This window comes from Gottfriedia acidiceleris, from assembly GCF_050457485.1.
In the GTDB taxonomy this organism is placed as follows: Bacteria; Bacillota; Bacilli; order Bacillales; family Bacillaceae_G; genus Gottfriedia; species Gottfriedia acidiceleris_D.
The window spans coordinates 1-57,671 of sequence record NZ_JBCMJM010000019.1 but is presented as its reverse complement, the minus strand read 5'-3'; the positions used below and the strand labels follow the sequence as shown (position 1 = coordinate 57,671).

General features: G+C 33.7%; 58 protein-coding genes, 1 riboswitch and 4 other annotated features (1 of these 63 running past the window's edge). Of the genes, 51 read left to right on the top strand and 7 right to left on the bottom strand.

Annotation, left to right across the window (positions count from 1 at the left end):
- Window positions 1-187, bottom strand: the start of a protein-coding gene (locus ABEY15_RS20400) for an APC family permease (RefSeq protein WP_429891899.1). Its footprint begins 1,148 nt before the window's first position; 187 of the gene's 1,335 nt are visible here — the first part of the coding sequence; it begins with the start codon at window positions 185-187; its stop codon lies beyond the left edge, outside the window.
- Between the two features lie 281 nt (window positions 188-468).
- On the opposite strand from ABEY15_RS20400, the gene ABEY15_RS20395 reads away from it, so the two are divergent.
- The 4 genes from ABEY15_RS20395 to ABEY15_RS20380 all read left to right on the top strand — a co-directional run bounded on the left by ABEY15_RS20395 (window position 469) and on the right by ABEY15_RS20380 (window position 3,571).
- A complete protein-coding gene (locus ABEY15_RS20395; RefSeq protein WP_429891898.1) occupies window positions 469-1,188 on the top strand; it encodes an MBL fold metallo-hydrolase in 720 nt (239 codons plus the stop codon).
- Window positions 1,189-1,340: 152 nt separating this feature from the next.
- Window positions 1,341-1,538, top strand: a complete 198-nt coding sequence (locus ABEY15_RS20390; RefSeq protein ID WP_429891897.1) for a hypothetical protein — start codon at window positions 1,341-1,343, stop codon at window positions 1,536-1,538.
- 271 nt (window positions 1,539-1,809) lie between these two features.
- On the top strand, window positions 1,810-2,694 hold the full coding sequence (locus ABEY15_RS20385; protein WP_429891896.1) for a LysR family transcriptional regulator: 885 nt from the start codon (window positions 1,810-1,812) through the stop codon (window positions 2,692-2,694).
- 82 nt (window positions 2,695-2,776) lie between these two features.
- Window positions 2,777-3,571, top strand: coding sequence for an SDR family NAD(P)-dependent oxidoreductase (locus tag ABEY15_RS20380; RefSeq protein ID WP_429891895.1), 795 nt, complete (start codon window positions 2,777-2,779; stop codon window positions 3,569-3,571).
- Between the two features lie 44 nt (window positions 3,572-3,615).
- Here the strand turns inward: ABEY15_RS20380 and ABEY15_RS20375 are convergent, their stop codons facing one another.
- From ABEY15_RS20375 to ABEY15_RS20360, 4 genes are all read right to left on the bottom strand, one after another.
- Window positions 3,616-4,236, bottom strand: a complete 621-nt coding sequence (locus ABEY15_RS20375; protein ID WP_429891894.1) for a DUF47 domain-containing protein — start codon at window positions 4,234-4,236, stop codon at window positions 3,616-3,618.
- Between the two features lie 81 nt (window positions 4,237-4,317).
- Entirely contained in the window at window positions 4,318-5,403 is a 1,086-nt protein-coding gene (locus ABEY15_RS20370) for a Ger(x)C family spore germination protein (RefSeq protein ID WP_429891893.1), read from the bottom strand.
- 11 nt (window positions 5,404-5,414) lie between these two features.
- Window positions 5,415-6,506, bottom strand: coding sequence for a GerAB/ArcD/ProY family transporter (locus tag ABEY15_RS20365; protein WP_429891892.1), 1,092 nt, complete (start codon window positions 6,504-6,506; stop codon window positions 5,415-5,417).
- A complete protein-coding gene (locus tag ABEY15_RS20360; protein WP_429891891.1) occupies window positions 6,503-7,990 on the bottom strand; it encodes a spore germination protein in 1,488 nt (495 codons plus the stop codon). The genes ABEY15_RS20365 and ABEY15_RS20360 overlap by 4 nt, the downstream gene beginning before the upstream one ends.
- 237 nt (window positions 7,991-8,227) lie before the next feature.
- Window positions 8,228-8,478 (top strand) — a binding site (T-box leader).
- Between the two features lie 43 nt (window positions 8,479-8,521).
- Window positions 8,522-8,784, top strand: a binding site (T-box leader).
- 110 nt (window positions 8,785-8,894) lie between these two features.
- On the opposite strand from ABEY15_RS20360, the gene trpE reads away from it, so the two are divergent.
- From trpE to ABEY15_RS20195, 33 genes are all read left to right on the top strand, one after another.
- Window positions 8,895-10,265: an anthranilate synthase component I gene (gene trpE / locus ABEY15_RS20355; RefSeq protein ID WP_429891910.1), complete on the top strand. Its 1,371-nt coding sequence runs from the start codon at window positions 8,895-8,897 to the stop codon at window positions 10,263-10,265.
- Entirely contained in the window at window positions 10,249-10,860 is a 612-nt protein-coding gene (locus ABEY15_RS20350) for an anthranilate synthase component II (protein WP_429891890.1), read from the top strand. Before trpE ends, ABEY15_RS20350 begins: the two co-directional genes overlap by 17 nt.
- Complete coding sequence (trpD, locus tag ABEY15_RS20345) at window positions 10,832-11,860, top strand: anthranilate phosphoribosyltransferase (RefSeq protein ID WP_429891889.1); 1,029 nt, start codon at window positions 10,832-10,834, stop codon at window positions 11,858-11,860. The genes ABEY15_RS20350 and trpD overlap by 29 nt, the downstream gene beginning before the upstream one ends.
- The gene (gene trpC, locus ABEY15_RS20340) at window positions 11,861-12,649 is read left to right on the top strand and encodes an indole-3-glycerol phosphate synthase TrpC (RefSeq protein WP_429891888.1); all 789 of its coding nucleotides are present in this window, start codon (window positions 11,861-11,863) and stop codon (window positions 12,647-12,649) included.
- Window positions 12,646-13,251, top strand: coding sequence for a phosphoribosylanthranilate isomerase (locus tag ABEY15_RS20335; protein ID WP_429891887.1), 606 nt, complete (start codon window positions 12,646-12,648; stop codon window positions 13,249-13,251). Before trpC ends, ABEY15_RS20335 begins: the two co-directional genes overlap by 4 nt.
- A complete protein-coding gene (gene trpB, locus ABEY15_RS20330; protein WP_429891886.1) occupies window positions 13,252-14,451 on the top strand; it encodes a tryptophan synthase subunit beta in 1,200 nt (399 codons plus the stop codon).
- A gap of 4 nt (window positions 14,452-14,455) precedes the next feature.
- Window positions 14,456-15,241 carry a tryptophan synthase subunit alpha gene (gene trpA, locus ABEY15_RS20325; RefSeq protein WP_429891908.1) on the top strand — a complete coding sequence of 262 codons (786 nt, stop codon included), beginning with the start codon at window positions 14,456-14,458 and terminating at the stop codon, window positions 15,239-15,241.
- A gap of 487 nt (window positions 15,242-15,728) precedes the next feature.
- Window positions 15,729-16,154: a DMT family transporter gene (locus tag ABEY15_RS20320; protein ID WP_429891885.1), complete on the top strand. Its 426-nt coding sequence runs from the start codon at window positions 15,729-15,731 to the stop codon at window positions 16,152-16,154.
- 26 nt (window positions 16,155-16,180) lie between these two features.
- Complete coding sequence (locus ABEY15_RS20315; RefSeq protein WP_429891884.1) at window positions 16,181-16,879, top strand: Crp/Fnr family transcriptional regulator; 699 nt, start codon at window positions 16,181-16,183, stop codon at window positions 16,877-16,879.
- 43 nt (window positions 16,880-16,922) lie between these two features.
- Window positions 16,923-17,405 (top strand): DMT family transporter, encoded by a 483-nt coding sequence (locus ABEY15_RS20310; RefSeq protein WP_429891883.1) that lies wholly within the window; start codon window positions 16,923-16,925, stop codon window positions 17,403-17,405.
- 28 nt (window positions 17,406-17,433) lie between these two features.
- The gene (locus tag ABEY15_RS20305; protein WP_429891882.1) at window positions 17,434-18,153 is read left to right on the top strand and encodes a YjjG family noncanonical pyrimidine nucleotidase; all 720 of its coding nucleotides are present in this window, start codon (window positions 17,434-17,436) and stop codon (window positions 18,151-18,153) included.
- 244 nt (window positions 18,154-18,397) lie between these two features.
- Window positions 18,398-20,395: an IucA/IucC family protein gene (locus tag ABEY15_RS20300; protein WP_429891881.1), complete on the top strand. Its 1,998-nt coding sequence runs from the start codon at window positions 18,398-18,400 to the stop codon at window positions 20,393-20,395.
- Entirely contained in the window at window positions 20,392-22,485 is a 2,094-nt protein-coding gene (locus ABEY15_RS20295) for an IucA/IucC family protein (protein WP_429891880.1), read from the top strand. The genes ABEY15_RS20300 and ABEY15_RS20295 overlap by 4 nt, the downstream gene beginning before the upstream one ends.
- 17 nt (window positions 22,486-22,502) lie before the next feature.
- On the top strand, window positions 22,503-23,726 hold the full coding sequence (locus ABEY15_RS20290) for an MFS transporter (protein ID WP_429891879.1): 1,224 nt from the start codon (window positions 22,503-22,505) through the stop codon (window positions 23,724-23,726).
- Window positions 23,727-23,753: 27 nt separating this feature from the next.
- Window positions 23,754-24,998, top strand: a complete 1,245-nt coding sequence (locus tag ABEY15_RS20285; RefSeq protein WP_429891878.1) for a type III PLP-dependent enzyme — start codon at window positions 23,754-23,756, stop codon at window positions 24,996-24,998.
- A gap of 171 nt (window positions 24,999-25,169) precedes the next feature.
- Window positions 25,170-26,666: an FTR1 family iron permease gene (locus tag ABEY15_RS20280; protein WP_429891877.1), complete on the top strand. Its 1,497-nt coding sequence runs from the start codon at window positions 25,170-25,172 to the stop codon at window positions 26,664-26,666.
- On the top strand, window positions 26,656-27,030 hold the full coding sequence (locus ABEY15_RS20275) for a hypothetical protein (protein WP_429891876.1): 375 nt from the start codon (window positions 26,656-26,658) through the stop codon (window positions 27,028-27,030). The genes ABEY15_RS20280 and ABEY15_RS20275 overlap by 11 nt, the downstream gene beginning before the upstream one ends.
- 218 nt (window positions 27,031-27,248) lie before the next feature.
- The gene (locus ABEY15_RS20270) at window positions 27,249-27,479 is read left to right on the top strand and encodes a FeoA family protein (protein WP_429891875.1); all 231 of its coding nucleotides are present in this window, start codon (window positions 27,249-27,251) and stop codon (window positions 27,477-27,479) included.
- Window positions 27,473-29,473, top strand: coding sequence for a ferrous iron transport protein B (feoB, locus tag ABEY15_RS20265; protein ID WP_429891874.1), 2,001 nt, complete (start codon window positions 27,473-27,475; stop codon window positions 29,471-29,473). Before ABEY15_RS20270 ends, feoB begins: the two co-directional genes overlap by 7 nt.
- 19 nt (window positions 29,474-29,492) lie before the next feature.
- Window positions 29,493-29,648: a FeoB-associated Cys-rich membrane protein gene (locus tag ABEY15_RS20260; RefSeq protein WP_429891873.1), complete on the top strand. Its 156-nt coding sequence runs from the start codon at window positions 29,493-29,495 to the stop codon at window positions 29,646-29,648.
- A 95-nt stretch (window positions 29,649-29,743) separates the two neighbouring features.
- Window positions 29,744-29,854: riboswitch (TPP riboswitch) on the top strand.
- Between the two features lie 135 nt (window positions 29,855-29,989).
- Complete coding sequence (gene thiD / locus ABEY15_RS20255) at window positions 29,990-30,796, top strand: bifunctional hydroxymethylpyrimidine kinase/phosphomethylpyrimidine kinase (protein ID WP_429891872.1); 807 nt, start codon at window positions 29,990-29,992, stop codon at window positions 30,794-30,796.
- Window positions 30,789-32,027 carry a putative hydroxymethylpyrimidine transporter CytX gene (cytX, locus tag ABEY15_RS20250; RefSeq protein WP_429891870.1) on the top strand — a complete coding sequence of 413 codons (1,239 nt, stop codon included), beginning with the start codon at window positions 30,789-30,791 and terminating at the stop codon, window positions 32,025-32,027. The genes thiD and cytX overlap by 8 nt, the downstream gene beginning before the upstream one ends.
- Window positions 32,011-32,823, top strand: coding sequence for a hydroxyethylthiazole kinase (gene thiM, locus ABEY15_RS20245; protein WP_429891869.1), 813 nt, complete (start codon window positions 32,011-32,013; stop codon window positions 32,821-32,823). The genes cytX and thiM overlap by 17 nt, the downstream gene beginning before the upstream one ends.
- Window positions 32,814-33,449 carry a thiamine phosphate synthase gene (gene thiE, locus ABEY15_RS20240; RefSeq protein ID WP_429891868.1) on the top strand — a complete coding sequence of 212 codons (636 nt, stop codon included), beginning with the start codon at window positions 32,814-32,816 and terminating at the stop codon, window positions 33,447-33,449. The genes thiM and thiE overlap by 10 nt, the downstream gene beginning before the upstream one ends.
- A 340-nt stretch (window positions 33,450-33,789) precedes the next feature.
- Window positions 33,790-34,770, top strand: coding sequence for a quinone oxidoreductase family protein (locus ABEY15_RS20235; protein ID WP_429891867.1), 981 nt, complete (start codon window positions 33,790-33,792; stop codon window positions 34,768-34,770).
- A 473-nt stretch (window positions 34,771-35,243) separates the two neighbouring features.
- Window positions 35,244-36,389 carry an acyl-CoA dehydrogenase family protein gene (locus tag ABEY15_RS20230; protein WP_429891866.1) on the top strand — a complete coding sequence of 382 codons (1,146 nt, stop codon included), beginning with the start codon at window positions 35,244-35,246 and terminating at the stop codon, window positions 36,387-36,389.
- Between the two features lie 11 nt (window positions 36,390-36,400).
- Window positions 36,401-37,741: an acetyl-CoA carboxylase biotin carboxylase subunit gene (locus tag ABEY15_RS20225; protein WP_429891865.1), complete on the top strand. Its 1,341-nt coding sequence runs from the start codon at window positions 36,401-36,403 to the stop codon at window positions 37,739-37,741.
- Window positions 37,742-37,752: 11 nt separating this feature from the next.
- Window positions 37,753-37,974: an acetyl-CoA carboxylase biotin carboxyl carrier protein subunit gene (locus ABEY15_RS20220; RefSeq protein ID WP_025568303.1), complete on the top strand. Its 222-nt coding sequence runs from the start codon at window positions 37,753-37,755 to the stop codon at window positions 37,972-37,974.
- A 12-nt stretch (window positions 37,975-37,986) separates the two neighbouring features.
- Window positions 37,987-38,898, top strand: a complete 912-nt coding sequence (locus ABEY15_RS20215; RefSeq protein WP_429891864.1) for a hydroxymethylglutaryl-CoA lyase — start codon at window positions 37,987-37,989, stop codon at window positions 38,896-38,898.
- Window positions 38,899-39,675, top strand: coding sequence for an enoyl-CoA hydratase-related protein (locus tag ABEY15_RS20210; RefSeq protein ID WP_025671249.1), 777 nt, complete (start codon window positions 38,899-38,901; stop codon window positions 39,673-39,675).
- Between the two features lie 4 nt (window positions 39,676-39,679).
- Entirely contained in the window at window positions 39,680-41,209 is a 1,530-nt protein-coding gene (locus ABEY15_RS20205) for an acyl-CoA carboxylase subunit beta (protein ID WP_429891863.1), read from the top strand.
- 468 nt (window positions 41,210-41,677) lie between these two features.
- On the top strand, window positions 41,678-42,940 hold the full coding sequence (locus ABEY15_RS20200; RefSeq protein ID WP_429891862.1) for a DUF2157 domain-containing protein: 1,263 nt from the start codon (window positions 41,678-41,680) through the stop codon (window positions 42,938-42,940).
- Window positions 42,930-43,433: a GDYXXLXY domain-containing protein gene (locus tag ABEY15_RS20195; RefSeq protein WP_429891861.1), complete on the top strand. Its 504-nt coding sequence runs from the start codon at window positions 42,930-42,932 to the stop codon at window positions 43,431-43,433. The genes ABEY15_RS20200 and ABEY15_RS20195 overlap by 11 nt, the downstream gene beginning before the upstream one ends.
- Window positions 43,434-43,488: 55 nt before the next feature.
- Here ABEY15_RS20195 and ABEY15_RS20190 read toward each other — a convergent pair whose 3' ends face one another.
- Entirely contained in the window at window positions 43,489-44,055 is a 567-nt protein-coding gene (locus ABEY15_RS20190) for a biotin transporter BioY (RefSeq protein WP_069034947.1), read from the bottom strand.
- Between the two features lie 758 nt (window positions 44,056-44,813).
- Window positions 44,814-45,042 (top strand) — a binding site (T-box leader).
- A 48-nt stretch (window positions 45,043-45,090) separates the two neighbouring features.
- Window positions 45,091-45,322: a binding site (T-box leader), on the top strand.
- A gap of 473 nt (window positions 45,323-45,795) precedes the next feature.
- Between ABEY15_RS20190 and ABEY15_RS20185 the strand changes: the two genes are divergently transcribed.
- The 11 genes from ABEY15_RS20185 to ABEY15_RS20135 all read left to right on the top strand — a co-directional run bounded on the left by ABEY15_RS20185 (window position 45,796) and on the right by ABEY15_RS20135 (window position 55,010).
- Entirely contained in the window at window positions 45,796-47,532 is a 1,737-nt protein-coding gene (locus ABEY15_RS20185) for an aromatic amino acid hydroxylase (RefSeq protein WP_429891860.1), read from the top strand.
- A 110-nt stretch (window positions 47,533-47,642) separates the two neighbouring features.
- Entirely contained in the window at window positions 47,643-48,011 is a 369-nt protein-coding gene (locus tag ABEY15_RS20180) for a VOC family protein (protein ID WP_429891859.1), read from the top strand.
- Window positions 48,012-48,141: 130 nt separating this feature from the next.
- The gene (locus ABEY15_RS20175) at window positions 48,142-48,939 is read left to right on the top strand and encodes a YwqG family protein (RefSeq protein WP_429891858.1); all 798 of its coding nucleotides are present in this window, start codon (window positions 48,142-48,144) and stop codon (window positions 48,937-48,939) included.
- A gap of 144 nt (window positions 48,940-49,083) precedes the next feature.
- Window positions 49,084-50,070 carry a GNAT family N-acetyltransferase gene (locus tag ABEY15_RS20170; protein ID WP_429891857.1) on the top strand — a complete coding sequence of 329 codons (987 nt, stop codon included), beginning with the start codon at window positions 49,084-49,086 and terminating at the stop codon, window positions 50,068-50,070.
- Window positions 50,071-50,112: 42 nt separating this feature from the next.
- Window positions 50,113-50,655, top strand: coding sequence for a GNAT family N-acetyltransferase (locus tag ABEY15_RS20165; RefSeq protein ID WP_429891907.1), 543 nt, complete (start codon window positions 50,113-50,115; stop codon window positions 50,653-50,655).
- Window positions 50,656-50,680: 25 nt separating this feature from the next.
- A complete protein-coding gene (locus ABEY15_RS20160; RefSeq protein ID WP_429891856.1) occupies window positions 50,681-51,124 on the top strand; it encodes an SRPBCC family protein in 444 nt (147 codons plus the stop codon).
- A 2-nt stretch (window positions 51,125-51,126) separates the two neighbouring features.
- Window positions 51,127-52,245, top strand: coding sequence for a GAF domain-containing sensor histidine kinase (locus ABEY15_RS20155; protein WP_429891854.1), 1,119 nt, complete (start codon window positions 51,127-51,129; stop codon window positions 52,243-52,245).
- A gap of 13 nt (window positions 52,246-52,258) precedes the next feature.
- Window positions 52,259-52,906 (top strand): response regulator, encoded by a 648-nt coding sequence (locus ABEY15_RS20150; RefSeq protein WP_429891853.1) that lies wholly within the window; start codon window positions 52,259-52,261, stop codon window positions 52,904-52,906.
- 48 nt (window positions 52,907-52,954) lie between these two features.
- A complete protein-coding gene (locus ABEY15_RS20145) occupies window positions 52,955-53,908 on the top strand; it encodes a ketopantoate reductase family protein (protein ID WP_429891852.1) in 954 nt (317 codons plus the stop codon).
- Between the two features lie 134 nt (window positions 53,909-54,042).
- The gene (locus tag ABEY15_RS20140) at window positions 54,043-54,591 is read left to right on the top strand and encodes an NADPH-dependent FMN reductase (RefSeq protein ID WP_429891851.1); all 549 of its coding nucleotides are present in this window, start codon (window positions 54,043-54,045) and stop codon (window positions 54,589-54,591) included.
- Between the two features lie 17 nt (window positions 54,592-54,608).
- On the top strand, window positions 54,609-55,010 hold the full coding sequence (locus tag ABEY15_RS20135) for a VOC family protein (RefSeq protein WP_429891850.1): 402 nt from the start codon (window positions 54,609-54,611) through the stop codon (window positions 55,008-55,010).
- Between the two features lie 158 nt (window positions 55,011-55,168).
- Here ABEY15_RS20135 and ABEY15_RS20130 read toward each other — a convergent pair whose 3' ends face one another.
- Window positions 55,169-55,600 (bottom strand): YmaF family protein, encoded by a 432-nt coding sequence (locus ABEY15_RS20130; RefSeq protein WP_429891849.1) that lies wholly within the window; start codon window positions 55,598-55,600, stop codon window positions 55,169-55,171.
- Between the two features lie 173 nt (window positions 55,601-55,773).
- Between ABEY15_RS20130 and ABEY15_RS20125 the strand changes: the two genes are divergently transcribed.
- Genes ABEY15_RS20125 through ABEY15_RS20115 form a run of 3 tightly spaced genes read left to right on the top strand, consistent with a single transcriptional unit; the run spans window position 55,774 to window position 57,489 of the window.
- Window positions 55,774-56,244 carry an Lrp/AsnC family transcriptional regulator gene (locus ABEY15_RS20125; protein ID WP_429891847.1) on the top strand — a complete coding sequence of 157 codons (471 nt, stop codon included), beginning with the start codon at window positions 55,774-55,776 and terminating at the stop codon, window positions 56,242-56,244.
- A 10-nt stretch (window positions 56,245-56,254) separates the two neighbouring features.
- The gene (locus ABEY15_RS20120; RefSeq protein WP_429891846.1) at window positions 56,255-56,869 is read left to right on the top strand and encodes a LysE family translocator; all 615 of its coding nucleotides are present in this window, start codon (window positions 56,255-56,257) and stop codon (window positions 56,867-56,869) included.
- Window positions 56,870-56,892: 23 nt separating this feature from the next.
- Window positions 56,893-57,489, top strand: a complete 597-nt coding sequence (locus ABEY15_RS20115; protein WP_429891845.1) for a LysE family translocator — start codon at window positions 56,893-56,895, stop codon at window positions 57,487-57,489.
- Window positions 57,490-57,671 lie beyond the last annotated feature (182 nt).

Sequence of the window (57,671 nt, the reverse complement as noted above, 5' to 3'; positions counted from 1 at the left end):
TTAATCCACTTGCTAGTGTAATAACGCCACCGATAATCCACGCTAATAGAGCCATAGTGGAGTTAGCAGTTGAAGACAGCACGATCCCAGGTTTCATAAAGATTCCAGAACCGATTACTGTACCGATTACTAAAGACGTTGATACGAAAAAGCCAATATTTTTCTTTAAATTTAGTTCTTTTTCCACGTTATAAGCTCCTTCCAGGACTATATTTATAAAATTAGAAAGATTATAGCATATTAATTTTCTAATCTATTTTTTTCTGAAAAGTTAAATTTATGTTTTATGTACTTGTGATGTAGTGGATAAGACCCATTAATTTTGATAAATCTTTCATAATATTTATTCATATTAACTAGATAACCTATTGATAAAAGGTTATTAGTCGTAAATATAGAACAATATAATATAGGTATTTCAGACCGATTTTTAGTTAAATATGGAATGTCTATTCTGGAGGTGAAGACGTGGAAGTTTCTTTTGAACGTGTGGTAGATAACATATACGCTTTAGCGATATGGGATACCGAGTGGAAGTCATATAATAATTGTTATTTTATAATTCAGGATAATGGAGTTACTCTCATTGATTCAGGAAAAGGAATCCACTCTAAGTATCTTAGGAAAGCTCTGGTTGAATTGGGGAAAACACCAGAAGACGTCCATCTCTTTTTAGCTACACATGGACATGAAGATCATATTGAAGGCTCTAGTATTTTTAAAAATGCTAAGAAATTTATCCATTCAAATGATAGTAATTTGATTGATTCACGTGAATTAACTCAGTTTAGTAATGACTTGGAAGCTTTTGAAGTAATAAGTGAGTTTGAGTATGAATTAGTTGGATACCATACTCCAGGTTCGGTCGTTTTTTATCATCGCCCATCAAAAACAGTTTTGACGGGTGATTTCTTATGTTTCTTCGGTGATCCTTTATCAAAAGATGGACTAGTCTCTAAAGGAGATGACCTTAGAAATGAGTGGGTAAAGTATTTGAGAGATGGTGGAGTATCAACAGAACACTTAGCTCATTTTCTAGGTGGACTAAAAAAAATAAATCAATTTGAAAGTAGTGTAATGTGTACTGGACATGGCGGTGTCCTAGTAGGAAATATTAAAGAGTTTATAAGTGAACTAATTGATGTCGGAGTTCAATATATAAAGGGTATCGGATTGTTGACCGATTAATTCAGCCTTTTTTATAGGAAGTCGTGTATAGTAAGAGCTTAATTCTGCACTTTAAAAGGTTAGAATGGAATATTCTTACCAATAATGAACTATATAGACTGTAAAAGGGTTTCTTTAAATACTTAAAATTACTTTAATGGGAGTGCATTGTAATGAGGTTAAAAACATTAATTGGGCTATTATTAGGTTCATTTACAACATTCTTCATTTTAAGTCTACTAAGTAATAAACTTACCAATAAAGAGTACTGGTTTTATGCATCAATCTATCTTGTCTTTATGGTTTTAGCATACTTTGCAATTAACTTAATTCGAAAAGTTAAGTCATCAAAGAAGACTGATTCGTTCTGAATCAGTCCCAGACTGTTGACAAACGCTCGCTTTCTTCGTTGCTTCGTCTGTCTGCGGTGCTCATTACCGTCTAGGGTAACTCCGCTCCTCGCCAGACTTCGCGCCTCGAAAGACAAGCGTTTGCAATCAGTCTGAAATATGTATACATTCAGAGACTGATTCATAAAGAATCGGTCTTTTCTTTTTACCTGATTTATCAAATTTCTTATTATAAGAAAAATAAATGATGATAATATTGATAATAAGTAAATCTAATACTAGGAGATAGAGTATGGATCAAATTCTTTTAGTTTTTATGGCGGTCGCTGAAAAAAGAAACTTTTCAAGAGCGGCTGAGGAGTTACATATGACTCAACCATCCGTTAGTCAGCAAATTCAATTACTTGAGAAGCATATTGGTGCAAAGCTTTTAATTAGAACAAATAAATATGTTCAGCTAACGAAGGCTGGAGAAATTGTATATTTGCATGCTAAGGAAATAACTAGTTTATACAAGCGTATGTCGACACTTGTAAATGATCTAATGAATGAGGCTAGTGGTCATCTTAAAATAGGTGCAAGTTATACATTTGGTGAATATGTATTACCGCAAATTTTAGCGGAAATGAAGAGAGTTTTTCCAAATGTCATTCCATCAGTACAAATAGGGAATACTCGAGAAATTGTTCAGGCTGCACTAAGCTATCAAATTGATATTGGTATAGTTGAAGGCGAAGCGATTCATACAAATTTAAATATACAACCTTTTGCAAATGATGAAATGTATATTATTGCTGGAACTAAGAGCGAAATATTCGATATTGAAGCCGTGACATTGAATCAAATTGAAAATGAAACTTGGATAGTTAGGGAAGAAGGATCTGGAACAAGGGAAGCGACTGAACGATTATTTGAATTATTAAAGATACGTCCTAAAAATATAATTGAATTTGGTAGTACACAATTAATTAAAGAAGCTGTAGAAGCTGGTATGGGAATTACCTATCTATCTGAGCTAGCAATAAAAAAAGAAAAGCAGTTAAATACCATTGATTACCTAAAAGTAGAAGGGACACCTATTCAACGGAATTTTTCAATTATCACAGATAAAATCGAACTTCAAACGAAATCGATGGAAATATTTATTGAGTTAGTTAAGAAATATTACGAGAAATAAAGTAGGAATCCTTTTTTTATTAAGTAGAACATATAGTAAAACGTAAAGTGTTCAAACGATAAAAAGATAAAGGATAATCAAAATGACTGTCAAAAAACAAAAAGGTAAAACAGTATTGATTACCGGGCCAACGGAAGGAATCGGTTATGAGTTAACTAAATTATTTGCAAAAGATCATTTCAACTTAGTTTTAGTTGCAAGAAATAAAATAAAATTAGAAGAAATGGCTAATTCATTGAAGAAGCAATTAAATATAAAAGTACTGGTTATTACAGAAGACCTTTCTAAAGTAAATTCTGCTAAGTCCATTTTTGATCAAGTAACAAAATCACAAATGGAGATTGATATTCTAGTAAATAATGCTGGAGTTGCCTTATACGGAGATTTTGGTCGGACTGATTTAAATAAAGAGTTAAAGATGATTCAGTTAAATATTGTTACTTTAACAGAGTTAGTAAAATACTTCTTACCAAATATGCTTCAAAAAAAATCGGGCCAAATTATTAATATTGCATCTACTTCAGCTTTTCAACCAGGGCCAAAAATGTCTGTTTATGCAGCTTCAAAAGCGTATGTACTATCATTTAGTGAAGCTCTTTCAGAGGAATTAAGACACACAGGAGTTAGTGTAACAGCTGTGTGTCCAGGACCAACTAGAACGGGAATAATAAATTCATCTGGTGGAAATAATTCAAAGCTATTTAAGGGTAAAATTATGACCCCAAAAAAAGTTGCGAACTTGACTTATGAGGCAGTTAGTAAGAAGAAAACTGTTGTTATTCCAGGTATTAAGAATAAAATTTTAGCGCAATCTGTTCGATTCATTCCACGATCACTCGTTAGAATGCTTGCAAAAAAACTATTAGATGAGAAATAAAAAAATACAGCCAAAATAGGCTGTATTTTTTAGTTACTATTCAATTATGCATTACCCATAATAATCTGTTCAAGTGTATTTGCTACATCTTGTGCACTATCAGAAACTGCTTCTAGCATTTCATAAATCTCTTTGAACTGAATGATTTTGATTGGATCTTTTTCATTTTTAAATAACTCTTTAATGGAAGTGCGTAATAATGCATCGCACTGTGACTCATAGTCTTTTACTTGGATCGCATGTACTCGCATTTCTAATAATTTCTTCCTTGAAAGCAACTGAATTGCTTTTAATATTTCATTCGCAGCACTACGAATATTTTTAACGAATTTTATCATAAAATCATCTATTTGAATGATAGAGTACATTTCAAACGTTGCCGAACATTGCTCCATTCCGTCAAGTACATCGTCCATTTTATTCGCAAGTTCTAGTATATCTTCCCGTTCAATAGGTGTAATAAATGTTTTATTTAATTCTACAATAATTTGATGAATATACGTATCACCTTTTGTTTCGTAAGCTTTCATTTCTGCAGAGAAAGTTTTTAAATCAGTAGCATTTTTTATTTTAAAGTCATCAAAATAAATCGAACATTCATTTACATTATTTGCAATATTTAAGAGCATTTCAAAGAATGTATCATTTTTTTTACCTAGTCTCAAGTATGATTCCTCCTAAAAACAGATTGATTCAAATCCTTACATTATGTTGCTCAAGAGAATGAAATATTATAAATATGATTCTTAAAAAACAGGTCCAGTTCGATCAATTTTTGCTTTTACTGAAGTATTGAACTTAACATTCTTATATTCTTTGTCCCAATTTATTTTATTCCATAAATCTGGATATGCGCTAGATAAAATTCCTCCAATTCCTAATGCGTCACAATTAGCTTCCAATAATGAATTAGTGATTTTATTAGACTGTTTGGTAAGAATTTGTGAGATATCCTTATTTAATTTGTCTTTGTTTAGTTTTTCTCCCACTTTACCTGTATAACTAATAACCGTTAAATAAAGAGTAAGATTTAGCTTACAAGTTATTTTTTTCGTCTTTTTATCTACTTTTATATCTAAATCCCTTTTCATTTTTTTTACTCTAAAGGAAATTGATTGTCGTTCTCCTAAATCTACAGCCATTTCACTAAATTTAGTTAGTCGATCCATTTGTAACAATAAAAGACTTGCTTTTTCATTAGGTAAGCTAATTCCTGAAAACTTATCCCCATTAAATAGGTCTACTCCACCGATTGTAATTTTATCATTTTCGTCTTTTTTTACAAAAGGTAAAACGATATCTCGACCTGTATCTGTAATTTGCGTCCAAGCTGTAAAAGCTGTTTCTTTCGGTATCTTTGTTGTATCTTCAGCAGCCTCTAGTCCTTTTAATATGATAAATGCAATAGGGCTAGTTCCAGGGTCGAGTGATATAAGGTCTGAAGCTTTATCTTCTGCTATGACAACCCTAGTAGAAACATAGGCTTGTCTAGGGCGATAAAAAAGCTCTAAAAAAGGATAAATTCCTTTTCTAGCAAGGTCTCTGCTGATTAAGATAATATGTGCTTTACTTACATCAACTAAGCCAGGTAGTTTATTGTTAATGTCAATTTCCATTCCTGATACAGTAGGACGCTTTACTTTAACAAGTTCGTCCTTAACCTCAAACTGTCCACCACCTTTATTTTCAATATTTAATGCTCTAACTGTAGCTAATACATTATCGTCTTGATCTAAATCGAAGCTAATGCCATTAACCATTTTTTTATTTACTAATAGATTTTGATCCCAACAGCTTGCTAAAAAAAAGGTAAACAAACATAAGGTTATCAAAAATGATTTTCTTATAATTTTTCTCTCCTTTCAGTTTTTGAAATGATGAAGGATAAACAAAACAGAATGATGGGAAGTCCAAATACAACCACATAGCTTAAGTAAGTTACATACTTATCAAAGATAGCTAATTGATCCTCATCAAATGGTATGATTGTGATGAAAAAAATTAAGATTCCACTAATAAATACATTTTTTTTAAATGATTTTTCATTACTGATACTTTTAGCTGATAAAAATAAGTAAAGGATTACCGAGGTTGTCATTGGTACAATCCAGACCGATAAAAAGATCAGATCTAAGCGGTCAATCATTTCAAACGAAAGGGCTTTAAATAAATATAAAACAGGCTCCCTAATTTGCAGAAGTTGTGTTGGACTAAAGCTTAATAAACAAAGAAATGTGAAATATGTATAGAATAATGTCACAGATAAATTGGCAAGACTCACAGTTTTTAATATTCCTTTTTCAGAATCAAGTACAAAAGGAAAAATTAGTAGAAGACCTTCAAATCCTAATATTGAGAGTAATGATTTATGACTTCCTAAAAGGATATTTTTTATTCCTGAATGCCCTATCGGTAGGATAAAGCGTAATTCTTTTGGTAAATAAAAGGTAAAAAACGATAGTAAAAATAAAAGAATGATTAAAACCGATGCTAATACAAAAAATCTTGATATGATTCTTAGGTCACTAATTGTTAAATAAATGCTTGATAAAATAATAATTAGCGATAGTACCCACATAGGAGTTAACGGTAATAACCAGAGAGTTATGCTTCTGATAAAAAGAACGCAGGCTAGACTACCAATCATAATAAAATAGATATATACAAATAAGTTACAGAACTTTCCTACATATTTACCTAAAATTTTCTTTGTAATATCTGTATATGTTTCATTTGGATATCTTCTTAGTAAAAGCCAGTAAATGAATAATGTAATTTGGACTGCTACTCCTGCAATTAAGGTAGAGATCCACCCATCACCTTTGGCCGTACTTTGTACCGCATTTGGTAATGAGAGAAGTCCAATACCGATTTGACTTTGGATAATAAAAAAGTAGAGCTGTAATTTAGAAATCGAATTACTATTCGTTATCATTTTTTCTTCCACACCCTAGATATTCTTTGCTGTACAATCTTTTGGGGATGTGCATCAGTTGGTCGTGTATTTTGTTTCCATGAAGGGAGTCTAAAGAAAGTATCCTTTATATCTTCCTTTCGAAAAGGTGCCATCGGAGAAAAGTACGGCATGCCAAAAGATTTTAATTTACACATATGCATAAAAATTAACATTAAAGTTAGTGTGATTCCAAAGAAACCTAGTATCGAAGCCATGATCATCGTAGGAAAGCCCAATAGTCTCATACTAGTACCCATTTCACTAACTGGTGCCACAAACGAAGCAATTGCTGTAAAACCAATTACAACGATCATCGTGTTTGATACTAAATGTGCTTCAACAACAGCTGTACCAATAACGAGACCACCAACAATACCAATTGTTTGAGCAATAGGAGAAGGTAGTCTAATAGCGGCTTCTTTTAGCAGCTCTAATATGATTTGCATTGCAAAAGCTTCGACGAGAGGGAGGAATGGTACAAACTCTAAAGAAACCCTAATTGAATAAAGAAGACCTATCGGTAGTACTTCAGAGTGGAAGGATACGATTGCAATGTATATGGCAGGTAAACTAATTGCAACTATAAAGCTAAATACCCTAATTATTCGAAAAAATGAACCAATCAACCATCGATGATTATAATCATCGGGAGCTTGATAAAAAGCAAAAAAGGTAATTGGTACAATTGAAACTGTTGGATTGCCATCTACAAGTAAATTTATTTTTCCGTCTAAAAGATAAGATACAGCCCGGTCTGGTCTTTCTGTATTTAATACTTGAGGAAATGGTGAAAAAGTACTATCCTCGATCAATTCTTCTAATTGTCCTGTTGAACGAAGACTGTCTAATTCAAGGCTTGAAATTCTTTCTTCTATGACCTCGACAAGTTTTCGATTTACAATTGAATCGATATATACCATAGCAACCTTAGTATTCGTAATCTTACCAATCGTAAAATACTTAATCTTTAACTCAGGTGTACGGATTCTTTTTCTTAGTAATTGTATATTTGTATTTATACTTTCGACAAAACCATCGTGAGCACCATTAATATTTTGTTCATTAGCAGGTTCAGAAATTGCACGTTCCTTATCATCTGAAGCTGCTGCTAGAATTCCATTTGAACAATTATCTTCTAAAATTAGACAAAATCCGTCTAATAAACTATCTCCTAATTCGGAGATATTTGTTGAGTTTTTAATCTCATATGATTTGACGATATTGCCTGTTTCATCCTTTGTTTCTCTTAAAATAGGTTCAATAATAAATGATTGAAGTGCCTCAATTTTTATCATTGATTCAAGAAACAAAATAGCAAAAATCTGAGTATTTTTATGGATAATCTTAACGACTAAATCTTCTGTATGACTTAAATATTCTTGAATCTTTTCAATATTATTTTTAAGATTTTTTGATAAATCTTCTTCTTTATTTGACTTAATAATTGTTGTATTGGTTCTCATATTTTTACCTCTTTGATGGAAGGTCTAATTGGGTTTATTCTTTCCAAATTTAGGTTGTGTATGCAATGAAGACTCATATGAAAAAACATTTACGATTCCGTTTTTTAGATTAGCAAAAACTTATAATATTAGTTTTCTAAAAAGTAGAAAAATCGAATCTTGTAGAAATAAACTTGTTGACTTTTTATTTTTTGCATAATAATATAAGGACAATTAATTTAAATAAACATCCATAATTACTTTGCGTTGACGAAGAGTAGTAACGATTACGGAAACTAAAGAGAGCTGATGGTTGGTGCGAATCAGTGTGAAAGTAATCGCGAATGGACTTCCGAGCATTCAAACCGAACCTTAAATAAGTAGTAGGCTTTGGCGAGTAGTCTTCTCGTTACAAAAGACGGGTATTCAATGAAAAGTTGATTGGATACCGACAAAGCGAGCTGTTAATCAGCTAATGAAGGTGGCACCACGGGTCTCTCGTCCTTTTTTAAGACGGGGGGCCCTTTTTGTATTTCTTTAAAATTAAATAATAATAAATCGCTGAGTAAGAAGAGTAAATATTGGTGAATGTCACAGAGAGTTAGACAATGGTGGGAGTCTAATACAGGAACCTTTATCGAATGGGCTTACGAGAGGCATCTTGAACAATAAGTAGGGATGCACGGATTTCCACCGTTAAAAGGATAGGGTATCGGAATTATATTGGAAACTTATTCCCGTATCCGAAAAGTGGGATTCAGATAAATCTGATCCAATCTGAGGTGGTACCGCGGTAGCAACTAATCGTCCTCTATATGCACAATCTTTGTGCGTATAGGGGACTTTTTTTATATTCATCTTAAATTTTTGGAGGTCGAACAAATTGTCAGTACAAAACAAAGCAGAAATAATCATTGAAACGATAATGGGGGATTTGTTTACACCGATTTCATTATTTAAAAAATTGACCGCTAGTAAAAAGTTTCTTTTTGAAAGCTCATATAAGCATAAAGATTCTGGCCGTTATTCATTTGTTGGTTCGAAACCAGCTTTTGAATTGATTGGAACAAATCAAAGTGGTCAAATCATCTATAAAAATGGCCAAAAAGAAGAGTTTGTTGGAAATCCTCTTTTAAAACTGAAAGAGTTAATACCAAAGCAGGATTGCTTAAAGCTATTGGATATCCCTTTCATTGGTGGGGGAATTGGGTATGTAGGATATGATATGATTCGCCAGTTTGAAGAGATCGGTGATGAGCTAGAAGATGTTATCGGAATGCCAGATCTCCATTTAATGTTTTTTGAAGTAATTATTGTATTTGATCATTTGGAACAGAAAATTCATTTGGTTGGAACAAAGCTTTCCGATGAAACAACATTAGAAGATTTAAAGAGCGAAATTCAGAAGTATAAGCAAGTAATTTTATCCAACTCAAATCAAGAGGAGGAAGTAAAACCAGTTGTATTTTCTACTTTTGAGTCTGAAGTTAGTAAATTTGACTACATGTCCAAAGTAGAAAAGGCAAAGTCATTTATTCAAAAAGGAGATATTTTTCAAGTCGTTCTATCACATCGAATGGGAGCAAAATTTGAAGGGAATCCATTTGATTATTATCGAAAATTACGAATCCAAAATCCGTCACCATATATGTATTATATCGATTTTGGTGATAGCGTTGTTGCCGGTACTTCCCCTGAAAGTTTAATAAAAGTTAAAGATAATCAGGTTATAACGAATCCAATTGCCGGTACAAAACGAAGAGGGAATTCGGATGAACAAGACTTAATAATCGAAAGGGATTTATTACAGGATGAGAAGGAACTTGCCGAACATAAAATGCTTGTTGATTTAGGAAGAAATGATTTAGGCAAAGTTTGCGAGTTTGGAACAATCAAATTAGAAAAATATATGAACGTTGAAAGATACAAATATGTAATGCATATCGTTTCCGAAGTTAGTGGGGAATTAAAAAAACCACATACTTCACTTGATGCTCTTATAGCTTGCTTACCAGCTGGAACTGTATCTGGTGCACCTAAGATTAGAGCAATGGAACTTATTAATGAATTAGAGAATTCAAAGAGAGGGGTATATTCCGGTGCAGTCGGTTATGTATCCGTTAATGGAAACCTTGATTTTGCATTAGCTATTCGAACGATGATTTTAAAAAATCAAATGGCCTATATTCAAGCAGGAGCAGGTATTGTTTATGACAGCAAACCCGAACACGAATATGAAGAAACCATTAATAAACTAAAAGCTTTTTTGGAGGAAAATCATGATTTTAATAATTGATCACTATGATTCTTTTACTTACAACCTTTATCAATTTTTAGGAGAGCTTGGCGAAGAAATGAAAATCGCTAGATATGACAAAATTTCGATTGAGGAAATAAAAGAAATGAATCCAAAAGCAATTATTCTTTCTCCGGGACCAGGTAAACCCGAAGAGAAGCAGGAAACGAATGAACTCATTCAAACTTTTTATAAGGCTGTCCCAATACTAGGCATTTGCTTAGGGCACCAAGCAATCGGTTATGCATTCGGCGCAAAAATTAGTAAAGCTGGACAAATCAAACATGGAAAAACATCGAAAATTAGGCATGATGGCAGTAATTTATTTGCCTACATGTCTCAACCGTTAGAAGTTATGCGATATCATTCACTGGTAATTGAAAAGGAAACGATACCGCCATTATTTGAAACTTTAGCATTCGCTATGGACGATCAAGAGATCATGGCCATTAAACATCGGAAATATCCAATCTACGGTATGCAATTTCATCCGGAATCTATTGGAACAGAATACGGAAAACAACTTTTATTAAACTTTTTAAATGAAATAAAGGAGGAATTAAAAGATGAAAGAGTACCTTCAACGCTTAGCTAATCGAGAGTCGTTTACAGTAGAAGAAATGCAAGTAGCTGTCGGTAGAATTTTACAGGATGATCAAATATCAGATAGTGAAATCGCAGCATTTCTAGTTGCTTTAAAAACAAAAGGTGAAACAGTAAACGAAATCGCAGGACTAGTAAACGCGATTCGAAATCATACGGTAGGATTTACTAGGAAGTTTCATAATGTTATTGATAATTGTGGAACTGGTGGAGATAACTCATCAAGCTTTAATGTGAGTACAACATCAGCGTTTGTTATTGCGGGAAGTGGAATTCCAATTGCAAAACATGGAAATCGTAGCATGTCTAGCAAAACAGGTAGTGCAGATGTATTAGAACAATTGGGTGTGGAGCTATCGATTCCAACACAAGCTTCCGAGGAGCTTTTAGATGAAATAGGAATTACCTTTTTATTTGCTCCATATGTTCATCCAAGATTGAAAAAAGTTATGAAGGTTAGACGTGAGTTGCAAATTCCGACCATTTTTAACTTAATTGGACCTTTAACAAATCCAGTTGAATTAGAGACCCAACTATTAGGAATTTACAGAAGAGATTATTTAGAAGTATTTGCAGAAGTATTAAATAAATTAGGACGTAAACGAGCGATTGTATTAAACGGTGCAGGGCATTTAGATGAAGCATCGTTAGCTGGCGAAAATCATATCGTCCTACTTGAAAATAATGAACTGAAAAAGATGACGCTTCATCCAGAAGAAGTTGGATTAACTTATTACCCAAATACAGAAATCAAAGGTGGAGATGCAAAGAGGAATGCAGATATTCTTCTTCGAGTATTAAAAGGAGAAAAAGGAGCTTTTAGAGATACGGTTTTATTAAATGCTGGTTTAGCAATTTATACTTCAGGGATTGTCAATCAAATTACAGATGGTATTAGGAAGGCTGAAGAGAGCATTGATTCTGGCGCAGCTTATGAGAAATTACAAAAACTAGTCGATAAAACTAGCAAACTAAAAAGAGAGGTTATTTAAATGGAAACTATTTTAGATCGAATCATTTCTCAAAAAAAAATCGAAATAAAAAGTTTAAGAGCGATTTGTCGAAAAATAACGGATGAAACAAAGAATCTATCATTAATTGAGAAGTTAAAAGCTGCAGACCATTTATCGATCATTGCGGAGTTTAAACGAGCATCACCATCAAAAGGTGATATTAATATAAATCTTGATCCCTCAGAACAAGCAAAGAAATATGAAGAAAATGGAGCAGCTGCAATCTCTGTTTTAACTGATACAACTTTCTTTAAAGGTTCCTTTAAAGATCTGAAAATTGTGCGTGATTCCGTTAATATTCCGATATTATGTAAAGATTTTATTATTGATCCAGTTCAAATAGATATCGCAAAAGAGCATGGAGCAAACATTATTTTACTAATTGCTGCTGCATTACCTTTTACAGAACTAAATCATTTATATCAATATGCTAAGCAGCAAAATCTCGAAGTATTGATGGAAGTACATGACGAAGAAGATTTAGAAAAGGCACTAAAAATTAGGCCTGGTTTATACGGCATTAATAACCGAAACTTAAAAACATTTGAAGTGGATCTGGGTGTGACAGAAAGACTAGCACCACTTATTCAAGCAGATGGAGGGTTCATTATTAGTGAAAGTGGGATTTTCAATCAGTATGATGCAAAACGTGTAAGAGATGTTGGGGCAAACGGAATTTTAGTCGGAGAGGCATTGATGAGGAGCAATGAATTATCATCAAACATGATTGAGCTAATGGTTCCTATTTTAAAGGAGGCTAAGCAGTGAAAGTGAAAATTTGTGGCATTACCGATTTAAAAACAGCCCAAAGTGCTATAAAAGCTGGAGCTGATGCCATTGGATTTGTATTTGCAGAAAGTAAGCGTCAAATTGAAATTACTGAGGCAAAAAAGATCATCGAATCACTGCCAGATTCGGTATTGAAGATTGGTGTTTTTGTAAATGAAACAAAGGAGACATTAGAATCCATCTACGAGGAAGTTGGTTTAACACATCTTCAGCTACATGGAGATGAAACGCCTGAATTTTGTCGTTCATTATCCTTTCCCGTAATCAAAGCATTACGTGTTCAATCGAAAAAGGACGTTGAAAAAATCGCAGAATATGATTGTGATTATATTTTAGTAGATAGCCCGAGTGGAAAATATCGTGGAGGAAATGGTACAACATTTAACTGGGATCTTGTTAAATCAACGAAAATAGATAACTTGATTTTAGCCGGTGGATTGACGATTGAGAATGTAATACCTGCAACTAGCGTCGTAAAACCAATAATGGTTGATGTAAGTAGTGGAGTCGAAACGAACGGGAAAAAAGATGAAGAAAAAATAAAAAGTTTTATAAAAAAAGTTAAATTAGGAGGAATTTAAATGTCTACGTATACACTTCCAGATGTAAAAGGTCATTTCGGTATGTATGGAGGGAAATATATACCTGAAACGCTTGTTCAAGCCATTACTGAATTAGAAGAAGCTTATTCAAATATTAAGGATGATCCAGCATTTAATGAGGAAATTGATAACTTGTTAAAGGATTATGTAGGTCGCCAAACACCTCTTTACTTTGCAGAAAATTTAACTAAGCATGCTAACGGAGCTAATATTTATTTAAAACGTGAGGATTTAAATCATACTGGTGCTCACAAAATTAACAACGCAATTGGTCAGGCATTACTTGCGATTCGAATGGGTAAACGAAAAATCGTTGCTGAAACAGGAGCGGGACAACATGGTGTAGCAACAGCAACAGTTTGTGCTCTATTAAATTTGGAATGTGTTATTTTCATGGGTGCTGAGGATGTTCGAAGACAAGAACTGAATGTTTTCCGAATGGAATTATTAGGCGCAAAAGTGATTAGTGTTGAATCCGGAAGTGCGACACTAAAGGATGCAGTAAATGAAGCCCTTCGTTACTGGGTTGCAAATGTAGATGACACTCATTATTTATTAGGATCAGTAATGGGGCCACACCCTTTTCCTATGATGGTAAGAGATTTCCAAAGTGTAATTGGAAAAGAAACAAGACAACAATTTTTAGCGAAGGAAGGTAAACTTCCTGATGCAGTAGTAGCATGTATTGGCGGAGGAAGTAATGCAATTGGTATGTTCCATCCATTTATAACGGATGAAAGTGTAAAGTTATTTGGAGTAGAAGCGGCTGGGCATGGAATCAATACAGATAAGCAAGCAGCATCTTTAACAAAAGGTGTACCAGGTGTATTACACGGTGCTTTAATGTATTTACTTCAAGATGAAGATGGGCAAATACAAGAAGCCCATTCAATTTCTGCGGGGCTAGACTATCCAGGGGTAGGTCCTGAGCATTGCTATTTGAAGGATATTGAGCGAGTAAAATATGAATCAATCACAGATGAAGAAGCACTTGATGCATTCCAATTACTAGCAAGATTGGAAGGAATTATCCCAGCATTAGAAAGTGCACATGCAGTTGCCTATGCAATAAAGCTAGCAGCAACGATGAAGAAAGATGAAAATTTAGTCATTTGTTTATCTGGTAGAGGCGATAAAGATGTTCATACCGTTCGTGATCGATTAAAGGAGGGCAAATAATATGTTGAATCGAATTGAATTCCAATTTTCAGAACGACTTAAAAAAGATGAAAAGCTATTTATTCCTTATGTAATGGCAGGAGATGGTGGCCTTGAAGTATTAGGAGGAAGACTTGCTTTACTAGAAAAATTTGGCGCATCAGCAATTGAAATAGGTATCCCATTCTCAGACCCAGTAGCAGACGGACCAGTAATTCAACAAGCGGGAATTCGAGCATTACAAGCTGGTACAACATTAAAAGCAGTAATTGAAAAAATAAAAGAAGTTCGTAAATTAGTTTCTGTACCTTTAATCGTCATGACATATATGAATCCCATTTTAGCTTATGGAATTGACAGGTTCGTATCTGACCTTCAGCAAGCAGGAGTGGACGGATGTATTATTCCTGACCTACCAATCGAAGAAGAAGAGATTATCATTCATCAACTTGAAGAATTTGGAGTAGAACTAATTCGTTTAGTCACAATGGCTACACCAAAAGATCGAATCATTAAAATTGCTGAAAAAGGAAGAGGTTTCTTATACACAGTAACAGTAAAAGGGATTACTGGTGTTCGAAATGAGCTAGACGACAGCCTATCATCCTTTTTAAAGAGTGTTAAAGAAATTAGTAATAAACCTGTAATAGCTGGATTCGGTGTATCTACCCCAGAACAAGTAAAGGAATTAAGCCAAGATTGTGATGGAGTCATTGTTGGTAGTAAAATTGTTGATTTATTTAATCAAAATAAGATCAATGAAATTAAACTTTTAATGGAATCGAGTTTAGTAAGCGAGGAAGTAATTTAATAAAAAGTGAATCAGGCTATATCAGTGGCCTGATTTTCTTATGTTATTTTTGATGTATTTTATTAATCTTAACCTCCCTTAGCCCTGGAATAAAGGGAATCTAATTATTAATTAATCTGTGTTAAGCTAGATTCGACATTTTTAATTGCGATTATCGAATTTTATTTGCAGTACCTCAAATATTTCAAAATGATCAAAAGTATCCACAAAATAAGGACTAATCCAAAAAACTCAACTACAAACTATCCACTAATTTTACAGTTCTCCACATTTTCATGGGAAGTTTTCCACATAATAGCGGAGTATCCACAAAAAACTCTTTCCAAAAGAATATTACTACAAACTATCCACAGAAATTTAACTGATTTAAAAAGTTTTCCACAATTGCAGAATACACTCATTTTTCTCTCTAGGACATATGTCCTTCCCAAACAACCATCCAATATCGTTTAATAATGAAGAAATCAATATGACAGGAGAGAAAAATATGAAAGGAATTTTATTAGCGATTGTTGGTGGAGCACTCATTACACTGCAAGGGGTTGCAAATTCACAAATTAGCAGTGATATTGGTACTTGGCAAGCAGCTACAATTACGCAGTTTACAGGTTTTATTGTAGCTTTATTCGTACTACTATTAATAAAAGATAAAAAATTAGCTGATGTTAAGAACGTAAATCCAATTTATTTAACTAGTGGGGCATTTGGAGCATTTATTATTTTTTGTAACGTAACAGCGATCCATCTCAATGGAGTTACATTTTCAATATCAACCCTTTTAATTGCACAGTTAAGTTTCACTTTTATTAATGATAGTAGAGGCTGGTTCGGAGTAAAAAAGCTAACTATTAGTCCGTCGCAATTTTTTGGAATTGGTATGATGATGATTGGTGTAGTCGTGCTTGGATCTTAAAAGTAATTGCTGGAGGTGAAGTTAACTTGAAAGTTACTAGTGATATTGAACAAATTAATCAATTTTTAGCTGAACTTCATATTGAAGAAGTCTTTAATGAGGATATAAAAGCTCATATGTCTCTTCATCGATTCATGCAAGGAGAGCTTATTTGTTCCCAAGGAGACTTACCACAAACTTTGTTTGTTTTAGTAAAAGGGAAAGTCAAAGTTTATACATCTACAGCAGAGGGAAAAACATTAATTCTATCATTTAAAAAGCCTCTTGAATTAATTGGCGACATTGAATATGTAAGAGGTTCAAATTATATAAATACGGTTGAGGCCGTTTCTCCGGTTGAAATGATGGCTATAGATTATCGGTGGTTAAAAAAATTTAGTAAAGACTATGCACCATTTCTTCAGTTTTTATTAGACATCATAACGGAAAAGTTTCATATTAAGTCGAATGCGATGAGTTTTAATTTAATGTATCCAGTAGAAGTTCGGCTAGCGAGTTATCTATTATCAGTTTCATACGATGAAACGAATTCTTTACTAATGGATAATTTAAATACGATCAATCTCAAAGATGCAGCGAATCTGATTGGAACAAGTTATCGACATGTTAATCGAGTTATTCAACAGTTCTGTAAGAATGACCTAGTGGAGCGGAAAAATGGGGGTATCCTTATTAAGGATCGAGCTGGTTTGAGTATTCTTGCTGGTAATAATATTTATGAATAAACTCTTAGGACGAATAAGTATTTTATTTTTGGAGGTGTGAGTTTTGCTGTATGGTTTAATATTATCTTTAGTCTCTGGATCACTAATTGGTTTACAAAATATATTCAATAGTAAGGTAAATGAGCGAACAGGAATATGGGTAACGACAACATTTGTATTAGGAATGGGCTTTTTAGCTTCTTTCGTAATGGGTCTAATATTTGATGGTAAGGAATTATTTGTTTTGCATAATATGAAAAATTGGTATTGGATTAGCGGAATTGTCGGTGTAGGTGTTGTTTTCTGTTTAACGAAAAGTACTAGAATTCTTGGGCCAACTTATGCTATATCAATTGTTCTTACTTCTCAATTAATGTTTGCATTATTATTTGATTCTAGAGGATGGCTAGGACTTGAGAAAGTTCCGTTTTCTTCTAAGCAATTAATTGGTGTTTTGCTTATTATAAGTGGTATATTAATTTTTAAATTAAACGGAATTAGTTTTAAACGTATTAAGCTAGTTAAAAATCACTCTAGTAAAATATGAATTAAATAAATAGAGATGGGGAAATGTTATGAAAACATACAAAACATTATTATTAGATGTAGATGATACATTATTAGATTTTGGTGCAGCAGAAAAAGTAGCATTACAATCTCTATTTAAAGATCAAAAATTATCATTAACTGATGAAGTTAAGTCAAGGTACAAAGAAATAAACCATGGACTTTGGAAGTCATTTGAAGAAGGTAAAATAAATCGTGATGATGTGGTGAACACACGTTTTTCAACCTTATTTAAAGAGTTTGGTATTGAAGTTGACGGTTTTCTGCTGGAACAGTCTTACCAAAGTTATTTAGGAGAGGGAAATCAATTAGTTGAAGGTGCGTATGAATTACTTACAAGTCTTCAGCATGAGTTCGATTTATATATTGTCACGAACGGAGTTTCAAAGACACAATATAAACGTTTGAATGCGGCGGGTATTTATCCTTTCTTTAAAGATATTTTCATTTCTGAGGATACTGGTTATCAAAAACCGATGAAAGAATACTTTCAATATGTATTTGATCGAATTCCAAATTTTGAATTAGATAAGGCATTGATTGTTGGAGATTCATTTAGCGCGGATATAATTGGTGGGGCAGGGTCAGGAATCGATACTTGCTGGGTCAATCCAAAAATGCTTTCAAATGACTCAGATGTAGTTCCAACCTATGAAATACAAAAACTAGATGAACTTTATAAGATTTTAAATATTGAACAGAAGGTTTTAGTTACTTCAACTAACTAAGACCTCTTAAAAGCAAAGTTTTCACTCAATCTGATAGTTGATTTTTGAACTTTGTCTACAGACTAAAAGCAAAAAGTTATATACTTTTTGCTTTTTTGTTTTTTATAAATTAGAAAATATTGGAATAAAAATCATTGACACTGATAATTATTATCACTTAATATGATAATGTGTTTTACAATGATAATAATTATCATTATCATTTACTTAAACTTAAATGAATATCATTAGAGGATGTGTAGAAATGATTAATATTCAGAATAAAGATGAACTAACAAATTATGATCATTTAGATCAGGAAGAGTTAAAAACTTTGAACTATCTTAAAAGTGAAAAACCTGAATTATTGGTAGGCTATCTTTCTAATGTGAAAGCAGGAAGAAGAGGAATTTTTCAACGTCTTTTCCAAGCGTTTATAAGAGAAAAGTTAATACCAGAAGAAAGAATTACTTGGATAAATGGAGAAGTGTCAAAAATTAACGTAAATCTACCTAGTGGAAGACTTCTGCAAGTTTCTGTTGGCAAATTACACTCACTTGGAAGATTCGACCTAACTGGTGATGTAATTGTAATTGACAATACATTATCTAACGAATTGATGCATCCTGTTGAACTGATTGAGTTATTAAAGAATGAAGGTATGTTAGAGGAAGCAGCTACAGAGCAGTACGAACGATTTAAGCACGAAATTCAAAATGGTGTTGCTAATCTAACGTTGGCCCTAACGGGTGCTACAATCAATCATCAAGAATTAGCGGAAAAGGCTAAACAATTTTCGGTTCATTCTTCAATAGAATGGACTCTACATCAAAAGAGACAGGACAAAGAATTTAGTCCACTTGCATTTTTTGAACAATGTGTAGTTGAAGGGCATCCTTTACATCCTGGAGCGAAAACAAAGTTTGGACTTAGTGTCGAAGAGGTAATTCAGTACTCACCGGAATGGGGTAGCAAACCAGAAGTAGTCATTATTGCAGTTTCAAAAGACCTTTGTCGAACGACATCCATTGATCAAACTACTATTACAAATTGGTTATTTAAAGAGTATGAAAATTTACAGCCTGCTGTTGAAGCGGTTTTACATAATAAAGGCTTGCAGCTTAGTGATTTTGAATTGATACCAGTTCATCCATGGCAATTTGAAAATACACTAAATGCATTTTATGAAAAAGAGATTACGCAAGGAAAAATAATTCCAATCAGTGATTTTGTTATTCCGACTCAATCATTAGTGTCATTTCGATCTTTAGCTCCGATTCAAAATTTAGGAGAGAAAAAACATCATATAAAAACGGCAGTTAACGTGCAAACAACAAGTGCTATTCGTACGGTATCACCTAATTCTGTCGTAAATGGTCCGATGCTTTCAAAAATATTTAAAGCAATTCAAGAAAAGGAATATGGATTTGATGGAAGATTTATTGTGTTAGAAGAACGAGCTGGAATTCATTTTAAGCCCGAAAGTTTAAAGATTTCTGAGGAAGAGCAATGGAAACTTCAAGCAAATTTAGCATCTATTTTAAGAGAAAATCCAGAAAACTATGTCCTACTTGAGGATGAAATTCCAATGGCTGCAGCATCATTAATTTCGAAATCTCCAATAAGTAAAAAGCCAATTGCGATCGAGTTAATTGAAAAATTTGCTATTGTAAATCATTTAGATGATATGAACGAGGCTGCTAAACTATTTATTCGTAAATATGCAAGAACGTCTCTACCTGGCTTTTTAACAATGATGGTACGTTATGGAATTAGCCTGGAAGGTCATATGCAAAATAGTGTTACCATCTTTAGAGAAGGTGAGTTAGTACGCATTTTAGTAAGAGATTTTGGTGGAATTCGAATACTTCCGTCAAGAATGTGGAAACAAGGTTTTGAAGCAGAATTTTATCCTGGTTCATCAATTGTTACTGATGAGGAAAGCCAGTTGCATAATATCATTTCGTATTCTGTTATGCAGAATCATTTTGCTGAGTTAATAACTTGTATAGTTCGTACATTAGAGTTCGATGAAGAAGAGCTATGGGAAGAAATTGCTAACGTTAGTAGAGAGATATTTAAGGAATTAAAAAAGGATCCCTCGATTAAAGTGCAAGCAACTTCGGATGAAAAAGCATTTTTCCAACCAATGATTAACTTAAAAGCTTTAGCAACGATGCGATTACAAGGAGATAGTACTGCTTATTCATTTATGAAAGTTCCAAATCCAATGAAGTACTGGAAAGGAGAAGTCGGAGAATGAGCACAAGTTTAACCCAAGTATTATTAGAAAAAGATTTTTTATATGAATCATTTAAAAAATTACGTAATGGAGAACTATTGGCTGATGAAGCAGAGAATCTTACATATTTAGTAGGCAATACGCCAAATCTAATTCCAAATTATATGGTAAACCTGGAAAAAGGAAGACGTGGTATTTTAAGCCGTCTCGTCGGTTCAATGTTAAGAGAAAACATACTTAATATTTCTACAAACTCACATGATTTATATGTTATTGATTCGATCTATGCATTAAATGTACCAGCTATTACAAGTTTTTGGAGAATGGTTATTCAACAGGTACAATCTTATAACCTACAATCAGGCAAAACTTATAAACTATATCCTCTTAATGAGCATGAATGTTTGGTTATTCCGGTAAGCCGTACTTATGCATTTAATCGAGTTGAGGTCGATGGTGAAATATTATTTGTTTCCGAGAAAGAAGTAAAACCAATAAATCACTCGATTGAACTGTTAGAAATTGTTCGTTACAAGAAAGAGTTCCAATACGAAAGTGAAAAATTTACTTGGGAGCAGCTTGCTAAAGAACTAATTAATGGAAGTGCTAATCTTGCATTATCCTATGCGTATTGGGATCAAAAGAAAAAAGAGCTTCAAAAGAGCGCTTCAGAATATAAGATCACGAATGTTTTAGACTGGGTTCTTTTACAGAAAAAAATAGATTCAGCATTCGACAGTAGCTTATTTTTTGAACAGCTTTCGGTTGAAGGGCATAATCTTCATCCTGGAACAAAAACGAAAATCGATATGAAAGCTGAAGACGTTTTTCAATATGCACCGGAGTTTGATGGAGTTGCTACAATTCAATTTGTCGGCATATTAAAAGAGTGTGTTGAATGGTGTGTGAGCGATGAATTTGAAGAGGATGCAAATAAATTACTATTTAGGGCTTACCCTGAATTAAGAAAAGTAGTAGAGCAACAATTTCAGCTACAAGGCCACCGTTTAGAAGAATATGTAATTGTTCCAGTACATCCATGGCAACTAGAAAATGCTATTCCTGTAATTTATAAGCAAGAATTGAATGATCAGACTATTATTCCAATCCGATCATTTCACGTTCCTTGTGGATCAACATCTTCTTTCCGAACTGTTGTACCACATAGGAACCAAGAGTGCATGAACTATGCAATTAAAGTTGCAGTTAACAGTCAAATGACCTCAACTGTTCGTACAATTTCTGCAAATACAACAAATAATTCTACGATTGTTACTAGATTAATAAAGTCCATTATGGAAAAAGAACAAGTGTTAAGAAAACAATTTGTACCAGTTTATGAGGTTGCTGGTTACAATTTCAAAAAAGAAGATGATAAGCAAAAAAATAGGAATTTGTCTGCAGTATTACGCGAAAATATTGAGTCATTTACTATCAATGATGAAGTTGCAATTGTCGGAAGTTCACTATTTTCAGCATCACCAATTTCAGAAAAAGTCATCGTCTTGGAATTAATTGAACAATATGCTAAAAGCATAAATGAATCTTCAGTTAGAAAGGCTGCTTATCAATTTGTTTCAGAATATGCAAATATTGCGTTACCTGGATTTTTGACACTATTAGTTAAATATGGCATCGCTTTAGAGGGACATTTGCAAAATAGTGTGATGGTGTTTAAGAATGGTCAACCTGTTCGGATGCTTTTCCGTGATTGGGGTGGTTTAAGAATTTATAAAGAAAGGCTTAAGAAAAACAATCTACATGTAGAGCTTTACCCCGGTTCGATAACTGCGACAGATGATTTGAAAGAAGTGCACAATAAATTGTTTTATACGGTATTTCAAAACCATTTAGGAGAGTTAATTTTACAAGTTTGTAAGGAGTTCGGTCTTAATGAGAGAGAACTATGGCAAGAAATCCATCAGATCTGTGATCAAGTTTTTGACAAATTAAAGGCAGACCCGACATTGACGGAAAATGTGGCATGTGACCGCGAAGCTCTTTATCAAATGAAGGTTGAGCACAAGGCACTTACAAAAATGCGACTAGATCCTACAAAGAAAGGATATTCTTACGCAATAGTACCAAATCCTCTTCATGAATTTAAGTAAAAGGGAACGAATTTAAAATGGCACAAATCGAAGTACAGAATAAAAAGAATTCGCGATTTGCTTTTCAATCAAAATCCTTCAATACTTTTATGGCGGGAAGCTTAATTTCAAGAGTTGGGGATTGGATGGATTTAGTTGCATTAAATTGGGCTGTCTTGCAATTTACAAATTCTCCAATTCATTTAGGCATTATGAACGCTTGTAGATTAGTTCCAACATTTTTATTAAGTGTTCCAGCAGGGATCATGGCTGACAGGTTTGATCGTCGAAAATTGTTAATATGGCTTCAAGTAGGAATGATGCTATTAACATTTGTGATAGGATTTCTTGTTGCAAAGGGTCCGTCATTTTGGCTGTTTGCACTAATTGTGACGATGCGCTCAATGCTTGCAGCTATGGATCCACCAATTCGAAACGCGCTAATTCCAAATCTTGTACCTGAAAGTTCAATGGCGAGCGCACTTGCGGTTAATACAATGATTATTAATCTATCACGAATTATTGGACCTGCAATTGCTGGTATCTTGTTAGGTATTACAAACATAGCAAATTTATTTTATATCAATGCTTGGGGTACATTTGCTGTCTTAATCTCTTTAGCTATTATTCGGGCAGACTACCAGTCGATTAAAAATAAAGATAATAATGAAAAAATAACAATAAAAGAAGCTGTCGATTTCGTAAGGAAAAAGCCCTCAGTCCAATCATTGCTTATATTAGCAATTGTTCCAATGGTATTTGGTTTCCCATATACGACAATGACGCCACTGTTTGCTAAAGAGTTATTGCATCTCGGTCCTGAAGGGTTTGGTGTTTTATTATCGATTTCTTCCATTGGTGCAATAATTGGGACAAGCTGGTTATCCATTGGAAAAGAGATCATCGAAACGGGTAAATGGCTAATTTATTCAATTATTGGATTTGGTCTATCATTGCTATTATTTATTGGAACAAATAATTATCTAATTGCAGGTTTGGCAATGTTCCTTGTTGGTTTAACGAGTCAAACATACAGAACGTTGAGTCGAATTACACTACAAAAGCAGGTTCCCGATCATCTCAGAGGAAGAATTATGAGTATAGCTTTAATGGATCGGGGATTTATTCCACTAGGTGCACTATTAATTGGAGCAATAGCATCAAGTTTGGGAATTCTCTGGGCGGGAAGTGTTATGGGGCTTGGCTGCATCTTAACCACATTAATGATTGTGTTGAAAAGAAGAGAAATCTTAAAAGTATAACTTTATTATTCTTAGGAGTGTATGAAAATGATCGCAAATATTGTGCAAACACAAAGTCGGGAGCAAGATCGTCCATTTTGTGCATATCTATATGACCTAACAAAATTACGAAATCATGTAAATTCATTAATGACAACTCTTCCTTCAAGCTGTCGATTATTTTATGCAATAAAAGCAAATTCAGATGAAATGATTCTGAAAGCATTGGCACCAATTGTGAATGGTTTTGAAGTAGCCTCGTTAGGAGAAATTGAAAAGGTAAGGAATATTGATCGTAATATACCAATCCTATTTGGTGGTCCTGGAAAAACACGCCATGAAATCGAAATGGCAATAGAGTATGGAATAACATTGCTTCATGTTGAAAGCTTACATGAATTAAAACTTGTTAATTATATAGCAATGCAAAAACATGTCTCCGTTTCAATATTATTACGAGTTAATTTACGTCATTCTGTACCGTCAGCTAAATTAAAAATGGCTGGAGTGCCAACACAATTTGGTATTGATGAGACAGAAATAGATAAGGCGATTACCTTAATAGAAGGTTTACCAAACTTGAAATTACAAGGTTTTCATTTCCATGCCATGTCGAATAATACGGATTCAAAATCACATACTTCTTTTGTAGATCATTGCTATGAATTGACAAAAGAGTGGAGTAATAGATGGGACTTAGATATTACATACGTAAATGTTGGTGGAGGAATTGGTATTAATTACTTGCAGTTAGATAAGCAATTTGATTGGGAAGACTTTACGGAACAATTGGAAAAAGTACTCGAAATACATAATGAAACAAGTTGGAATACTTTATTTGAGTGCGGTCGATATCTTACTTCTTCTTGTGGCTATTACGCAGCGGAAGTTCTAGATATTAAACAAAATCACGGTGAGTATTTTTGCATTCTACGAGGTGGAAGTCATCATTTAAGACTTCCTGCAGCTTGGAAGCAAAGTCATCCATTTACTGTCATCCCAGTAGAAAAATGGCCATATTCTTTTGAAAGAACTGAAGTAATCGGTGAAAAGATTACAGTAGCTGGAGAACTATGTACCCCAAATGATGTATTAGCAAGAGAAGTCATCGTTTCAAAATTAAGGGTAGGAGATGTTTTGCTATTTAGCTATGCAGGAGCGTATGGCTGGGCAATCTCGCATCATAATTTTCTAAGTCATCCACATCCAGAACGAATTTATGTAGAAAGTGATTCTTTAATAAGACAGTATGATTTTGTTAACGAAGGAATGTCTTTTGAAGGACAAAATTAGACTAGATAGCAAAAAGCTGAGGAATTTATCCTCGGCTTTTTTGTTGTTTAATCGAATGTTGATACAAATATTAAAATTAGTTAATAAAAATATAATTGACTAATATCTGAAATAGCCTTATTATCAAGAGGTGATAATGATTATCATTTATATTTAAGGGGAAAATCAACGATGAAGCAGACTCTTATTAAAGTAACTTTAACAGCTTTACTATTATTAGTTTTACCGTTTAAAACCTTTGCTGCAAGCCCTGAAGAGGATTTAACACATGCAAATTCGTTTGTGGAAAGTGCAATCCAATCTGCTCAAAAAGGAGATTTTAAATCTGCTGAGCAGGAATATAAAAAATTCAACGACGAGTGGCTTGATAAAGAGGATGGAATAAAAAATAAATCGATTGATGCGTATGGCAAAATCGAGGAAGCTATGGGAATGGTTCAGTATAACCTAGCACAAAAATCAGTGAATCAAGCTGCACTAGTAACTGCACTTAAAGGATTAGAAGAAGTAAATGAAAAGTTTATTTCTCATCAGTTCGCTAGTTCAAAATTAGATTCAAAAAGTACAGGTAGTGTTGAAGATTTAATCGAAATATTAAACAAAGCTTTAGCAGATTTGAAAGATAATAATGTAACTGGAGCAACTTCGGAAATTAATCAATTTAGAAAATCCTGGATTAATATTGAAGGTGTTGTATTAACGCAATCACAAACAGTTTACACGGATGCTGAAAGAGATATGGTTACGTCCTATGCAATGCTTACAGCAAAAACACCAGATGTGAAAGCGGCTACAAAAACAATTACGGATATGCGTGATTATCTATTACCATTAGCGTCTAAAACTAGTTATACAATGGTAGATGCTATTACAATCCTACTTAGAGAAGGCTTAGAGGCATTACTAGTAGTTGTTGCATTACTAGGTTTTATTAAAAAATCTGGTCAAGAAAAGAAAAGTAAGTGGATCTGGTTTGGCGTTGGTGCTGGTTTAGGCGTCAGTATCATACTAGGTGTCATCGTAAATATTTTATTCTCAGCAGGTACTTTTGGTAGCAATAACTTCTTAATCGCTGGCTGGACTGGGGTATTTGCTGCTGTCATGCTTTTATATATGAGTTATTGGTTACATAGCAAATCTAATACAAAGCAATGGCAACAGTATATTAAAACTAAGAGTGATCGAGCATTAAATACTGGTAGCTTATTATCCTTATCAATTCTTGCGTTTTTAGCAGTTTTTCGTGAAGGAACTGAAACTGTATTATTCTTTATTGGAATGGCGTCATCAATTAAACTGTCGTCATTATTAATAGGAATTGGTTTAGGCTTCGCAATTTTAGCAATACTAAGCTTCTTAATCTTAAAGGTTGGTCTGAAAATTCCAATGAGACCGTTTTTCCTTGTCTCAAGTATATTAATGTTCTATTTATGCTTTAAATTTGCCGGCATGGGTATTCATGGTTTACAACTATCTGGATTACTTCCAGCGACTCAGGCCCCTATTCCTACTATTGACTTCTTTGCAATATATTCAACTTGGGAGAGCTTTGTACCCCAGATGATTTTATTGCTAATAGCTTGTATTACTGTTATTTATAATAGATTCTCAAATAGAAACAATAAAAAAAGTAGTAAAAATTCAGGGGGAACTAAAAATGTTATCTAATAAAAAACTTATCGCAGCAATGGCTTTAGGATTATCTTTAACTTTATCTGCATGTGGAACGAAAACAGACGATGCAATTAAAACAGGTTCTGATGATATGATCAAAACGATTTCAGAATTAAAAACACAAGTTTCGAATAATGATGAAGCAAAGGCAAAAGATAGCGGAGAATCTCTTGAAAAGTCATGGGAAAAATTCGAAGACTCGGTAAAAGATAAAGACAAAGCACTTTATGAAAAAGTTGAAACGCCACTTCATATTATTGAAGCAGGAGTAAAGGTATCTCCATTGAATGCAGATACACTTAACCAAGCTGGAGACGAATTAGAAAGTGTATTAAAAGAAGTTAAAGATTTAAAATAATAAAGAATTAGTTAATTATCGTTTTCTGAAAAAGCCTACATAGAATTTTATTTGTGGGTTTTTTCTTTGCTCAATATTGGTAAATTTTTCATATGTTAACCTTTTCATAAAAGTAGGTAGACAATTAACTCGTCTTAATTTAAGATAAAGAAGTTGATAATGATTATCATTATTAAAATTAAAAATATAAAATAGTTTTTGATTCGGGGGAATCATTCATGCTACTTTCAGAGTTAAAAAAAGGTGAAAAAGCAAAAATTATTGATTTATCCAAATTAGGTGAGGCAGTGAAGCGACGTCTTTTAGATTTAGGAATAAGTGAAGGATCACTGATCCGTTTACAATGTACAATGCCGTTCAAAGGACCTTGTATGATTGAAAATTGTGGACAATCACTTGGCATTCGATTTCTAGATGCATCGGGGATAAAGGTAGAAAGAATATGTTAAATATAGCGCTTATTGGAAATCCAAATACAGGAAAAACTTCCCTATTTAATAATTTAACAGGTACATACCAATATGTAGGAAATTGGAGTGGAGTTACCGTTGAAAAAAAAGTAGGGACTATAAAAAATAGACGTGGCAATCTTATTGATTTACCAGGTATCTATTCTTTGAGCCCTCTTTCAAAGGATGAGGCAGTTGTCTCACATTTTTTTGTAAATGAAGCATTCGATGGAATGATTAATATTGTGGATGCTGCTCAATTAGAGCGAAATTTAATGCTAACACTTCAACTATTAGAATTTAAAAAATCAATGATTATAGGTTTAAACATGGTCGATGTTGCAAAAAGAAGAGGAATTTCAATCGATCCATCTATCATGTCTAACTTATTAAATGTTCCGGTTGTTCCTATTGATGCAAGGTCCGGTAAAGGAACAGATGAAGTGAATGAGCTATTATCGACAATTCCACAATCGAATGTTGATTTTAAAATTGACTATGGGATTCTTATCGAGGAAAGTATTGAAAGCATTATGTCTTTATTGCCATCTACATTATCAATACCTAAAAGATGGGCAGCAATACAGATGCTTGAAGATAATAAGGAAGTTATAGAATTTATAGCTTCATTGAATGATTTTAGCCAAATTAATCAAATTCTTAAAGAAACAAAAGATAAATTAAATAGGGAGCATGGAATTGTTCCTTCAAAGTGGATTTATACAAAAAGAAAAGAAGTTATTTCTCAACTAATTGGTGAATCGGTTATGAAAGAAGCTGGTGAAGCAATTACCTTAACGGATCGAATTGATCGATTTGTTACACATCCAATTTTAGGTATCCCTATTTTCTTATTAACGATGTTTTTAATGTTTAAGCTTACTTTTGATTGGTTAGGCTTACCTTTGTCTGACGCGTTAGATGGATTTTTATCAGGGCCAGTGACTGAATGGCTTACAAAAGGGTTAACTGTTATACAAGCATCTGATTTTATAAAAGCCGTTGTTCTTGATGGAATTGTTGCGGGTGTCGGTGGGGTATTAGTCTTTGTACCTCAAATATTTATCTTGTTTTTATTAATATCGTTCCTTGAAGATTTTGGTTATATGTCTCGTGCGGCTCTTGTAATGGATCGCGCCATGGAAATGGTTGGTTTAACTGGTAAGGCATTTATTCCAATGATTATTGGCTTTGGATGTAATGTACCAGGAGTTATGGCTGCCAGAACAATTGAACAGCCTAGAGAAAGACTTCTTACAATTTTGTTAACACCGTTAATGTCTTGTTCAGCACGTTTACCAGTATATGCACTATTCGTGGGAGCATTTTTTGCAAAAAACCAAGCAATTGTTGTATTTTCACTTTATGTACTTGGAATAGTTGTTGCTTTAATATTAGCTAAAATCTTTTCTTCAACAATATTAAAAGGAGAGTTTTCATTATTTGTAGTAGAACTTCCACCATACCGTATGCCTCAAGGTAAGGCTTTATTTAGAAGTACTTGGGATAAAGGAAAAGGTTTTATTCGAAAAGCTGGTACATTTATTTTTGGTGGTTCAGTAGTAATCTGGTTGTTATCTTATATGGGGCCTGGTGGCGTCAATGTTCCGATGGATGATAGCTTTTTAGCAATGATTGGAGGGATACTTGCACCGATTCTTGCACCATTAGGATTCGGTACATGGCAAGCTGGAGCTTCTTTAATTACAGGATTTTTAGCTAAAGAGGTAGTTGTATCAGCGATGAATATCATTTATCATGTTCCAAATGCACATTCTTTACAAGGAATATTGTCAACACAGTTTACTGCACTTTCTGCATTTAGCTTTATGGTTTTCGTTTTGTTATATGTTCCGTGTCTTGCAACTGTTGCGACAATTCGTAAAGAGTCTGGTTCAGCTAAATGGACTTATTTCTCAGTTGGATATGCATTAGTCATTGCATATGTATTAGCGTTAATTATCTACCAAGTTGGAAGTCTATTAGGCTACTAACAGAAAGGAGTATCTATTTATGATTGTCAATATTATAATAGGAGCTCTTATTTTTGGATATGCGGGGTGGACACTTTTCCGATATATAAAGAAAACCAAAAAAGGGAAATGTGGATCTTGCTCAATAGCAAAAACTTGCAGTTCAAATTGTGATTCGGTTAACTATTCAAAATGATTAGATGTAGATGTTAATTTATTGAAATTTAGTCTAAATACTTGAATAAAATATCAGTATTCATTAAGATGATAAAGTAATTGTATTAAATAATTGAATAGTACTAGGGGTGCCGTAAATGGTCGGCTGAGATTAAGACACGATAGTCTTTGACCCTTTAACCTGATCTGGATAATGCCAGCGTAGGAAAGTGAACGGTAGAATACATATTTTGTATTCATAACATTGATTTGTTCGAGCACAAGTCCTTATGGGATTTGTGCTTTTTTGTATTTAAAATCAAGTTTCATCTTCTATCTGTAAGATCAAAGAGTTCTATTCATGAAATAGGGGGAAGAGAATTGAAGAAAGTATTAACGATAGCAGGCTCTGATTCAAGTGGTGGTGCAGGAATTCAAGCGGATTTAAAGACGTTTTCAGCTCATCGTGTTTTTGGAATGAGTGTAATTACAGCAGTAACTGCTCAAAATACGCAAGGAGTGTTTGCAGTACAAGATATGACACCAGAGATTATTGCTAGTCAGTTAGATGCAATTTTTACTGATATTGAAGTCGATGCTGTAAAAATTGGAATGGTATCTCAAATAGATACAATTAAAGTAATTGCAGAGAAACTAAAGCAATATAAACCAAAGCAAATCGTAGTTGATCCAGTTATGGTTTCAAAAAGCGGATTTGACTTATTAAGTCCAGATGCGAAGGAAGCCTTAATTCAAGAATTAATTCCGTTAGCAACTGTTATTACACCGAATCTTCCTGAGGCAGAAGTTATTACTGGAAGAAAAATTACAACGATTGAGGAAATGAAAGAAGCTGCTATTCAAATTCACTCATTAGGTGCTAAAAACGTCCTTGTAAAAGGCGGTCATCTAGAGGGTGAAGCTACCGATATTTGTTTTAATGGTGAGGAATTTACAAGTTTTAATAGCGTTAGAATTAATACAATTAATACACACGGTACAGGTTGTACTTTATCTTCAGCCATTACATCTAATTTAGCAAATGAACTTGAGTTAAATGAGGCAATTCGAGAGGCGAAAAATTATATAACATTAGCAATCCAACATTCCTTTTCAATCGGAAAAGGGGTAGGTCCTGTACATCATTTCTACTCATTGTATGAAAAGGCAGGAGAACAACATGTCTAATCAAAATGCAAAAATGACGAAGTGGAACTTTACAACACTTTGGTTTGGTGCGGCAGTTTCTGTAGCAGAAATTATGACTGGTGCCCTAGTAGCACCACTAGGTTTTAAGAAAGGTTTGACCGCCATTTTAGTAGGACATTTACTTGGAACACTATTGCTTATTTTAGGTGGAGTCATTGGATCTCAGCAAAGATTATCAGCCATGGAATCTACAAAAATTTCATTTGGTAGCTATGGTAGTTATTTGTTTTCGATTTTAAATGTTTTACAGTTACTAGGCTGGACAGCAATTATGATTTTAACAGGAGCTCGCTCAATCAATTTAGTTACAATAAAAGATTATCAATTTGACCACCTATGGGTGTGGTGTTTAGTCATTGGAGTATTAATAGCAATCTGGTTGTACTTTGGACAAAATGCTTCAAAAAAACTAAATAGTTTAGCTGTTTGTTTATTATTTGTTTTAACAATTGTACTTTGTTTTGTCATTTTTAAAAGCGATAAAATCTTAACACAACCAAGCACTTCTGGATTATCTTTTGGTGAAGCCGTTGAATTATCGGTGATTATGCCATTATCGTGGATTCCATTAATTAGTGATTATACTCGATTTGCTAAGACAACAAAGGATGGTGCAATCGGTAGTTTTATAGGTTATATGTTTGGTAGCTCTTGGATGTATATTATTGGGCTAGGCGCAGCATTAGCATTTAATCAAGTAGACCCGGTTGCTGTTTTAATGAGTGCAAATCTAGGATTATTTGCAGTTGGTATCGTCGTCTTAGCGACTGTTACAACGACTTTTATGGATGCTTACTCTGCCGGAATTTCAGTTACAACCATTTTTCCAAAGCTAAATGGTAAACATATCGCCCTTATCGTTACAGCTATTGGAACGGTATTGGCCGTTATTTTCCCTATTGAGAAGTATGAAGGATTTTTATATACAATTGGTTCTTTTTTTGCACCGTTATATGCAATTTTATTAACGGACTATTTTATTCTAAAAAGAACAAGTATAAGTAAATCGTTGAAGATTGATTGGATTGCATTTATTACATGGATTTTAGGGGTTTTTATTTACCGTAAGTTTGTTCAATTAGACTTCTTCCTTGGAGCTACTGTTCCAAGTATGATTTTAATTTGTGTCATTTATATAGTTGTTCAGTTTGTTATTAATAAGCTTGTTCGAAAGCAAATTGGGGGAGAAAAAAATGTTAACTATGAATGAAATGAGTCAAATTCTTGAAAGCGTAAAAGAGAAAAAGCCTTTAGTTCATCACATTACAAATTATGTAACTGTAAATGACTGTGCAAATATGGTGTTAGCTCTAGGTGGATCACCAGTTATGGCAGATGATTTAGCCGAAGTAGAAGAAATGGTATCTTTTGCATCAGCTCTTGTTATTAATATTGGAACATTAAATGAAAGAACAATACAGTCAATGATTAAAGCCGGTAAAAAAGCTAATCAATTAGGAGTACCAGTTATATTAGATCCTGTTGGTGTAGGGGCAACAACTCTACGTACAGAAACAACTGCTAAATTATTGAAAGAAGTACGTTTTGCAGTAGTTCGTGGAAATATGTCAGAAATTAAAATGATTGCTGGCTTAAATGTTCAAATTAAAGGTGTTGATTCTGTAGCTGGTGAAGAAGACGGCGTTGAAATTGCGAAATCTCTATCAGCAAAATTAGGCTCAGTAGTTGCAATTACAGGTGCGGTAGATATTATTGCAGAACAAGACCGAGTATGTACCATTTCAAATGGAGATAAAATGCTAGCTGATGTAACTGGAACTGGATGTATGAGTACATCATTAATTGGAACTTATGCTGGTGCAACGACTGATTATTTCCTTGCAGCTGTTTCCGGTATTACTACAATGGGACTATGTGGAGAGCTTGCTAAGGCTCGCCTAACTGAAGGGCAAGGAATCGGTACATTTAAAGTAAACTTATTTGATGAGGTATCTAAAGCTTCTGTTGATACACTTCTAACAGGAGGAAAAATCGAATGGCTATAACAAAAAGTAAAATAGATTATAAGCTTTATTTAGTAACGGATCGAGATGTATTAGGATCAAGGGATTTAGTTCAATCTGTAGAGGAAGCAATTAAAGGTGGAACAACAATCGTACAAATAAGAGAAAAAAATTGTAGTAGTCTAGACTTTTACAAAATTGCTATGCAAGTAAAAGAAGTCACTTCGAAATATAATGTTCCATTGATTATTAATGATCGTTTAGATATCGCTTTGGCAATAAAAGCGGATGGCTTACACATCGGACAAGAAGACTTACCTTTAACTGTAGCTAGAAAGATTGTTGGAGAAGACATGATCATTGGCGTATCTGCAACAACTTTAGAAGAAGCAATGATTGCACAAGAACAAGGTGCAGATTATGTTGGAATTGGCTCAGTTTACCCGACGAGTACAAAACTAGATGCGAAGTATTTATCACGAGATGAGTTACGAAGAATACGTGAAGCATTAAAAATTCCAATCGTAGGAATCGGTGGTATTAATGAAGAAAATGTTTCAGAATTAATGGAAACAAATATTGATGGTGTTGCGATTGTCTCTGCTATTTTAGGGAAAGAAGATATTAAATCAGCTGCTGAACATTTGAGTATGCTGGTTAATAAATAATAAATTACTGGGGTTGTCTATTACATCGTTATTTGATGGATAGATGCCCTTTTTTATAAAGTCCAGAACTTTATAACAATGACAATAAACTCTCCTTAACTAATATAATTAATCATTTCGATTATGTCTATTTGAATAACATATGGTAATTCGAAGTGACATAACCAATCAAAATATATATGGAATGAGTGAGATATTCCAAGGTATGTTCTGTTCTGTACCATCGTAAATAATTGTAACTAATAAGTCTGTCTTATTGAAGCTCATAATAAATTGTTATTTTTCGGCACCACAATTTAGCAGGTAAAATAAATGTATGACAAAAAGTGGGGTGATCTTAATGAAGGCAGTTGTTGTGACCGAGTTTGGAAAACCAGAAGTATTAAAGGTTGTTGATATGGAAGTGCCATCAATTAATTCTAAACAAGTATTAATTAAAGTGGAAAAAGCCAGTGTAAACTTTGCAGATGTAAAAGCAAGATACGGAAAAAAGGGTAAAGGAAAATTCCCATTTATCCCCGGTCTTGATGCAACTGGAACAATTGAAGCTGTAGGCGCAGGTGTGCAACAGTTTCAGGTTGGACAACGAGTTGTTGCATTTCCAGTAGGTGGTTCATATGCTGAGTACGTTGTAGCAAATGAAAATTTAACATTCCAAATCCCTGAATCAGTAGAATTTGATGTAGCTGCAGCTTGTCCTACAGTATCTTTTCTTTCATATAAACTCCTGGCTGATTTAGCCAGAATTGAAAAAGGAGAAACGGTATTAATTCATTCTGCCGCTGGTGGTGTAGGTACAACTGCTATTCAAATGGCAAAGATTTTAGGTGCCGGAAAAATTATTGGAACAGTAGGAAGTGAACAGAAGATAGCATATGCTTTAAACGCTGGGGCAGATCATGTTATTTGCTATGAAAAAGAAAACTTTGCAGAAAAAGTAAATGAATTAACAGATGGAAATGGCGCTAATATCATTTTAGACTCAGTTGCTGGTAGAATTGCAGAACAAAGCATAAACTGTTTAGCCAAATACGGGCGTCTAGTTCATTTTGGAAATTCAAGTGGCGAAGTAGGTCATTTTAAAACGAGTGAGTTGCATTCAAGTTGCCGATCTGTCCTTGGCTTTAGTTTGGGTACAACAAGAAAAGAAAGACCAGAGTCATTGAAGGAAACAGCTGAACAAGTTTTTCGATATATCAATGAAGGACTTTTAAATATAAAGATAGGGCATCATTTTACGTTAGGAGATGTAGTTAGTGCCCATCGATTAATCGAAAGTAGACAAAGTACTGGTAAAATATTATTAGATATCAATAGTTAATCAAGAAGAACATATCTCTGTTCATGGGGGTATGTCTTTTTTGTTTTTTGAATATTGAGTATGCAAGTTAATATAGTTTTGATCATTTTAATTATAGTTTTGAAGTTTTTAATTGCAGATATCGTTATTTTAATAGCAGATTTGACATTTTTATTTACAGTTATCCTTTTATTTGCACTCCTCCGAGACTTATATTCACCACCCTAAGACATATTTGCAGTTCACCATCCAACAGTAATTCAGATTACATTCCCAAGAACGTCCCGCTTTTCCTAACATTTCCTCTCTTGTCTCAATTTGTCGAAAGGACATTAAAGGAAAATGGTAGAAAATATCGAATATTATCAATTGTAAGACTAAAATATTTATTTCTTATACACGAAATATGAGACTCCACTGCTATTTGCTGCAGTTGGAGACATTCTTACGTTTATTAAAATGTACCTAAATACTAAAAGGAGAGTGACTAACACATGGATTTTTTATTATCTAAAGAACAGCAAATGATTCAAGAAATGGTACGAGATTTCGCAGCGAAGGAAATTGAGCCTTTTGCAGAAGAGCTTGATCGTGATAGCAAATTCCCAATTGAAACGTTCAAAAAAATGGGTGAATTAGGTTTATTAGGAATTCCGTTCCCTGAAGAATACGGCGGTAGCGGTGGCGATACAATTAGTTATGCTTTAGCTGTAGAGGAAATAGGGCGTGCATGTGGAGGAACAGGTTTAAGTTTTGCTGCAACATGTTCATTAGGTGCTTCTCCGATTTACTATTTTGGTACAGAGGAACAAAAGCAAAAATACTTAGTACCAATGGCGCAAGGAAAAACACTTGGAGCTTTCGGTTTAACTGAGCCAAATGCGGGTTCTGATGCTGGTGGAACACAAACAAAAGCAGTTTTAGAAGGTGATGAGTATGTGATTACAGGTGAAAAATGCTGGATTACAAATGCTCAGTATTCTAACACAATTATCGTAACTGCTTATACTTCTATTGATGAAAAAGGAAAGAAAAATATTTGTGCGTTTATCGTACCAACTGACTCAGAAGGATTAACAATTACAGATCCTTATGACAAGATGGGTGTCCGTGCTTCTAATACGACACAAATTATATTAGATGGCGTACGTGTTCCAAAAGAAAACATTCTTGGCAATCCTGATAAAGGTTTTGGCCAATTCTTATATACATTAGATGGTGGTAGAATTTCAATTGCAGCACTTGCTGTAGGTATTGCACAAAAAGCTTTTGATAAAGCATTAGTATATGCAAAAGAACGTAAACAATTTAAACAACCTTTATCTAGTTTCCAAGCTATTCAATTTAAATTAGCTGATATGGCTATGGGAATTGAGTTAGCAAGAAATATGGTGCACAAAGCTGCTTGGTTAAAAGACAATGGAAAACCTTTTACGAAAGAAGCGGCATTCGCTAAGTTATACGCATCTGAAATCGCTTCCAAAATTGCGAATGAATCATTACAAATTCATGGTGGATATGGCTACATGAAAGAGTATGGCATTGAACGTTTAGTGCGTGATGCTAAGTTACTTGAAATTGGTGAAGGTACATCAGAAATTCAACGTATGGTAATTGCACGTCAATTAGGATGCCGATAAGGAGAGAGAATATGATCAAAATACTTATTGCAAACCGCGGGGAAATCGCATGTAGAATTATCGAAACATGTAAAAAGCTTCGTTATCAAACTGTGGCAGTTTATTCAGATGCTGATAAAGAAAGTTTGCATGTTAAGTTAAGTGATGAAGCTTTTTCTTTAAAAGGGAATCATACAAAAGATACGTATTTAAACGCTGATTTAATTATAAAAATTGCAAAAGAAAATAATGTAACAGCAATTCATCCTGGATATGGCTTCTTATCAGAAAATAGCGATTTCGCTAGAAAATGTAAAGAAGCGGGCATTTTATTTGTTGGTCCTAAGCCAGAACATCTAGAGATGATGGGCGAAAAAATTAGAGCTAGACAAATAATGGAACAATTAAACATTCCATTAATTAAAGGAAATTCTCACCCAATTCAATCAGTTGAAGAAGCGAGAGAAATAGCAGAACAAATTGGCTATCCTGTTATGTTAAAAGCTTCTAGTGGTGGCGGCGGTATTGGTATGAAGTTAATCGAAAACGAAGCACAGCTAGAAAAAGAGTTTTTAACAACACAAACGAGAGCACTTCAATTTTTTGCGAATGATGATGTATTCATTGAAAAAGCGATTATTAAACCAAGACATATTGAAGCACAAATCGCTGCTGATACACATGGCAACGCTGTTTTCTTATTTGAAAGAGATTGTTCAATTCAAAGAAGAAACCAAAAAGTTGTTGAGGAAGCACCATCACCGTTCCTTTCTCCACAAGGTAGAAAGAAACTTGAAGAATATGCCCTTACGATTGCTAATCAAATGAAATATGTAAACGTGGGGACAATTGAATTTTTAGTTGATGAAAAAGAAAATATTTATTTCTTAGAAATGAATACTAGATTACAAGTTGAACACGGTGTAACGGAAGGAATTACAGGAATTGATCTAGTTGAATGGCAGTTCCGTATCACATTTGGTGAAACACTTCCAATTCGTCCAACTCATGTAGAAATGAATGGTCACTCTATCGAAGTAAGGGTATATGCTGAGGATCCTAAAACTTTCTTCCCATCGCCAGGAACAATTCAACACTGTAACTTCCCAGAGGAGATTGGTGTACGTATTGATACGCATCTTTATGATGGATGGGTTGTATCACCGTTTTATGATCCACTATTAGCGAAAGTAATTGTTACGGCTAATACAAGAAAAGAAGCAGTAATTCAACTGCAGAATTATCTTAAAAAGGTAGAAATTGAAGGTATTAAAACAAATGTGCCATTTTTGATTGATATTCTATCAACGAATGCATTCCAAGAAGGCGATTATACAACGAGCTTTATTAGTGAATATCAAAAGGTGAAATGAGGTAATTAGATATGGAAAACTTAACTGCAATGATGGCTGGAAGCGTATGGAAATGTCTTGTATCTGTAGGGGACGAAATTAGTAGTGATCAAGATTATGTAATCTTAGAATCTATGAAAATGGAAATTCCGCATGCTGCTCCTTATAAATGTAAAGTCGTAAATGTGTTCGTTAACGAAGGCGATTTTGTAAACGAGGGCGACTCTTTAATTCAAGTTGAAAAACTAGGTTAGGAGTTATTAGTGATGAAGCTACCTCAATCGGCTTTTATAAGAGAAGTAGGTCCACGTGATGGTTTGCAAAATGAAAAACAGTTTGTTTCAACTGAAAAGAAGCTTGAGTGGATCGATTTATTAGTAGAAAGTGGTTTGTCTTATATTGAAGTTTCTTCGTTTGTGAGACCAGACTGGATTCCTCAATTAAGTGACTCGGTAGATCTATTTACGAAGCTTAAGAAAAAAGATGGGGTTACTTATGCAGCTCTTGTTCCTAATAAAAGAGGGTTAATGAGTGCATTTGAAGTAGATGCAGATGAAATTAATTTCTTTGTTTCTGCTAGCGAAACACATAATTTAAAAAATAAAAATGCGAGCATCGAACATTCAATGAGCGATATTCGCTCAATGATTACGGAATGTAAAAATAATAAAAAGACTACTAGAGCGTATATTTCAACTGTATTTGGTTGCCCATATGAGGGTGCTGTAGACCAAATGAAGGTGATCAATCTTGCAAACCAATTACTTGATTGTGGAGTAGATGAAATTTCCTTAGGCGACACAATCGGAATTGCTAATCCGCATCAGGTATATCAATTTTTAGAAAATCTAGTTAAAGAAGTACCAGTTAATCGAATTGCTATGCATTTCCATGATACATATGGTCGTGCTGTTGCAAACCTATATACTTCTTTACTATTTGGAATTGAAAAATTTGATTCATCAAATGGTGGACTAGGTGGTTGTCCATATGCACCAGGAGCTAGTGGTAATGTAGCTACGGAAGATGTTGTTTCATTACTTCATAATTTAGGTATTACAACTAATGTGGATGAAAAGAAACTTCATCAGGCTACTTCATATATCTCTGAACAAATGAACTTAACACCAGTTAGTAAGCTATTTTCCGTATGGAATGGTTCAAAGGAGAGTATTTAAATGGAATCAAGTTTATTAGTAAGTGATATCGGTCATATTAGAATTCTTACATTAAATCGTACAAATGCAGCTAATTCATTATCACGTGAGTTACTAGATGCTCTTCATGGCCAAATGGATGAGTTAAAGAAATCATCTGTACGTGCTGTCATATTTACTGGTAGTGGATCATCTTACTTCTGTAGTGGTGCTGATTTAAAAGAAAGAAGAGGCATGACTGAGAGTGAGGCTCGAGAAACTGTTGAAAAAATCGGGACACTTTTTGAAAAAGTTGAAAGATTACCTATGCCAACAATAGCAGCAATCAATGGAGTTGCCCTAGGTGGAGGACTTGAACTTGCTTTAGCGTGTGATTTAAGAATTGCTCATAAAGAAGCAATCGTCGGTTTACCAGAAACATCTTTAGCGATTATTCCAGGTGCTGGTGGTACACAAAGACTCCCACGTTTAATTGGACTTGGAAGAGCGAAGGAACTAATCTTTACTGGCAAACGTTTAAATGCACATGAGGCTGAAGGCTACGGCATTCTAGAACATGTTGTTGAAATAGATGAATTACAAAATAAGGCGCTTGAAATATGCGAAACAATCGCAAGTAAAGGTCCTCTAGCAATCCGTGCAGCAAAAAAGGCGATTCAACGTGGTTTCGATCTTCCTTTAGATTTAGGGTTAAGATTAGAAACTTATGAATATGAAACTTTACTGCATACAAACGACCGTATGGAAGGATTAGTAGCATTTCAAGAAAAGCGTAAGCCGCAATATAAAGGAGAGTAATTGCATGTCAAACGAAGCAACATATCAAGCTCGAAAAGAACAAATACTTTCTGGTGGGAAAGAAAAATATCATGAGAGCAATGCCAAAATTGGTAAACTCTTTGCAAGAGAAAGAATTAATCAACTTTTAGATAAAGACAGTTTTGTGGAAGATGGTTTCTTTGCGAACTGTATGAATGATGAATTTCCAGCAGATGGCATCGTAACAGGAATTGGTAAAATTAATGGCCGTACTGTATGTGTAATGGCGAATGATTCAACTGTAAAAGCAGGTTCATGGGGCGAAAAAACAGTTGAAAAGATTATTCGCATTCAAGAAACATGTTTAAAAATGCTAGTACCTCTAATTTATTTAGTGGATTCTGCAGGAGCACGTATTACTGATCAAGTATTTATGTTCCCAGGTAGACGCGGTGCTGGACGTATATTCCACAACCAAATTAAGCTATCAGGTCAAGTACCTCAAATCTGCTTATTATTTGGACCTTCTGCTGCAGGTGGAGCTTATATTCCTGCTTTCTGTGATTCTGTATTTATGGTTGAAGGTAATTCTTCAATGTACTTAGGTTCACCTCGTATGGCTGAAATGGTAATTGGTGAAAAAGTTACACTCGAAGAAATGGGTGGAGCTAGAATGCACTGTTCAGTTTCAGGATGCGGAGATGTATTGTGTGAGTCAGAAGAAGAAGCGATTGCTAAGTTAAAAGATTATTTATCTTATTTACCAACTAATTTCAAGCAAGGGGCTCCTGTTGTTGAGGCTAAAAATCCTGTTCAAAAGGAGAAGTCTTTAGCAGAAATTATACCAAGCAATCAAAACGTACCTTTTTCTATTTATGAATTTATCGACCGAGTAGTTGATGAAGATTCATTCTTTGAAATTAAAAAGCTATTTGCCCCTGAACTAGTGACTGGTTTTGCTAGATTAGATGGACGTAGCGTAGGAATTATCGCTAACCAACCGAGAGTTAAAGGTGGCGTATTATTCCATGATTCAGCGGATAAAGCAGCTAAATTTATTAATTTATGTGATGCTTACCATATTCCTTTATTATTCTTAATGGACGTACCTGGTTTCATGATTGGTACAAAAGTAGAGCGTGCAGGGATTATCCGCCATGGTGCAAAAATGCTTTATAGCATGAGTAATGCATCTGTTCCAAAAATCTCAGTTATCGTTCGTAAAGCATACGGTGCTGGACTTTACGCAATGGCAGGCCCTGCATTTGAAACAGACTGTGTAATTGCATTCCCATCAGCTCAAATCGCTGTAATGGGTCCTGAAGCAGCAGTAAACGCAGTATATGCAAAGAAAATTGCAAGCTTACCTAAAGAAGAACAAGCTACCTTTATCCAAGAAAAACGTAAAGAGTATGCTGAAGATATCGATATTTACCGCCTAGCATCTGAGCTAGTAGTAGATGTAGTCATTCAACCAGAAGAGCTACGTACAGAGCTAATTAAACGTTTTGCATATTACTCAGAATCATATGAAACTCCTGCTACGAAAAAGCATGGTGTTTATCCAGTATAATAGTTGACGAAACAGCCCTAGAGATAGGGCTGTTTTTTGTTTTGGAATAGGAGAGAGGGGTATAGTAGGGTAGCGTGTAAAAGAGACATGTAAGGTGCAAATAAATAGCGTGTAAGTGCAAATAGTAATAGGAAGTGCAAATAAAAAAGACAAAAGTGTAAATAAAATCAGAGAAGTGCAAATAAAAAAGGCAAAAGTGCAATTAAAATCAACAAAACTGCAAATAAACAGTTAAAGCAAACCATAATACAACAAAAATTAATGTTTTTTCTACTAAAATAATTAGATTTAGTGAAAAATGGGAGTTACGTCTAGGAATTAATGAATTAAACAAACGTTTGATTTATCAAGATTAATAGTCGTTTTTAATAATATTTTAGATTTAGAGGTAATTAATGTTTTATTAAGAAATTATAATAATAATGGAAGCAGTTTTATAAGCTGCTATTAGAAGGGGGGCATAATTAAATGAGTAAATTAGATCAAAAGCTGAAAGAATGGCACAAGCACAACTTACTAGACGAAGGTTCATTAAATCGAATATTAGAGTATGAAAGACACCGAACTAATGCTGAAAAGCAGTCGTTTTTAGGGAATATTGTTCCATTTTTAATTGCATTACTTGTTGCATTTTCGATTTTAGCACTTGTTGGTAGTAACTGGAACGAATATAGCCAAACGGTAAGGTTAGTTATTATTTTTATAACATTATTTGTTTTCCATGCAGTTGCATTTATAAGTTATCAAAAAGGCAAAGAATTGTTTGGTCATTGTTTAAACTTTATTAACGTAATCGGGTACGCATGCGCATTCGTTTTAATTGTACAAATGTATCAGTTTTCCAGTGACAGTCCAGTCTTTCTAATCACTTGGACAATGCTCGCATTCCTTTACTATTATGTGTTAAAGCATAACATGTTTTATTATCTTTTCTTAGGAATCGGATTTTTTAGTTTGAGCTATAGTGCTGGAATAGAAACGGCACATGTTTATCTTCTTCAAATTCCTTTGTTACTTTGCTCAATTTACTTCTTAAAAATTATGAAGAACCGCTGGAATGCTAGCTTTAATTATACATTTCTAGGTTATATTATCATTATGTTTTTCCAAACATTTTCAGATCGTGAGTATATGACGCCGATTATTCTAATAGTATTTATTCTTTGGTACTTAAATGAGCGTGGTGTAATCAATTATGTTTTGTTACCTGTATTTACCCTATTTGTATGGATAGACACATTTATCATTACAATTTTTGGAGAAGCATATGATGTAGTTCATGAGTTACAAAATGAATTTTCATATGGATTATTAAAGCCGATAGCAGTGCCATTTTTTAATACTATTATTCTATTAATTCTCTTATTAGCAATCTATACTGCGTACAAGAAGTGGAAAGGTAATGAACCAATTAAAAATTATCTTTGGATCTTCTTATTTATATTTTTATTACCAACTATAGGGGTTCAAAATGAATTAGCTAATATGATTGTAGGTGTCCTGATCTTATTCACGTACTCATGCATACGTTTATTTAAAGGTGTTTCAAATCAGGAAAAAGGAAGCATTATTATAGGCTTCATTACATTTGCTTCACTCGTTATTGGAATTTATACAGGATTTGCCATTTCATTTATAAGTAAATCAATTGTGTTTATTATCCTTGCAGTAGTTCTATATTTTGTCTATATCCAATCGAGAAAAGCAAGAGGTGATGAACATGCAAAATAAGAAGAAATTACTTTTGCTTTCAATCATTCAATTTATTTTATTACTAGCTTTACTTGGAAACATCATGTACTTTAAGCAATCAGCCGATACGTTTAAAATAAAATCAGAAAGTTTGGATCCAGTGGAACCTTTATTAGGACATTATGCAGCCCTATCTTATGATTTTGACTCAATAACAATGAAGGATTGGAAAGGTAAAGGTAAGCCGAAAGAAGGGGAAAAAGTTTATATTGTCTTTCAAAAGGGACAAAACGATATTTATCAATTAGATTATGTAACGGATCATCGTCCAAAACATTTAAAATACATTAAAGCAACTATTCAATACGTATTTTTAGAAGAAGACGAAGAAATTGTAATCAACCATAATCTAGGTCGTTTTTACATTCCTGAAAGCCAAATGGACAAATACAATCAAGGCGAATCTAAGTATATTGTTACAGTCCAACAAAAAGGAGATCGATCAGTCGTTAAAGCTGTTGATGTTCAATGAAATAACCTTTTAATATAAAAAAGAGCTCACTTCATAAAAATGAGCTCTTTTTGTATTAAGCTGAAATTTCATCACGTTTTAATAAATTAGCTTTTGCTAAACGTTTTCCAATAATAACACCTAATGCAGATGCTACGTAGGCTTTAACTAATCCAAGAATAATGAAAGGATAAAAACCGAAAGCCATTGCATCGTGCCAACTTAGAGAAGCAGCAATTTTTAACCACACAGTACCAAATATTAACGTTACAAACATTCCGATTGTGTTTGCAATCATTGCATTTAAGACCGTGAACTTAGTTTTTTCAATATAGTAAGCGATGATGAAAATAGTTGGAATAAATCCAATTAAATAACCACCTGTTGAACCGACTAGTACACCAAACCCCGCAGCACCACCTGCGAAAACTGGGATTCCGATTGCGCCAAGTGCTAAATAAAGAAGTAACGAAATTGTTCCGTATTTCTTACCTAAAATCGTAGCCGCTAAGCCGATTGCTAATGTTTGTCCTGTGATTGGAACAGGAGAAAAGGGCAAAGGAATAGATACTTGAGATAGAATACCAATAATTGCTGCAAATAAAGCTGAATTAATAAGCATTTTTAATCTTTCTTGTTGCATTACAAAATCTCCCTCTCTTTATGTTAACTTATTTGATTTATTAGTTAACATATTATAAATTAATTATATTTTATAAAAGTAGATTGTCAATATGATTAAATTTAAAGGGTACAAAATCATTAATTTTGAGAAAATTTAAATGAAGGGAGTCCCCAATTAAATAAAAAAGAGTAATTCGAATACGATTACCCTCCTTTCAAAACTATAATTTTTTTCCTGTATAATTTAATTAAGAGTGCATGTAAATTTAAAATGCAGTATGTTTGCTCAAACACAGATACCTTATGTTAGTTAACTCAATAAAAGGAAACATATCTAGACATTTATTAGAGAAGTTAGTCCATGTGCCGGAGATAAATTTTATTAATATAACATTATTTCTTTTCTTCCAAAAAGATGAAGCTAGTTGAAATAGGTGTAAATTTTCTAACGGGAAATTAAGTAAATATTAAAGAGTGAAAATAACTTTGGCATGAAAAAATATTATGGTACTAGTAAATAACATAGATAATAGACTTTTTCGTTTTATTTATTGCCAAATCCTTGTTTAGGCTAGACAGAAAAAGTGTGTTACTACTATAAAATCGAGATAGGTATTTAACATTTAGTTTGTGAGTCTAAAGTATATATTTCTAATTAGATATTCCTATAGGTAAGGGGTTTGATTATATTAAAATAATAAAAACTTCAAAAAAAATAATATGGCTAAGTATTGACATTTACGAAAAATAGGAATAAAGTATGTATTAATTGAATCACGAAAAGCAATGATAGGAATTTTAGTAGTGGAGTTTTCCCTGTAACAGAGAGCTGGTGGTTGCTGCAAACCAGTACATAGAACACATGAATTACGATCCTAGAGCATCTTCCTCGAAACGAATTGTGAGGGGAAGACGGTGAAGAGCCGTTATGAAATGAAGATATTAGTATTGTTTTTAATACTAATAATTTAGGGTGGTACCGCGAATAGACTATTTCGTCCCTACTGTGCAAACAGTAGGGACTTTTTTATTTTAAGAAAATAATTTAATTAAATAATAAGCAATGAATGGAACTAAAGTAGTGAAGTTTTCCCTGTAACAGAGAGCTGATGGTTGGTGCAAATCAGTACATAAAACGACATGAATTACAATCCACGAGCATCTTCTTCGAAACGAATTGTGAGGGGAAGACGGTGAAGAGCCGTTATGAAATGAAGATATTAGTAAGTTTTAGTAAAACAGCTAATAACTAGGGTGGTACCGCGAATTTAAAGTTCGTCCCTACTGTGCAAACAGTAGGGATTTTTTTATGTAAAAAAATCCTGTGTGCATGTATAGATGTGACGGAATAAGCTACAAATGTGGTGAGAACTTTTGGGAAAAACAAGCTTGTCTTGTTTTGAGTTGTCTAGTTCCAGGCGTTAGCCCCTCGAGGTCATAAGCCAAAGTCCAATAAAGGTAAAAACCAACCTTTATCGGCCTTTGTCTTATGCTTGTCGGGGCTGAGCAAACGCCTTCCACATTTCGTGTTTGAAAGGAGTGATGTGTTTGGTTGATTACGACTATAAATACCGAATAAAAAAAGATTTTGTAGAAAGAAGGAGTAATTTGGAAAAAGTAGAAATGGTTAAATGATGGAAACTTGCTTAAAAATGCTCAAAAAAAGCTTTTAGCAAGATATAGATAGAACGGGTATTTTTAAGAAAGTAGAGTAATAGATTTTTAAGTGAAATAATTTTTAAAAAGGGGAATTGATGACATGAAAGAAGCAACTTTTGAAACAAAAATAATACCACCTCATTTAAAGCAATACTTATCGGAGCAAAATTATGATCTTTACACGCCAATTGATCATGCTGTATGGCGATATGTAATGAGACAAAATCATCACGCATTAAAAGATAAAGCACATTCTGCATTTGTCGATGGACTAAAGATGTCAGGAATTGAAACGGAAAAAATTCCAAATGTAGCTGAAATGAACGAGTGCCTTTCAAAAATCGGATGGGGCGCAGGAATCGTTAATGGATTAATTCCAGGCGCTGCATTTTTTGAACTTTTAGCAAATGGTATTTTACCGATCGCAACTGAAATTAGACAAATAACGAATATAGAATATACACCTGCTCCAGATATTATTCATGAGGCTGCAGGACACGCGCCAATATTATTTGATCCTGTATTTAGAGAATACGTACAAAAAATTGGTTCAATTGGTGCAAAGGCATTTGCTACAAAAGAAAAACAAGAATTATTTGAAGCAGTTAGAAATTTAACGATTGTAATGGAAGATCCAAAATCGACGCCAGAAGAAAAAGCTGCTGCACAAAAATTAGTTGAAGAAAGACAAAAAGCAATAGTTGGAATTTCAGAAGCTGAAAAAATTTCACGCGTATTCTGGAGAACAGTTGAATATGGTCTAATTGGTGAACTAGATAACCCAAAAATTTACGGCGCTGGTTTATTATCATCAGTAGGTGAAAGTACACATTGCTTTACAGATGCAGTTGAAAGACTACCTTTCTCTATTGAAGCTTCTACATTACAACCGAAAAATATAACTGAAATGCAAGCACAATTATTCATATGCAAAGATTTCGATGAGTTAATGCAAGGTGCTGAAGAATTAGCAAGCACTATGGCATTCCGTGTAGGTGGAACAGAAAGCTTAGATAAAGCTCTTAAATCGAAAAGCGTTGCTACATTTGAATTAAATTCTGGATTAAGTGTAACTGGTATTGTTCATGCAATCTTAAAAGATGAAAATGGTGAAGCAATTTACGTTAATACAACTGGCGAAACAGCACTTTCAATAAATAATAAGCAATTAGAAGGTCACGGAAAAGACTACCATGCTAAAGGGTTTGGTACACCTATTGGACTTTTAAAAGGAAATATTGAATTAGAAGAATGTGACGATGCTGCACTTAAAAATTTAGGCATTGTCGTAGGAAACTTTGTTGATTTAGAATTCTTAAGTGATGTAAGCGCTTCCGGTAGAATTGTGAATATCATTAAAAATGAAGACAAAGTTGCATTAATCTCATTTGAAGACTGCACTGTTACTTACGAAGGAAAAGAATTATTCAAAAAAGAGTGGGGAACTTTTGATATGGCAGTTGGTTCTCGAGTTGAATCAGCATACCCTGGTGCAGCTGACCCAACATCTTACTTTAGTGATTCAATTAAAGAAGTAGAGTTCGTAATGGAAACACCAGCCCCATTAACTGAATTAGAAAAATTATATAAAGAAGTTAGAGTAATTAGAGAAAAGAATACATTCTGTGATGACTGTATTTCTAAACTAATTGCTGTGCATAATGAGCTTAATCGTGAACACCAAAGTGATTGGTTATTACGATTAGAATTACTTGAAATTGCAACAGTTAATGCTAAATTAGAGCAAATTGTGGAGCCGCTAAAAGCTGAATTGGAAGCATTAAGAAAAGAGGATTCTTTAAAGAATCTTATTACAAATGGCTTAAAGCTAGTATAATATGTAAGAATATTGGGAAAAGCGTTACTTCATAGAGGTAATGCTTTTCTTATTTAATAGTTCTGGTAATCTAAAGATATAAATTTTTCATAATGGGAGAGGTGTTATCGATGGCATTTGAAGTAAAAGGAATTGATCATATTCAATTAGTTTGTCCAAAGGGTGGAGAGGATGAAGCTAGAAAATTTTATAATGAAATTTTAGGTATGAAGGAATTGCCAAAGCCGAAAAATTTAAAAGGCAGAGGTGGATGCTGGTTTATTTGTGGTAATCAAGAAATTCATATTAGTATTCAAGAAGATTTTATAGCACCTAAAAAAGCTCATCCCGGTTTAATTGTTACAAACATAGAGGCATTAAGAGAGCAACTGCTTCAACTCAATTTTGAAATCAAAGAGGAACCACCAATAGAAGGTCGTACTCGATTTTTTGTAAATGATCCATTTGGGAATAGAGTCGAGTTTTTAGAATTTCATTAAGTACTATTTTTTAACCACTGTATATAAACAGTGGTTTTTTACTTTTAATTGAGCGACTTAGCTAGAATTGAATTGTTAATTTTAAGAAAATTGGTATGATTTAATTATCATATACAAAAGTAGGTGCTTCATGGCTAAACAAATAAATTTACCGAAAGAATTACAAATTTATAAAGAAACAATTGAGTCTACCGTTAAAGATTCAGTTGAAATTGAACCAATAGTAAGAAAGACTTCTTTAATAGAAAGTAAGTTTTCAGGAGACCCTTATTTTCCAGTTAGTTTGGAATATCCAAAGAATGAAAATGGGGAACCTATGAAATTGCTTGCTCAGATTAACTATTCTGATTTACCAAAAATGGAAAATTTTCCAACGTCAGGATTGCTTCAATTTTATATAGCTATTGATGATCTGTATGGACAAGATTTTGATCATCCAACTAGTCAAAAAAGCTTTAGAGTGATTTATCATGAAAATATAAATGAAACAAACCTGATTGAAGATTTCTCTTTTATAACAGGTGATGTAGAAGATGAATTTCCAATTGGAAAAGAAGCTGCAATGAAGTTTGAATTAACAGCCCAACCAATATCCCCTGAAGCAATGGACTTCGAAAAAATCGAATTAGATGTGCCATTTGACGCAGAAATTGACAATGATGATTATGAAGAGCTAGGTGAGCTTTATTTTGAGTATTTTAGTGGAGATGGCCATCGAATTGGAGGATATCCATATTTTACTCAGTCAGATCCAAGAGAATATATTAAAAAAACTGAAAATCACTCTATCTTGTTATTACAAATTGATAGTGATGAAACAATTGAATGTATGTTTGGCGACGTTGGTGTAGCGAACTTCTTTATTAAAAAAGAGGATTTATTAAAAAAGGATTTTACTAATATTCTATACACATGTGATTGTTGTTGAATTTTACTAGATTAGAGAGCATTATCCGGCTATAAGCAGGAAGTAATGGTCTTTTTATGGAACTAGTAATGAGTGAATGAAACATAATTCAATATTCTAAATTGTCAAGCGGTTTCACTTGTAAAAGTGCCAAGGAGGTTTGTTATGAAATTTATCGCGTTCGAAAATATACACTTAGATGAAGCGGCTAGTCTTTTGGCTATCCGTCATATGTATGACCGAAGTATAAACCCTGAATTACCATCTAAATTTGAAGAAGCTACGTATGCTAAGAAAGCTATTGAGGCACTTTTTAATGAAAAGGATAGTTTTGGTATTGCAGCGATGAATGATTCCGGGTTAGTTGGCTATATGATTGGATCAATTCAAACAGATAAAAATCGAGAACGTCATACTTGGATTAAATATGCAGGAATGGCTATAGCAGAAAGTGAAGATGAAGAATTATATCGTGAATTATATGTAGAGTTTGCCAAGAAAATGGTAGAGCTTGGTTCGTTTAATCATTACGTAATGGTACCAAGTGGAAATAAGTCTACTTTAGATGCTTGGCTTCATTTAGGATTTGCCTATGAGCAGGTTCATGGTATACGTGATTTATCAGTTTCATCTGATAAAGAATTTGAAGATATACAGATTCGATTGGCAACTAGTGAAGATGAAAAAAGAATACGTGAATTAGCAACAGTGATCATGGAACACCAAGCGAAGTCACCAGTATTTGCACCAGGGTTTATTGAAGAAAGAGATGACTATCAGGAAGGTTACGCAGAAATTATTAATGATGAAGAGGCAACGTTATGGTTAGCGCTCTATCAAAATGAGATTGTTGGTTTTCAAGTATTTGAATCAGCGGTAGCATCTGATGAGAATTTATTAACACCTGAATCTTGCATTAGTTTAGTAGTAGGAGCAACGGTCGAATCTTCTCGCGGAATGGGTGTTAGTACGACCTTATTACAGCATGGACTTACTTTTGCCGACAGAGAGGGCTATAAACTTTGCGAAACAGATTGGAGAATAACGAATTTAGAATCCTCGAGATTCTGGCCAAAAAATGGTTTTAAACCAATAGCGTTTCGTTTAGTCCGTAAAATCGATCCTAGAATAATATGGGCAACAGGCGTTTAATGAGTCAGGAAAAGCAGGGAAATAAGGGAGTGTATGAAACAGATGAAATTAGTTGGTAATAATATCTATTTAAGACATTTAGAAGTTGCAGATGCAGAGGATTTTTTATCATACGAAGTTCGAAATAGAGAGTTTTTTAAACCTTTTACATATATAAAAGACGAGAGTTTCTATACTTTGGATGCTCAGCAGGATCGCATTAAGTCAATTAAAGAGAAATGCGATAATGATTTGTATTATGGCTTTGGTATCTTTTTAAAGGAAACAGATGCATTTATAGGTTTTACGATGCTAGCAGAGGTATTAAGAGGAGATTTACAAAGTTGTTTTTTAGGTTACTCTTTAGATGAAAAACAAAACGGTAAAGGATATACAACTGAAGCTGCAAAGTTAGTTGTAGAATATGCTTTTAATGAATTAAAATTACATCGCATTGAAGCGGGTGTAATGCCGCATAACATTGGTTCAATAAGAGTATTAGAAAAGGCGGGTTTCCATAAAGAGGGAATTGCCAAGAAAAATGTACGTATAAATGGGAAATGGGAAGATCACCAAATGCTAGCTATTATTAATGAAAATGAATAACTATTTACCTTTTGGAGGGATTAATATGAATATTATTAGTTATCCAGATTTATCGAGTAGACCACATAGTCTCACTGTCGAACGAGTAATGGAAAATACTATCGATGTGTTGTATGAAGCTTGGACAAAAAGATTTGGTGATTGGTTTGCTGCGCCAGGCTCGGTGATTATGAAGGCAGAGGTTAATTCTGTATTTTTCTTTGAGACGCACTTTGAAGATAAACGTCATCCGCATTATGGTCGCTTTCTAAAGCTTGAGCAAAATCAACTTGTTGAGATTACTTGGTTCACTTCTGGATCAAAAACGGAGACCGTAGTCACTGTAGAGTTTTCAACAAATGAAAGTGGAGTAGCAGTTATTAGATTGACACATGCAGGATTCCCTGATGAATTATCAAGAGACCAACACGAGCAAGCGTGGCCGATGGTGCTTGAACAACTTGATCGTCGAATGAAGGAATTAGCATAAGTATGAAAAAAGAATCATTTCTTTTAGAGCTACAAGTATTAAAAGAAATTGCTGAAATATTAAACGAGGGTACTGATCTATACAGTACCCTCAATTGTGCCTTAGCCAAATTAGTTCAAGTTACGGGTCTAGATACAGGATGGATTTTTTTAATTGATAAAAATGGGGGCTATGAATTAGTCGCTTCACATGAATTACCTCCAGCTCTTATGAACGAAGAGACTAAGCCAATGTGCAATGGAGATTGTTGGTGTGTAGATAAATATAATACCGGAAGACTTAATAAGGCATCAAACATTATGGAATGTAAAAGATTAGAAGACTCAATTATTCATAATTGGGGAGAAACAAATGGTGTCACTCATCATGCGACTGTACCACTGCAAGCAGGCGAAGAATCATTTGGTTTATTAAATGTTGCTGCTTCTAATAAATTAAAATTTGATCAGGAAGAATTGAATTTACTAGGTGCAGTTGCGTTGCAAATTGGAACAGCAATTAAACGAATTCAATTAACAGATCAGGTAAAAGAGTTTGAGCTGGTTCAAGAAAGAAATCGTCTTGCAAAGGACTTACACGACTCAGTTAGTCAATTATTGTTTTCGATTAATATAACTGCCAAAGCAGGAGCAAATGTATCCGACAATGTGAAATTAAAGGATACATTTAATCATATTCAACAAATTGCTCAAGAAGCACAAGCAGAAATGAAAGCTTTAATATGGCAGCTTAGACCACAAGGTATTGAAAAAGGAATAGTTAGTGCATTAATTAACTATGGTGAAATGCTAGGATTAAAAGTAATTAGTAATGTAAAAGGAACAACGATATTACCTTCTAAAATAGAAGAAACGTTATGGCGCGTGGGTCAGGAAGCGTTTAATAATTGTAGAAAACATTCAGGACAAAATACGGTATATTTACAGCTATCAATCAGTACAAAGAAAGTAAAAATGACGATTCGAGATCAAGGTGTAGGTTTTATATGCCCAAAGGATGTACAAATTCCAACATTAGGTTTGAAAAGCATGAAGGAAAGAGTCGAATCGATAAAAGGGTCGTTTTTAGTTGAAAGTGATTTGAATAAAGGAACAAAAATTACGACGAATATCCCTTTTTAAAAAGGAGAGTTTTATGTCTATTAAAATATTAATTGCTGATGATCATCATGTAGTTAGGAGAGGACTTATTTTCTTCTTAAATACGCAAGATGATATTGAAGTTATTGGGGAAGCATCGAACGGTGAAGAAGCATTAAGCTTAATAAAAGAGCTAAGACCTGATATTGTTATCATGGATTTAGCGATGCCAGTTCTTGATGGAATTGAAGCAACCAAAAGAATAAAAATAGAGGGCTTAGCAGTTAAAGTAATGATTTTAACTAGTTTTTATGATCAAGATCATATTTTACCTGCAATTGAGGCAGGTGCAGCGGGATATTATTTAAAGGATAGTGACCCAGATGATCTCGTTTCCGCGATCCGAAAGATACATGACGGGGAAAAACAGTTTCATTCGAAGGTTACAACGCAATTAGTTTCTGCTTTAACTGGGAAGATAGAAACGAAGAATGATGATTCATTTCAAGACAAATTAACTAAGCGAGAAATGGATGTATTGAAGGAGATTACGAGGGGAAAGAGTAATAAAGAAATTGCAGCATCTTTATTTATTACAGAAAAAACTGTTAAAACCCATGTTTCGAATATTTTAGCCAAGACCCAGCTTCAAGATCGAACTCAATTGGCACTATATGCAGTACGAAATGGGATTTTGAAATAGACATTAGTAAGTTACAGATTTTTATTTTTAATAGAAAGGAAGAGTGTTATGCGAATTCTTGTATTAGGAGCTGGAGGAATTGGCGGCTATTTTGGAGGTCGCTTAGTAGAAAAGGGAGAAGATGTTACATTTCTTGTACGAGCTAATCGGAAAAAACAGCTAGAGGAAAATGGTTTAGTCATTCGTAGTGTGAATGGGGATTTTTCATTTCAACCGAATCTAATTACTGCAAAGAGTCCTGCCGAGATTTTTGACATCGTACTTTTCTCGACTAAGTCATATCATTTAAGCGACGCTATTTTGGATGTAAAACCATTCGTAGGTGATCAAACTGTTATTTTACCTCTTTTGAATGGTATTGCTCATCTGAATCCTTTAAAGCAGGCATTTGGTGAAGAAAAAGTTATAGGCGGTTTATGTTTTATCGAAACAACTTTGAATGAAGCCGGGGAAGTTGCTCAAACAAGTAAAGCTGCTAGACTTGTATTTGGTGAATTCTTAAGTAAAGAAACTGACCGTATTAAAAAAATTGCTGATGCATTTAGCGGTTCAAAAGCTGACTTTGTCCATAGTAAGCAGATTGAACGAGATATGTGGCATAAATATTTGTTTATTACTGTAATGTCTGGTGTTACGTCACTTATGCGTGCCCCAATTGGTCCAATTAGAGAAAGTGATGGTGGAAGAGCTACTATCCGTGAATTATTTGAAGAGTGCGCTAATATTATGAGATCCCATGATGCACCGATTTCTGAAAATATTGTGGATGAGCATATGAAATCAATTGATGCTCTTGGTTATGATATGAAGTCCTCTTTGCAGAGGGATATGGAAAAATGGTCATTAGTAGAGGGGGATCATTTGCAAGGGTATTTACTAGAACTTGCAAAGAAAAAGGATATAACTGCTAAATTACTTGAATTAGTTTATCAAAATATTAAAGTTTATCAAAAAATGAGTCAAGATCGTAATAATCGAGAAACCGAACGTTTATCAGTTTGAAATCTACAACTTTAGTTGTAGATTTTTTTCATTTTTTTATACTCCTAAACGTGTAGAAAAGTTCTATCAAATGACTGAAGTCTGGACTTTATAAATTGACTATACTAAAGGTACGAATTAAAGGAGTGGAAAATATGAATATTATAATGATTAATGGTAGTCCAAGAAAAGAAGGTCGTACAGGTAAATTAACTAAAATCATCTCGAAAAAATACAATATAAAAACAATTGATTTAAGTGAACTGGTATTACCAATTTATAATGGTCAAGAAGAGCAAAATGAAATAGCTAATATCCAAAAACTAAGATCACAGCTAGAAAATGCTGATGCTATGATCATTGCAACACCGGAATATCATGGTGGAATGAGCGGAGCATTAAAAAACGCTTTTGACTTTTTAGGTAGTAAGCATTTTAAAGATAAGCCAGTTGCAATATTAGCTGTATCCGGTGGAGGAAAGGGTGGAATTAATGCACTTAACAATATGAGAATTGTTTTAAGAGCATTATATGCAAATGTTTTATCAAAACAAGTTGTGATTGATCCATCAGACTTTATATCAGAAGGTACTGCGTTAGAAGAAAATACATCTTATTCAGTAGATAGCTTATTTCAAGAATTGAAGCTCTATACACAAATATCAAAAAAGCTAAATGAAGAATGGGCAACATTAAACTATTAAAGGATAAGGTGATGACAATGAAAAACTGGGTTCAGTTTAGAATTGCAAGACCTACAAACCAATTAGCTGAAATAAGTAAGTTCTATGGAGAAGGGCTAGGCTTAAAACGTGTGGGCGGTTTTCAAAATCAAAATGGTTACGATGGAATCATGTTTGGATTACCTAATGTTGAATACCATTTAGAATTTACTCAACATATTGATGGAAGCCCATGTCCTGCCCCAACAAAGGATAATCTTTTAGTATTTTATATACCTCATAAAGCTGAAATAGATCTTGTTAAAAACCGATTAAATAATATAGGTTATTTTGACGTTGAACCTGAGAATCCTTATTGGCTCGGAAAAAGTTTTACATTTGAAGACCCAGATGGGTGGAGAATTGTATTAATGAATACTGAAGGATTGAGGAATACTTAGGATTTCATATTCGTAAAAAACACGATGAAGAGCCTTCTATGGAAGGTTCAACATCGTGTTTTAATATTGCGTAGTCAAAGGTCCTATATTTATTCAGAATAAAAATTATGTATATTATGCCTTAATGAAATATACATAAATTGAATTTTACAATTGCATTAAACTAATGGTCTATCAATTAAAGTAGCGAATTCCAGATCGTGTTCATGATCATCATTGATCGTTGTCATTCCTTTGACAAAGTGAACATGCTTACCGTTTCCTACCGGAATAGGAGGGCCGGTTTCAATAATAACTTCGTGATGATGATCGAGAAAATCTGTATTTACTACAATTCGGTGTACATGACTATGTCTTCCTTTGGGAATGACTTCACTTGTAACTCCAGCAAAGCGATGATTATGTCGATCGTCATCTTCTTCTGCCAATTTAGTACTAGCTACAAATTCATGTACATGTGTTTGAGGTTTTTCTTCTGGCTGTTTTACTTCTGCCTCTTCGTTAGACACTTTTTCTGCTTCTTCGTTAGACTCTCTTTCTCTTTCTTTTTCTCTTAGTCTTTTTCGATATTCAAACGGGTCCCTTTTCATAAAATGACGCCCCTTTCGATAAAGATTGTCTTCCTTTTTTATTTTATTAGTACTAGTAGGTAAATATGATTCTTTAATGCTCATAATTATAAGTTTTTTATTGAGAAATATTGAATTACTTTCATAAAATAAGTAAAATGGAATAAATACTTACAAAAAGAAGGTTTTTGTTGATGGATACTTTCGATTTAAAAATTATTAATCATTTAATGGATAATTCTAGAATTAAGTGGGCGGATTTAGCTAGTGAGGTTGGCTTGTCAGCTCCGGCTACTGCTGAACGTGTTAACCGATTAGTTGAACAAGGTGTGATTAAAGGATTTGGTGTGCTAGTTGATGCAGAAAAAGTTGGAAGTGAATTAACTGCGTTTGTAGCTGTTTCACTTGAGCGACCCGAAAATCGAGCTCCTTTTTTAGAGCTTGTTAATCAATTAGAGGAAGTGCAGGAATGTCACCATATTGCGGGTGAAGATGATTATTTACTAAAAATAATAAGTAGAAATACAAAAGACTTGGATCGAGTAATTAGCCATGAAATAAAAGGGTTAAAGGGCGTAATAAGAACAAAAACAACAATTGTAATGGATACAACGAAAGAAACTTTTCGACTGCCATTACAAAAACATAAATTTTCTATAGAGTAGGGAGAGCAACATGAATCTTGAATTTTATATTAAAGGATTAATAATTGGCCTATCAATTGCTGCACCTGTTGGCCCAATTGGAGTACTGTGTATCCGTAGAACTCTAGCGTATGGAAGAATGGTTGGTTTAGTTTCTGGTCTTGGGGCTGCTACTGCTGATGGTATTTATGGCTTAGTTGCAGGCTTTGGATTAACTGTCATTATGAATTTTTTGATTGGTCAGCATTTTTGGATTCAGTTAATCGGTGGTTTCTTCCTCTGTTATTTAGGTGTAAAAACACTTATTTCAAAAGCCAGCTTTACTCAATCTGATACGCAGAAGAAAAATATAATTAATGCGTTTTTATCCGTTTTATTTTTAACGCTAACAAACCCAATGACGATTCTATCATTTATCGCCATTTTTGCGGGATTAGGAATTTCGAATTCAGATAGCAATATTGTTTCCTCTGTCATTTTAGTATTAGGTGTTTTTTGTGGTTCAAGTTTATGGTGGGTAATATTAAGCAGTGGTGTGGGACTATTTAGAACTCGGATCAATGATCGGTCTTTAACATTAATTAACCGTTTATCAGGTATTATTATTATTATTTTTGGTGGTATAGCTTTATATGGATTAATGTAAAGTAAGCGTAAGAGGGTATTTACATGTTATTAGTAAAAAGTTTTATTTTAGGTTTATCAGTTTCTGCACCTGTAGGCCCGATTGGTTTATTGTGCATACAAAGAATTATATCTAGGGGAAAAACAGCTGGATTTATGACAGGATTAGGCGCATCTTCGGCTAATTTATTTTACGCTAGTATTGCCGCATTTGGTTTTTCTATTGTTTCATCATTTTTAATTGAGCAGGAATTTGTTCTTCGAATCGTAGGTGCAATATTTTTATTTTATTTAGGAATTAAAACCTTTCTAAAAAGACCTGCTAAAACTGCCGCAAATTTGGAGGGTGAAGGCATGGTTAGTATGTTTCTCTCTACATTTTTATTAATGATCACAAATCCTGTAACAATTTTAAACTTTGTAGCAATGTTTGCAGGACTAGGTTTTGACCAAAGTTCTACATCAATAGGATCGGCAGTTTCACTAATTATAGGTGTTTTTTTAGGAGCGGTTTCTTGGTGGCTTATTTTAAGTGGTGTAGTTAGTTTGTTTCGAAATAAAATTACAAATCACTTAGGTTTAGTAAATAAAATGGCTGGTTTAATGATTATTGTTTTAGGAATTATTTCATTTATTAAGTAAAGAAGGAAGCTATATATTAATAGCTTCACGCTGTTGAAAAACAACCTTGTCAATTAAATTACCAAATTTTCGTAAAAGGAGTAGAGTGATGTTGATTTCCATTACAGGATGCTCGCTTTCCATGGGGCGAGATTCTTTAGCCTTCCCGCTTATCCCATAGGAGTCGAGCATCCTTTCATTCC

Excerpts from the sequence above, each read along its gene's own strand:
- ABEY15_RS20220 (WP_025568303.1), top strand. The coding sequence starts at position 37,753 with ATGGAAAACTTAACTGCAATGATGGCTGGAAGCGTATGGAAATGTCTT.
- ABEY15_RS20230 (WP_429891866.1), top strand. The coding sequence starts at position 35,244 with ATGGATTTTTTATTATCTAAAGAACAGCAAATGATTCAAGAAATGGTA.
- ABEY15_RS20300 (WP_429891881.1), top strand. The coding sequence starts at position 18,398 with ATGATTAATATTCAGAATAAAGATGAACTAACAAATTATGATCATTTA.
- ABEY15_RS20135 (WP_429891850.1), top strand. The coding sequence starts at position 54,609 with ATGAAAAACTGGGTTCAGTTTAGAATTGCAAGACCTACAAACCAATTA.
- ABEY15_RS20270 (WP_429891875.1), top strand. The coding sequence starts at position 27,249 with ATGCTACTTTCAGAGTTAAAAAAAGGTGAAAAAGCAAAAATTATTGAT.
- ABEY15_RS20140 (WP_429891851.1), top strand. The coding sequence starts at position 54,043 with ATGAATATTATAATGATTAATGGTAGTCCAAGAAAAGAAGGTCGTACA.
- thiM (WP_429891869.1), top strand. The coding sequence starts at position 32,011 with ATGTTAACTATGAATGAAATGAGTCAAATTCTTGAAAGCGTAAAAGAG.
- ABEY15_RS20215 (WP_429891864.1), top strand. The coding sequence starts at position 37,987 with ATGAAGCTACCTCAATCGGCTTTTATAAGAGAAGTAGGTCCACGTGAT.
- ABEY15_RS20120 (WP_429891846.1), top strand. The coding sequence starts at position 56,255 with ATGAATCTTGAATTTTATATTAAAGGATTAATAATTGGCCTATCAATT.
- ABEY15_RS20190 (WP_069034947.1), bottom strand. The coding sequence starts at position 44,055 with ATGCAACAAGAAAGATTAAAAATGCTTATTAATTCAGCTTTATTTGCA.
- feoB (WP_429891874.1), top strand. The coding sequence starts at position 27,473 with ATGTTAAATATAGCGCTTATTGGAAATCCAAATACAGGAAAAACTTCC.
- ABEY15_RS20150 (WP_429891853.1), top strand. The coding sequence starts at position 52,259 with ATGTCTATTAAAATATTAATTGCTGATGATCATCATGTAGTTAGGAGA.
- ABEY15_RS20145 (WP_429891852.1), top strand. The coding sequence starts at position 52,955 with ATGCGAATTCTTGTATTAGGAGCTGGAGGAATTGGCGGCTATTTTGGA.
- thiE (WP_429891868.1), top strand. The coding sequence starts at position 32,814 with ATGGCTATAACAAAAAGTAAAATAGATTATAAGCTTTATTTAGTAACG.
- ABEY15_RS20290 (WP_429891879.1), top strand. The coding sequence starts at position 22,503 with ATGGCACAAATCGAAGTACAGAATAAAAAGAATTCGCGATTTGCTTTT.
- cytX (WP_429891870.1), top strand. The coding sequence starts at position 30,789 with ATGTCTAATCAAAATGCAAAAATGACGAAGTGGAACTTTACAACACTT.
- ABEY15_RS20195 (WP_429891861.1), top strand. The coding sequence starts at position 42,930 with ATGCAAAATAAGAAGAAATTACTTTTGCTTTCAATCATTCAATTTATT.
- ABEY15_RS20380 (WP_429891895.1), top strand. The coding sequence starts at position 2,777 with ATGACTGTCAAAAAACAAAAAGGTAAAACAGTATTGATTACCGGGCCA.
- ABEY15_RS20360 (WP_429891891.1), bottom strand. The coding sequence starts at position 7,990 with ATGAGAACCAATACAACAATTATTAAGTCAAATAAAGAAGAAGATTTA.
- ABEY15_RS20165 (WP_429891907.1), top strand. The coding sequence starts at position 50,113 with ATGAAATTAGTTGGTAATAATATCTATTTAAGACATTTAGAAGTTGCA.
- ABEY15_RS20285 (WP_429891878.1), top strand. The coding sequence starts at position 23,754 with ATGATCGCAAATATTGTGCAAACACAAAGTCGGGAGCAAGATCGTCCA.
- ABEY15_RS20205 (WP_429891863.1), top strand. The coding sequence starts at position 39,680 with ATGTCAAACGAAGCAACATATCAAGCTCGAAAAGAACAAATACTTTCT.
- ABEY15_RS20160 (WP_429891856.1), top strand. The coding sequence starts at position 50,681 with ATGAATATTATTAGTTATCCAGATTTATCGAGTAGACCACATAGTCTC.
- ABEY15_RS20180 (WP_429891859.1), top strand. The coding sequence starts at position 47,643 with ATGGCATTTGAAGTAAAAGGAATTGATCATATTCAATTAGTTTGTCCA.
- ABEY15_RS20115 (WP_429891845.1), top strand. The coding sequence starts at position 56,893 with ATGTTATTAGTAAAAAGTTTTATTTTAGGTTTATCAGTTTCTGCACCT.
- ABEY15_RS20235 (WP_429891867.1), top strand. The coding sequence starts at position 33,790 with ATGAAGGCAGTTGTTGTGACCGAGTTTGGAAAACCAGAAGTATTAAAG.
- trpB (WP_429891886.1), top strand. The coding sequence starts at position 13,252 with ATGTCTACGTATACACTTCCAGATGTAAAAGGTCATTTCGGTATGTAT.
- ABEY15_RS20305 (WP_429891882.1), top strand. The coding sequence starts at position 17,434 with ATGAAAACATACAAAACATTATTATTAGATGTAGATGATACATTATTA.
- ABEY15_RS20155 (WP_429891854.1), top strand. The coding sequence starts at position 51,127 with ATGAAAAAAGAATCATTTCTTTTAGAGCTACAAGTATTAAAAGAAATT.
- ABEY15_RS20185 (WP_429891860.1), top strand. The coding sequence starts at position 45,796 with ATGAAAGAAGCAACTTTTGAAACAAAAATAATACCACCTCATTTAAAG.
- trpE (WP_429891910.1), top strand. The coding sequence starts at position 8,895 with ATGGGGGATTTGTTTACACCGATTTCATTATTTAAAAAATTGACCGCT.
- ABEY15_RS20365 (WP_429891892.1), bottom strand. The coding sequence starts at position 6,506 with ATGATAACGAATAGTAATTCGATTTCTAAATTACAGCTCTACTTTTTT.
- ABEY15_RS20320 (WP_429891885.1), top strand. The coding sequence starts at position 15,729 with ATGAAAGGAATTTTATTAGCGATTGTTGGTGGAGCACTCATTACACTG.
- ABEY15_RS20350 (WP_429891890.1), top strand. The coding sequence starts at position 10,249 with ATGATTTTAATAATTGATCACTATGATTCTTTTACTTACAACCTTTAT.
- ABEY15_RS20295 (WP_429891880.1), top strand. The coding sequence starts at position 20,392 with ATGAGCACAAGTTTAACCCAAGTATTATTAGAAAAAGATTTTTTATAT.
- ABEY15_RS20390 (WP_429891897.1), top strand. The coding sequence starts at position 1,341 with ATGAGGTTAAAAACATTAATTGGGCTATTATTAGGTTCATTTACAACA.
- ABEY15_RS20275 (WP_429891876.1), top strand. The coding sequence starts at position 26,656 with ATGTTATCTAATAAAAAACTTATCGCAGCAATGGCTTTAGGATTATCT.
- ABEY15_RS20385 (WP_429891896.1), top strand. The coding sequence starts at position 1,810 with ATGGATCAAATTCTTTTAGTTTTTATGGCGGTCGCTGAAAAAAGAAAC.
- ABEY15_RS20210 (WP_025671249.1), top strand. The coding sequence starts at position 38,899 with ATGGAATCAAGTTTATTAGTAAGTGATATCGGTCATATTAGAATTCTT.
- ABEY15_RS20175 (WP_429891858.1), top strand. The coding sequence starts at position 48,142 with ATGGCTAAACAAATAAATTTACCGAAAGAATTACAAATTTATAAAGAA.
- ABEY15_RS20170 (WP_429891857.1), top strand. The coding sequence starts at position 49,084 with ATGAAATTTATCGCGTTCGAAAATATACACTTAGATGAAGCGGCTAGT.
- ABEY15_RS20260 (WP_429891873.1), top strand. The coding sequence starts at position 29,493 with ATGATTGTCAATATTATAATAGGAGCTCTTATTTTTGGATATGCGGGG.
- ABEY15_RS20200 (WP_429891862.1), top strand. The coding sequence starts at position 41,678 with ATGAGTAAATTAGATCAAAAGCTGAAAGAATGGCACAAGCACAACTTA.
- ABEY15_RS20130 (WP_429891849.1), bottom strand. The coding sequence starts at position 55,600 with ATGAAAAGGGACCCGTTTGAATATCGAAAAAGACTAAGAGAAAAAGAA.
- trpC (WP_429891888.1), top strand. The coding sequence starts at position 11,861 with ATGGAAACTATTTTAGATCGAATCATTTCTCAAAAAAAAATCGAAATA.
- ABEY15_RS20280 (WP_429891877.1), top strand. The coding sequence starts at position 25,170 with ATGAAGCAGACTCTTATTAAAGTAACTTTAACAGCTTTACTATTATTA.
- trpD (WP_429891889.1), top strand. The coding sequence starts at position 10,832 with ATGAAAGAGTACCTTCAACGCTTAGCTAATCGAGAGTCGTTTACAGTA.
- ABEY15_RS20125 (WP_429891847.1), top strand. The coding sequence starts at position 55,774 with ATGGATACTTTCGATTTAAAAATTATTAATCATTTAATGGATAATTCT.
- ABEY15_RS20225 (WP_429891865.1), top strand. The coding sequence starts at position 36,401 with ATGATCAAAATACTTATTGCAAACCGCGGGGAAATCGCATGTAGAATT.